Source organism: Bacillus sp. sid0103 (assembly GCF_019219025.1).
This window is the reverse complement of the sequence record NZ_JAHUWN010000024.1, coordinates 57672-111125: the sequence shown is the minus strand read 5'-3', so window position 1 is coordinate 111125 and position 53454 is coordinate 57672. Positions and strand designations below refer to the sequence as shown.

At 37.6% G+C, this 53454-nt stretch carries 50 protein-coding genes and 2 pseudogenes (1 of these 52 cut by a window edge); 18 read left to right on the top strand and 34 right to left on the bottom strand.

Going from position 1 to position 53454, the window contains the following annotated elements:
* Positions 1 to 423 precede the first annotated feature (423 nt).
* From KW850_RS23570 to hemE, 8 genes and pseudogenes are all read right to left on the bottom strand, one after another.
* Positions 424 to 1199: pseudogene (locus KW850_RS23570) on the bottom strand (enoyl-CoA hydratase-related protein).
* 47 nt (positions 1200 to 1246) lie between these two features.
* Positions 1247 to 2742, bottom strand: a pseudogene (locus tag KW850_RS23565) (fatty acid--CoA ligase family protein).
* Positions 2743 to 2958: 216 nt separating this feature from the next.
* Positions 2959 to 3948: a lipoate--protein ligase gene (gene lplA / locus KW850_RS23560; RefSeq protein WP_218350195.1), complete on the bottom strand. Its 990-nt coding sequence runs from the start codon at positions 3946 to 3948 to the stop codon at positions 2959 to 2961.
* Between the two features lie 16 nt (positions 3949 to 3964).
* Positions 3965 to 4699 (bottom strand): MBL fold metallo-hydrolase, encoded by a 735-nt coding sequence (locus tag KW850_RS23555; RefSeq protein WP_218350194.1) that lies wholly within the window; start codon positions 4697 to 4699, stop codon positions 3965 to 3967.
* Positions 4700 to 4818: 119 nt separating this feature from the next.
* Positions 4819 to 7182 (bottom strand): YhgE/Pip domain-containing protein, encoded by a 2364-nt coding sequence (locus tag KW850_RS23550; RefSeq protein WP_218350193.1) that lies wholly within the window; start codon positions 7180 to 7182, stop codon positions 4819 to 4821.
* A gap of 221 nt (positions 7183 to 7403) precedes the next feature.
* Positions 7404 to 8831, bottom strand: coding sequence for a protoporphyrinogen oxidase (gene hemY / locus KW850_RS23545; protein ID WP_218350192.1), 1428 nt, complete (start codon positions 8829 to 8831; stop codon positions 7404 to 7406).
* A 34-nt stretch (positions 8832 to 8865) separates the two neighbouring features.
* On the bottom strand, positions 8866 to 9801 hold the full coding sequence (gene hemH / locus KW850_RS23540; RefSeq protein ID WP_218350191.1) for a ferrochelatase: 936 nt from the start codon (positions 9799 to 9801) through the stop codon (positions 8866 to 8868).
* 166 nt (positions 9802 to 9967) lie between these two features.
* Entirely contained in the window at positions 9968 to 11014 is a 1047-nt protein-coding gene (gene hemE / locus KW850_RS23535) for a uroporphyrinogen decarboxylase (protein ID WP_218350190.1), read from the bottom strand.
* Between the two features lie 302 nt (positions 11015 to 11316).
* On the opposite strand from hemE, the gene KW850_RS23530 reads away from it, so the two are divergent.
* A complete protein-coding gene (locus KW850_RS23530) occupies positions 11317 to 12717 on the top strand; it encodes a hypothetical protein (RefSeq protein WP_218350189.1) in 1401 nt (466 codons plus the stop codon).
* A gap of 38 nt (positions 12718 to 12755) precedes the next feature.
* Here the strand turns inward: KW850_RS23530 and KW850_RS23525 are convergent, their stop codons facing one another.
* Positions 12756 to 13391 carry a phosphatase PAP2 family protein gene (locus tag KW850_RS23525; RefSeq protein ID WP_218350188.1) on the bottom strand — a complete coding sequence of 212 codons (636 nt, stop codon included), beginning with the start codon at positions 13389 to 13391 and terminating at the stop codon, positions 12756 to 12758.
* Positions 13392 to 13534: 143 nt separating this feature from the next.
* Between KW850_RS23525 and KW850_RS23520 the strand changes: the two genes are divergently transcribed.
* Positions 13535 to 14710 (top strand): M20 family metallopeptidase, encoded by a 1176-nt coding sequence (locus KW850_RS23520; RefSeq protein WP_218350187.1) that lies wholly within the window; start codon positions 13535 to 13537, stop codon positions 14708 to 14710.
* A gap of 16 nt (positions 14711 to 14726) precedes the next feature.
* Here the strand turns inward: KW850_RS23520 and KW850_RS23515 are convergent, their stop codons facing one another.
* From KW850_RS23515 to KW850_RS23505, 3 genes are all read right to left on the bottom strand, one after another.
* Positions 14727 to 15452, bottom strand: a complete 726-nt coding sequence (locus tag KW850_RS23515) for an EcsC family protein (protein ID WP_218350186.1) — start codon at positions 15450 to 15452, stop codon at positions 14727 to 14729.
* A 100-nt stretch (positions 15453 to 15552) separates the two neighbouring features.
* Positions 15553 to 16764, bottom strand: a complete 1212-nt coding sequence (locus tag KW850_RS23510) for an ABC transporter permease (protein ID WP_218350185.1) — start codon at positions 16762 to 16764, stop codon at positions 15553 to 15555.
* A complete protein-coding gene (locus KW850_RS23505; protein ID WP_218350203.1) occupies positions 16757 to 17497 on the bottom strand; it encodes an ABC transporter ATP-binding protein in 741 nt (246 codons plus the stop codon). Before KW850_RS23505 ends, KW850_RS23510 begins: the two co-directional genes overlap by 8 nt.
* A 597-nt stretch (positions 17498 to 18094) precedes the next feature.
* Here KW850_RS23505 and KW850_RS23500 point away from each other — a divergent pair.
* A complete protein-coding gene (locus KW850_RS23500) occupies positions 18095 to 18520 on the top strand; it encodes an HIT family protein (protein ID WP_218350184.1) in 426 nt (141 codons plus the stop codon).
* Positions 18521 to 18659: 139 nt separating this feature from the next.
* Positions 18660 to 19187, top strand: coding sequence for a tryptophan transporter (locus KW850_RS23495; protein ID WP_218350183.1), 528 nt, complete (start codon positions 18660 to 18662; stop codon positions 19185 to 19187).
* Positions 19188 to 19244: 57 nt separating this feature from the next.
* Here KW850_RS23495 and yhzF read toward each other — a convergent pair whose 3' ends face one another.
* Complete coding sequence (gene yhzF / locus KW850_RS23490; RefSeq protein WP_218350182.1) at positions 19245 to 19436, bottom strand: membrane protein YhzF; 192 nt, start codon at positions 19434 to 19436, stop codon at positions 19245 to 19247.
* 335 nt (positions 19437 to 19771) lie between these two features.
* Between yhzF and KW850_RS23485 the strand changes: the two genes are divergently transcribed.
* Entirely contained in the window at positions 19772 to 20347 is a 576-nt protein-coding gene (locus KW850_RS23485; protein WP_218350181.1) for an HTH-type transcriptional regulator Hpr, read from the top strand.
* A 7-nt stretch (positions 20348 to 20354) separates the two neighbouring features.
* Here KW850_RS23485 and KW850_RS23480 read toward each other — a convergent pair whose 3' ends face one another.
* Complete coding sequence (locus KW850_RS23480) at positions 20355 to 20690, bottom strand: DUF1878 family protein (RefSeq protein ID WP_218350180.1); 336 nt, start codon at positions 20688 to 20690, stop codon at positions 20355 to 20357.
* A gap of 243 nt (positions 20691 to 20933) precedes the next feature.
* Between KW850_RS23480 and KW850_RS23475 the strand changes: the two genes are divergently transcribed.
* Positions 20934 to 21113 (top strand): hypothetical protein, encoded by a 180-nt coding sequence (locus tag KW850_RS23475; protein WP_088085999.1) that lies wholly within the window; start codon positions 20934 to 20936, stop codon positions 21111 to 21113.
* A 94-nt stretch (positions 21114 to 21207) separates the two neighbouring features.
* Here KW850_RS23475 and KW850_RS23470 read toward each other — a convergent pair whose 3' ends face one another.
* Positions 21208 to 21300, bottom strand: coding sequence for a YjcZ family sporulation protein (locus KW850_RS23470; RefSeq protein WP_026566064.1), 93 nt, complete (start codon positions 21298 to 21300; stop codon positions 21208 to 21210).
* 39 nt (positions 21301 to 21339) lie between these two features.
* A complete protein-coding gene (locus KW850_RS23465) occupies positions 21340 to 21429 on the bottom strand; it encodes a YjcZ family sporulation protein (protein ID WP_218350179.1) in 90 nt (29 codons plus the stop codon).
* Between the two features lie 207 nt (positions 21430 to 21636).
* Between KW850_RS23465 and KW850_RS23460 the strand changes: the two genes are divergently transcribed.
* A complete protein-coding gene (locus tag KW850_RS23460; protein ID WP_218350178.1) occupies positions 21637 to 22509 on the top strand; it encodes a peptidylprolyl isomerase in 873 nt (290 codons plus the stop codon).
* 45 nt (positions 22510 to 22554) lie between these two features.
* On the opposite strand, the gene KW850_RS23455 is transcribed toward KW850_RS23460, so the two are convergent.
* The 6 genes from KW850_RS23455 to KW850_RS23430 form a co-directional block, all read right to left on the bottom strand.
* Complete coding sequence (locus KW850_RS23455) at positions 22555 to 22743, bottom strand: sporulation YhaL family protein (protein WP_256358406.1); 189 nt, start codon at positions 22741 to 22743, stop codon at positions 22555 to 22557.
* 117 nt (positions 22744 to 22860) lie between these two features.
* Positions 22861 to 23805 carry a 3'-5' exoribonuclease YhaM gene (gene yhaM, locus KW850_RS23450; protein ID WP_218350177.1) on the bottom strand — a complete coding sequence of 315 codons (945 nt, stop codon included), beginning with the start codon at positions 23803 to 23805 and terminating at the stop codon, positions 22861 to 22863.
* 51 nt (positions 23806 to 23856) lie between these two features.
* Positions 23857 to 26862 carry an ATP-binding protein gene (locus KW850_RS23445; RefSeq protein ID WP_218350176.1) on the bottom strand — a complete coding sequence of 1002 codons (3006 nt, stop codon included), beginning with the start codon at positions 26860 to 26862 and terminating at the stop codon, positions 23857 to 23859.
* Between the two features lie 18 nt (positions 26863 to 26880).
* On the bottom strand, positions 26881 to 28131 hold the full coding sequence (locus tag KW850_RS23440; RefSeq protein ID WP_256358405.1) for a metallophosphoesterase family protein: 1251 nt from the start codon (positions 28129 to 28131) through the stop codon (positions 26881 to 26883).
* Between the two features lie 87 nt (positions 28132 to 28218).
* Positions 28219 to 29472 carry an ABC transporter permease gene (locus KW850_RS23435; RefSeq protein WP_218350175.1) on the bottom strand — a complete coding sequence of 418 codons (1254 nt, stop codon included), beginning with the start codon at positions 29470 to 29472 and terminating at the stop codon, positions 28219 to 28221.
* On the bottom strand, positions 29465 to 30364 hold the full coding sequence (locus tag KW850_RS23430) for an ABC transporter ATP-binding protein (RefSeq protein ID WP_218350174.1): 900 nt from the start codon (positions 30362 to 30364) through the stop codon (positions 29465 to 29467). The genes KW850_RS23435 and KW850_RS23430 overlap by 8 nt, the downstream gene beginning before the upstream one ends.
* A gap of 122 nt (positions 30365 to 30486) precedes the next feature.
* Between KW850_RS23430 and KW850_RS23425 the strand changes: the two genes are divergently transcribed.
* The gene (locus tag KW850_RS23425; protein ID WP_218350173.1) at positions 30487 to 30672 is read left to right on the top strand and encodes a YhzD family protein; all 186 of its coding nucleotides are present in this window, start codon (positions 30487 to 30489) and stop codon (positions 30670 to 30672) included.
* 81 nt (positions 30673 to 30753) lie between these two features.
* On the opposite strand, the gene KW850_RS23420 is transcribed toward KW850_RS23425, so the two are convergent.
* From KW850_RS23420 to KW850_RS23410, 3 genes are all read right to left on the bottom strand, one after another.
* The gene (locus KW850_RS23420; RefSeq protein ID WP_218350172.1) at positions 30754 to 31545 is read right to left on the bottom strand and encodes an enoyl-CoA hydratase; all 792 of its coding nucleotides are present in this window, start codon (positions 31543 to 31545) and stop codon (positions 30754 to 30756) included.
* Positions 31546 to 31729: 184 nt separating this feature from the next.
* A complete protein-coding gene (locus KW850_RS23415) occupies positions 31730 to 32599 on the bottom strand; it encodes a Cof-type HAD-IIB family hydrolase (RefSeq protein WP_218350171.1) in 870 nt (289 codons plus the stop codon).
* Positions 32600 to 32782: 183 nt separating this feature from the next.
* Positions 32783 to 33130 (bottom strand): YlbF/YmcA family competence regulator, encoded by a 348-nt coding sequence (locus tag KW850_RS23410; RefSeq protein ID WP_218350170.1) that lies wholly within the window; start codon positions 33128 to 33130, stop codon positions 32783 to 32785.
* A 458-nt stretch (positions 33131 to 33588) separates the two neighbouring features.
* On the opposite strand from KW850_RS23410, the gene KW850_RS23405 reads away from it, so the two are divergent.
* The 8 genes from KW850_RS23405 (at position 33589) to KW850_RS23370 (ending at position 41257) form a co-directional block, all read left to right on the top strand.
* A complete protein-coding gene (locus tag KW850_RS23405; RefSeq protein ID WP_218350169.1) occupies positions 33589 to 34968 on the top strand; it encodes a YheC/YheD family endospore coat-associated protein in 1380 nt (459 codons plus the stop codon).
* Position 34969: 1 nt separating this feature from the next.
* Positions 34970 to 36073, top strand: coding sequence for a YheC/YheD family endospore coat-associated protein (locus KW850_RS23400; protein WP_218350168.1), 1104 nt, complete (start codon positions 34970 to 34972; stop codon positions 36071 to 36073).
* A complete protein-coding gene (locus tag KW850_RS23395; protein ID WP_218350167.1) occupies positions 36051 to 37415 on the top strand; it encodes a YheC/YheD family endospore coat-associated protein in 1365 nt (454 codons plus the stop codon). The genes KW850_RS23400 and KW850_RS23395 overlap by 23 nt, the downstream gene beginning before the upstream one ends.
* Complete coding sequence (locus tag KW850_RS23390) at positions 37412 to 38458, top strand: YheC/YheD family endospore coat-associated protein (protein ID WP_218350166.1); 1047 nt, start codon at positions 37412 to 37414, stop codon at positions 38456 to 38458. The genes KW850_RS23395 and KW850_RS23390 overlap by 4 nt, the downstream gene beginning before the upstream one ends.
* A gap of 74 nt (positions 38459 to 38532) precedes the next feature.
* The gene (locus KW850_RS23385) at positions 38533 to 38742 is read left to right on the top strand and encodes a YheE family protein (protein ID WP_218350165.1); all 210 of its coding nucleotides are present in this window, start codon (positions 38533 to 38535) and stop codon (positions 38740 to 38742) included.
* A 78-nt stretch (positions 38743 to 38820) separates the two neighbouring features.
* The gene (locus KW850_RS23380; RefSeq protein ID WP_218350200.1) at positions 38821 to 39012 is read left to right on the top strand and encodes a hypothetical protein; all 192 of its coding nucleotides are present in this window, start codon (positions 38821 to 38823) and stop codon (positions 39010 to 39012) included.
* Between the two features lie 128 nt (positions 39013 to 39140).
* A complete protein-coding gene (locus KW850_RS23375) occupies positions 39141 to 40052 on the top strand; it encodes a PucR family transcriptional regulator (protein ID WP_218350164.1) in 912 nt (303 codons plus the stop codon).
* A 104-nt stretch (positions 40053 to 40156) separates the two neighbouring features.
* Positions 40157 to 41257: an ABC transporter ATP-binding protein gene (locus KW850_RS23370; protein ID WP_218350163.1), complete on the top strand. Its 1101-nt coding sequence runs from the start codon at positions 40157 to 40159 to the stop codon at positions 41255 to 41257.
* Positions 41258 to 41303: 46 nt separating this feature from the next.
* Here KW850_RS23370 and KW850_RS23365 read toward each other — a convergent pair whose 3' ends face one another.
* Complete coding sequence (locus KW850_RS23365; protein WP_218350162.1) at positions 41304 to 41546, bottom strand: hypothetical protein; 243 nt, start codon at positions 41544 to 41546, stop codon at positions 41304 to 41306.
* Between the two features lie 357 nt (positions 41547 to 41903).
* Here KW850_RS23365 and KW850_RS23360 point away from each other — a divergent pair, with 357 nt between their 5' ends.
* A complete protein-coding gene (locus KW850_RS23360) occupies positions 41904 to 42107 on the top strand; it encodes an alpha/beta-type small acid-soluble spore protein (RefSeq protein ID WP_218350161.1) in 204 nt (67 codons plus the stop codon).
* 71 nt (positions 42108 to 42178) lie between these two features.
* Here KW850_RS23360 and fumC read toward each other — a convergent pair whose 3' ends face one another.
* Positions 42179 to 43561, bottom strand: a complete 1383-nt coding sequence (gene fumC, locus KW850_RS23355; RefSeq protein ID WP_218350160.1) for a class II fumarate hydratase — start codon at positions 43559 to 43561, stop codon at positions 42179 to 42181.
* Positions 43562 to 43879: 318 nt separating this feature from the next.
* Between fumC and KW850_RS23350 the strand changes: the two genes are divergently transcribed.
* Complete coding sequence (locus KW850_RS23350) at positions 43880 to 44500, top strand: NAD(P)-dependent oxidoreductase (protein WP_218350159.1); 621 nt, start codon at positions 43880 to 43882, stop codon at positions 44498 to 44500.
* A gap of 37 nt (positions 44501 to 44537) precedes the next feature.
* Here the strand turns inward: KW850_RS23350 and KW850_RS23345 are convergent, their stop codons facing one another.
* The 7 genes from KW850_RS23345 to feoB all read right to left on the bottom strand — a co-directional run.
* Entirely contained in the window at positions 44538 to 46553 is a 2016-nt protein-coding gene (locus KW850_RS23345) for an ABC transporter ATP-binding protein (protein WP_218350158.1), read from the bottom strand.
* Positions 46550 to 48307, bottom strand: a complete 1758-nt coding sequence (locus tag KW850_RS23340; protein WP_218350157.1) for an ABC transporter ATP-binding protein — start codon at positions 48305 to 48307, stop codon at positions 46550 to 46552. The genes KW850_RS23345 and KW850_RS23340 overlap by 4 nt, the downstream gene beginning before the upstream one ends.
* 436 nt (positions 48308 to 48743) lie before the next feature.
* Positions 48744 to 50813, bottom strand: a complete 2070-nt coding sequence (locus tag KW850_RS23335) for a transglycosylase domain-containing protein (RefSeq protein WP_256358403.1) — start codon at positions 50811 to 50813, stop codon at positions 48744 to 48746.
* A gap of 151 nt (positions 50814 to 50964) precedes the next feature.
* A complete protein-coding gene (locus KW850_RS23330) occupies positions 50965 to 51420 on the bottom strand; it encodes a helix-turn-helix transcriptional regulator (RefSeq protein ID WP_218350156.1) in 456 nt (151 codons plus the stop codon).
* A gap of 53 nt (positions 51421 to 51473) precedes the next feature.
* Complete coding sequence (locus KW850_RS23325) at positions 51474 to 51695, bottom strand: hypothetical protein (protein WP_218350155.1); 222 nt, start codon at positions 51693 to 51695, stop codon at positions 51474 to 51476.
* 23 nt (positions 51696 to 51718) lie between these two features.
* A complete protein-coding gene (locus tag KW850_RS23320; RefSeq protein ID WP_218350154.1) occupies positions 51719 to 51874 on the bottom strand; it encodes a FeoB-associated Cys-rich membrane protein in 156 nt (51 codons plus the stop codon).
* 21 nt (positions 51875 to 51895) lie between these two features.
* Positions 51896 to 53454, bottom strand: the 3' portion of a protein-coding gene (feoB, locus tag KW850_RS23315; protein WP_218350153.1) for a ferrous iron transport protein B. Its footprint extends 445 nt past the window's final position; the window shows 1559 of its 2004 coding nt (coding positions 446-2004); its start codon lies off the right edge, out of view — the gene reads right to left on this strand; the stop codon is at positions 51896 to 51898.

The window sequence follows — 53454 nt, the reverse complement described above, 5'->3', positions numbered from 1 at the left end:
CGCGAAGCGCGCGAAATTTTGATGGTTTGGAAGGGGGTACCCCCTTCCAAACCATCAAAATTCATAAAAGCTGAAAAACATTGTAACCATAGGAAATACAATTTACACAAAATATAGGACTTGACTGGAAATTGCTTTAAGCTGTCCGAATCCGTGGCCTATTCGGACAAGTTCAACTGGAAATTGCTTAAAGCTGTCCGAATCCAATCCCTATTCAGACAGCATTAACAGCAAATCACCTAGAACCGTCTGAATCCCGAATCCAATACAAAAATCTGCCCAAAAACAGCATAAAAAGAATGGCTATAGGAAAAATCTAGCCATTCTTTAAGAGTATTAACCTGCGTTTTCAGTGAGGAATTGTCTAAACACCAGCCAGGATTGAGGTCCCAAGTCCCACCAAACCATACCCGTGACTCTTTTTTATTTCCCTTTAAAGCCAGGCTTTCTTTTTTCAGCGAAGGCCTGTAGTGCTTCGATTCGATCTTCTGTAGGGAGTGTTACTTCGTATGCCTTACGTTCGATTTGTAGTCCGGTGTTTAAATCGGTATTCATCCCATTTTTAATCGCAAACTTAGCTTGTTGTACGGCAATAGGTCCATTTTCCAATAATTGTGAACAAAAGGCAAAACACTCTGACAATAATTCCTGTCGCTCTACAACTTTTGTCAGCAGTCCGAAGGTAAACGCCTCATCCGCGGACAAGCGGCGTGCCGTTAAGATGAGATCTAAAGCCTTAGCTTGCCCAATCAAGCGTGGAAGACGTTGGGTCCCCCCAGCTCCCGGAATAATGGCTAGACTCGTTTCCGTTAACCCCATCAAGGCCTCTCTTGCCGCAAAGCGAAAATCACAAGCCAAAGCAAGTTCCATTCCACCGCCAAACGCAAACCCATTTATGGCGGCAATGGTCGGCTGGGGCAGGCTATCGATCGCTGAAAAGATCTCATTAATTTTATAAAGATTTCGCTTTACTTGTTCATCGGATAATGTTTTTCTTTCCTTCAAGTCCGCCCCGACACTAAATGCCTTATCACCAGCACCAATAAATAGAACTGCCCGAACTTCGCTATTAATCCGAATTTCTCTACTTTAATCTGCAGGTCTAACAATGTCTCATAATTAAAAGCATTTAGAGAATCGGCCCGATTGATTGTGATAACTGCCACATGATTTTTAATCTCTAGCAAAATTGCTTCCACAATGCTCCCCCTTAAAAAGGCAGGTTTTACAAAACCTGCCCGGCATTTTATGAATTTGTAGGTTGGACTACTTGTGTCTTTAGTGCCCTTCTTAAGATTTTCCCGGTTGTGTTCTTTGGCAGTTCATCAATGAATTCAATAGAGGATGGAATTTTATACTTGGCCAAGTGTTCACTGCAATAATCTAGTAATTGCTCTGTGGTTAGTTCAGGTTTCTTGCTGACAACAAAGGCTTTAACAGATTCACCAAGATTTGGATCTGGAATCCCTAGAACAGCCACCTCTACAACATCTGGATGATTATAAATTACTTCCTCTACTTCTCGCGGATAGACATTATATCCTCCAACTAAGATGAGATCTTTTTTTCGATCAACTATATAAAAATAGCCATCTTCATCCATCCTGGCAAGGTCACCGGTATAAAGCCATCCATTTCGAATCGCCGCTGCCGTTTCTTCCGGCATTTTATAATAACCCTTCATTACATTCGGGCCACGCACGACAAGTTCTCCCACCTCACCCACTGGAACTTCTTCACCCAGCTCATTAAGAATTTTATTCTCAACACGAAGGATTGATGTTCCGATTGAACCAGGTTTGCGCGGCCGATCGAGCGGATTAAAGCATGTAACAGGAGATGCCTCAGACAAGCCATATCCTTCCGATATTACTACTTTAAACTTTTGTTCAAAATTCTTTAAGAGGGCAACAGGTAAGGAAGCTCCTCCTGAAATACATAAGCGTAACGATTTTAGGTCGTCAGGATTTCCGTCAGGATATTGGAGGAGGAAATTATACATGGTCGGTACACCTGCAAAAACAGACCCCTGATGTTCTTTAACTAAATCAAAAATTTCTCTTGGACTAAATTTTGGTGCAATTAATAGGGTTGCCCCGCTTAATAATGGTGCATTTAAGGCAACCGTCAAACAGAAAACATGAAACATCGGCAGAACCGTAACTACTTTATCATCGGGATTCATTTTCAAATATTCGCTAACATCTTTGGCATTACTATACAAATTCTTATGGGTTAACATTGCACCCTTTGGTTTGCCTGTTGTACCAGACGTATAGAGAATAATGGCAATATCGTCATCATTGAGATCTGGTCCATTGAAAGTTACTTCACCTTCAGCAATCACTGATGAAAACGATTTCATTTTTGAATAGCCTGATAGTGTCCCAATTTTCGATTCAATATTGCTAGTTGGAGTCGTTTCACAAAATACATAATGTTCGATTTTTGGCAGGAACGTATGCAGCTTTTCCACTAAAGGGATCGCTAGGTCAAGTGCGATAACTACTTTGACATCACCATTATTTAATATGTAGCCTATTTCATCAGACGTATAAATTGGATTCACCGGAATAACAGTTACTCCTAATCGCAATGCACCATATAACTAACCACAAAGTGTGGTGAGTTTCCCAACAATAGTGCAATATGATCCCCTTTTTTGACTCCTAATTTTTTGAGGCCTGATGCAAATTTCGTAATGGCAGCATCCAGTTCAGCATAAGTACATGTTTGGCCCATAAATTTATAGGCTGGCTTTGTGGCAAAGTTCTTCGCTGATTCTTCAAACCGTGTTAAAAGAATCGTTCTCCCCCTTAATTGAATGAATACTCATTCACAAAATTGCGACAATTTTCTAAGAATATTATATTAAAAGTAATGAGCCTATTCAAGTATAATACTAGAAAATTCTGATAAAACGAAAACACAGCGTTTAAAAACACTGTGTCTTGTACTTTAATATAATAAATTTAAAAACTCATCTTTTGCTATATTTCCAAAGTAATGGGTCGTGTCAATACCGGCAAGTGCCTTGTCGATTTCATTTTTTTCATAGCGTATGCCTGTTAACTTCTCCTCAATTTCACTTACATCCCCCACACCAAAAAAGTCACCATAGATTTTACAATTTTCAATGACCCCTCTATTCACTTCTAAGCGGACATCAATGCTTCCTACTGGAAAGCGGTGCGAGTGCTGCAAATTGAACTTAGGCGATCTTCCGTAATTCCATTCCCAATTTTGGTAGCGTTCTTTTGAAAATTGGTAAATCTTTTCCCAATCTTCTTCGGTAAGAACATATTCTGGTATTTCTTCTTGACCATCAAAAATATTCTTTAACAGTAATGAACGGAATTCATCCATATCCAACTGTTCTGTGAGGAACTCAGAAATATTGGCCACACGGCTGCGGACTGATTTAATTCCTTTGGATTCTATTTTGTCCTTTTTTACTTTTAAGGCTGAGACCACGTTGTCAATTTCTGAATTAAGCATTAACGTACCGTGGCTAAACATTCTGCCCTTAGTTGAAAATTGGGCATTTCCAGAGATTTTTCGACCTCCAACCTCAATGTCATTTCTGCCGCTTAATTCGGCGTTTACCCCTAATTTTTTTAATGCAGCCACTACTGGTTCCGTAAATTTACGGAAGTTATGAAAGCTTTCCCCGTCATCCTTCGTGATAAAACTAAAGTTTAAATTGCCAAGATCATGATAGACCGCGCCACCGCCAGACAGCCTGCGGACAACTTTAATGTTATTACTTTCCACATACTCCGTATTAATTTCCTCAATTGTATTTTGATTCTTACCTATAATGATGGAGGGTTCATTTATGTAAAATAGTAAATACGTTTCATTAATATCAAGATTTTTCAGTGCATACTCCTCAATTGCCAAATTTATCTGTGGATCAGTAATCTCTTTATTATCGATGAATAACATAGTATTCGGTCCCTTCTTATAGTGAAATCGATTGAAACTCCTCTGCGAGAATAATTATACCCGTAAACTCAGTAGATGCTTCAGTAATTAACTGAGGCAGTGATCCATAGTGAGGTAAATGAGTTAGAATTAATTGTTTTACCTCTGCTTTCTGTGCGAACTTTCCTGCATCGATACTGTTCATGTGTCCAGCCGATTTTCCATTTTGGTGTCCATAAAAGTTGCATTCACATAACAGTAAATCAGCATTGCGACTGAACTCGATAAATTCTTCTTTAAATGAGCTATCTCCAGTATAGACCATGGTTTTTCCAGCTGCTTCTATTCTCATTGCATAACATGGGGCGGGGTGATCTGTTCTAAGAAAAGAAACATGGAATGGACCTATTGTGAGCGTCTCACTAGGATTATAGGCAACTCCTTTTGTTATCTCTTTATAGGTTAATTTGCTAAATTCATATGGATCCAAATCATGCCCATAAAGAGGCAGGGTTTGGGTCCTCTTTCCTAAAAATCCTTGGATTAATCTTGCGTGCTGTAAGACGCCAATATCCGCTATATGATCAGGATGGTAATGGGAAAGGACTACCGCATCCAATTCCTCAGGCTGGATAATATTTTGCAACTTAGAAAGGACGCCGCTTCCACAATCAATTAATATTTGAAAACCCTCATGTTCTAGCAAATATCCAGAGCTAGCCTCATTCTGTTTCGGATACCCACCCCAATACCCAATAACGGTAAGTTTCAATATAACCCCTCCAATTCAAAGTTTATATTCCTAATATACTCAAAAATCTAGATCAATTTTATTATAGTACAAAAAACCAGCCGAAAAAAAAATGATCGGCTGGTTTTGCTTTTATATTTTTATTCAGTCATTTGATGCTTATATTTATGATTAAATCGCATTGAGAAATAAGCAATGGTTCCTAATGAGAAGGTAAGCATAAAAGCTAATAAAATCATGAAATTTTGCCACATGGAACTGTAATCACCACTTGATATTACAGCTTTAAAGCCTTGGACTGAATAGCTCATCGGCAGGTAAGCATTGAAATGCTGTAAAAAGTTAGGGATTAATTCAAGCGGGAATGTTCCAGCACTTGTCGTTAATTGTAAGATCAAGATGATGATTGCAATAAAACGTCCCGCATCTGCAAATACGGATACAAGCAGTTGAATTAACGCGATGAACGTTAAGCTTGTCATAATCGAAAAAAGAATAAACTTTGGAATGCTTTGGACGTCAAGACCTAGCCCTCCAAGGAGAATTATGTCTGCGAGTATGGCTTGAAAAATTCCAATCCCAGCCATAATGGAAAACTTGCTTGAAAACCAGTTAAATCCATTTGCTGGTGCAATCGTCGTTTCGCGAAGTGGAAAAACAATTGATAGAAGCAAAGCGCCCACAAACAGGCCTAATGATAGGAAATATGGTGCAAAGCCGGTCCCATAGTTTGGTACATGATTAATTTTTTCATTATCCAGTTTTACCGGATCAGCCATCATATTATAGGTCCTATCATCGGAGTGGACCTTGGATACCTCGTTAGCGCCATCTGAAAGCTTATCTGCTAATTCCTTTGCACCTTTAGAAAGTTTAGATGTACCGTCGTTAAGTTGCTTAGAACCATCCGCTAATTGGCCAGCACCAGATGACAATCCTGATGCACCTGCTGTTAATTGATGCATTCCATTATTTAAGTCGAAGGCGCCTGTTTTCAACTCACCAGAACCTGATGCCAATTGTCCAGTTCCGTTGGTCATTTTATCAGCACCATTAGCAAGTTGACTCAATCCTTCAGAAAGGTTATTTGACCCATCTGCTAATTTTGATGAACCTGCATATAAATCATGGATCCCTTTCTGTAATTCAAGTTGCCCGCCATTTATTTTGCCAATACCGGATATTAATTGATCAAAATAAGGGCTTGTTTGTGCTTGAATTTTATCTTCTAATCCTTTCGATGAACCTGCTAATTTTTCATCGACGCCTGTTTTGAACTGGTCAAAACCTGCATCTATTTTAGGATTAAGTTCCGATAAAATCTGTTGCTCTAGCTGTTCTTTCGTTGGGGCATTTTTTTGCTCATTTGCCATTATTCCTTGAACAAGTGCAGGATCTACATTGTTCTCGATTAAGGTTTTGGCTAATTTTTGCATTTTCTCTGTTTGCTGAGTAATGGTTTGTTCAGCAATTTGTGATGCTAATGTATTCGTTAACTGTGATTGAAATTGATCAATGCCAGCATTAAGTTCAGTAACACTTCCGGTCAATTCTTTTTCAATCCCGGACGCAATCCCTGCTGGCAAGTCTCGTTTTAATTGTTCTGCACCTGCAGATACCTCTTTCGTACCGGCAATTAGCAACGGCAAATTTGCATCAGCTTTTGCTAACCCATTTTTCAATTGAGATGATCCTGTTGCTAATTGTTTGGATCCTGAAGATGCTGACTTGACACCACTTTCAAATTCAATTGACTTTTCCGCTAATGTCGCGAGTCCATTATAAAGTTCCGTTGAACCTGCAGCAAGCTTGTTAGAGCCAGCATCAGCTGATTTCATTCCAGTGTTAAATTCGATTGATTTTTCAGCCAGGGTTGCAAGACCTTTCTGTAGGTCCTTTGATCCTTTATTTAATTCATCCGAACCAGCATCGATCTGACTTGCACCATCACTAGCCTTTACAACACCATCGGCAAGCTCGCTGATTTTATCAAACATCGTTTCTGCATACGTTTCGGTCACCTTTTCAGCAACTGCTGTTTTAATTTTTTCTGCTGCTGTGCCACCGATTTGGGCAGAGAGGAAGTTATAGCTCTCATTAGGTGTATAGATCAATTCCAGTTTTTCAGGTTTATCATCCAGTAAGGTTGTTGCATTTTTTGAAAAGTCCTTAGGGATTTCGATGACCATATAATATTTCTGATCTTTTAAATTATCATAACCCTTTTTTTTGTCGACAAAATCAAAATCAAATTGTTCATTTTTCTTTAAATTTGCGACTAAATCGTTACCAAGCTTCAGATGAGCTCCATCAAGTGTTGCTCCAACATCTTCGTTGATAACAGCAACCGGCAGTTCATCAAGCTTTGCGTATGGGTCCCAAAAAGCCCATAAAAACATTCCTGCATATAAAACTGGGACAAACATGACAGCAATAATAGGAATTAACACTTTTTTATTTCTTAGAATGGCAAGAAGCTCTTCCTTAAACAGCAGGTTTTTCACTTGTAATACCTCCTTTATCTTTATGACCGTTTTGTTCATTTGGTCATTTTTCTGCAAAAAATAAGGACGATCTGATCGACTATCCTATTTAATCGAAATTCAAATAAATGACTATTTTGACCGTTTGAACAAAATGGTCAATTAACACTTTTAGAGTATACATCGATTCCGATATGTTTGCAAGCAGAAAAAAGAAGCTGTTATCTTTGAACAGCCCCTTTTTAGGAGTTTCCTCTTTTTAAATAATTTAACACATTTTTGACAGCAGCTTCTCCCTGATCAATGCAATCTGGGAGTCCAACACCGCCATAGGAAGAACCTGCTAAAAATACCCCAGGCAACTCAGCATTCATATGCTCAAAAATATTAGCCAATCGTTGTTTATGTCCCACCGTATATTGCGGCATGGAATTTTTCCAACGTGAAATAATAGCAAAATCCGGATTCATCGTGATATCCATGATCTTTTTCAGATCATCTAGGACAATCTTAATTATTCTGTCATCTGAGAGGTCGACGATTGTTTCATCTCCTGACCTTCCAACATAACACCGAAGCAGTACTTTCCCTTTTGGGGTTGAATGTGCCCACTTTTTGTGGGTCCAAGTACAAGCGGTTATGGAATAATCATTGTTTCTAGAAACAACAAAGCCTGTTCCATCAATATCATTCTTCACTGCTTCTTCAGGAAAGGCTAAGGCTACGGTTGCTACGGATGTCGACGGGACTGATTTAAATGGATCGAAAAAATGATAATCTGCAAACATTGACTGAGTTATCTTATGAGGAGTTGCTGCAATAATGCTTTCCGCTGCTAATGTCTCCCCATTATTGAGATATACATCATATTTATCACCATTTTTGGTAATTTTATCAACTCGATGACCTTTTAGGATTGATGAAGGATCGATTTTTTCTTCTATCGCTTCAGCAAATGATTGTAGCCCCGTTTTAAAGGTTAAGAAACCACCTTTAGCTTTTTCCTTACTAGCAGGCGGTTTTTGAGGTTGGGAAGGAGTAGATTTTTTCATACCAAGGATCAGGCTTCTGTATTTCTGTTCTACCTCATAAAATTGCGGAAAAGTAGACATGAGGCTTAATTGATCAATATCTCCAGCATAAATCCCAGACAATAATGGTTCAATTAAATTTTCAACCACCTCATCACCGAGTCTTCTTCTGAAAAAATCACCTAACGATTGGTCTTTTCCACTTTCTGACCTTGGTAGAATGAAATCTGCGGCAGCTCTTAATTTACCGGGTATAGAAAAAAGACCAGTAGTGATAAACGGGCCCATTTCGGTTGGAATACCCATGATCGATCCACCGGGCATAGAGTGAAGTTGCTCGTTAACTAAAACAAATGATTTACCCGTGGAATTATGGACTAATTGATCAGCCATCCCAACTTCCTTTGCAAGCCTGCTAATACTCAACTTTCGAGCTAAAAATGAATCTGGCCCTCTCTCAATTGTAAAACCGTCCCTGATAACGGTTTGCATTTTGCCGCCAAGTCGGTGTGATGCTTCGATAAGTTTAATTTCAATTGGGAGATTATCTTCCTGGATCGCTTTTTGGAGATAGAAAGCTGATGTCAGCCCAGCAATCCCTCCCCCAATAATGATAATTCTTTGTTTTTCTTCCGCCAAGGTGGTCACCTTCTTCCATTAAACTTTATAAGGCTTATTCAGCGGTCATTTTAAGGACGACGGTCGACAATGCGTCAATAAATTCATCCTTTGCATTCGGCATTTCTGGGCGATAATAACTTACACCCAATTCTTCCGTCACTTCTCTACATTCAAAATCATTATCATAAAGCACTTCAAGGTGTTCACATACAAACCCTACAGGTGCATATACAAACGCTCTATAATGATGCTGATTATATAAATCTCTTGTTAAATCCTGAACATCTGGACCAAGCCATGGTTCTGGAGTTTGCCCTGCACTTTGCCAGCCAACCACATAATTTCTTATTCCTGCCTGATTAGCAATTAGGTCAGCCGTTTCTTGAAGCTGGCTTGGGTAAGGATCCCCATACTGGAGAATTTTCTCAGGAAGACTATGAGCAGAAACAATCAGAACTGCTTGCTCCTTTTCTTCTTGCGGCATTTCTGCAAAGACTTTCTTTATCTTGTCAACCCAATAATTAATAAACTTTGGTTCCTGATACCAGCTATCAATTGTTCTTATTTTGAGCCATCCGCCTAATTTTTCTGCTTCTTCTAAAGCTCTTCCATTATATGATTTTATGCTGAAAGTTGAAAAATGAGGTGCAAGAACGATACTAATCGCCTCTTCAATGCCATCAGCATGCATTTGTTTCACTGCATCTTCAATAAAGGGGTTGATGTGTTTTAATCCAAGATACATTTTGAATTCTATGTGGTTTTGAATTTTATTTAGATTATCTTCAAGTTTTTCTGCTTGCTCGAGGGTAATCTTAGCTAATGGGGAAATCCCGCCAATGGCTTCATACCGACTACGCAGGTCTTCAATCATTTCTGGAGTTGGCTTCCGCCCGTGTCTAATGTGGGTATAATATCTTTCTAAATCATCTAATGTATATGGGGTACCGTAAGCCATTACCAGCAGACCCATTTTCTTTTTTGTCATGATCGCACCTCATTTTAAAAGTCTGTTCACTTATTCCCAATTCAAATAAGACAATTGGGTTTGGGCCACTAAAAGCTTGTATGCCCTTAATGACCCATTATAAAGCACCCATATTATTGTGCCAAAAAATTGGACTCCTTACCAATTTTAAAACTCAAAAGGGGAATTAACGACTTAATTTGGATGCTGAATACTCATGGACAAAGGAAGTTAATTTTTTCAACGTTTCTGGATTTACGGAAGGGAATACACCGTGCCCTAAATTAAAGATATAGCCATCTTGCGCCATCCCTTGGTCTAAAATTACCTTTGCTCTTTCTTCAATGACTTCCCATGGAGCTAACAAAATAGCAGGGTCAAGGTTCCCTTGAACAGTTTTATGAATGCCCATTTCTCTTGCTTGATGGATTGGTAAACGCCAGTCTAAACCTACTACATCAAGCGAAAGGTCATTCCATTCTAATGCAAGATGACTTGCACCAACACCGAACATAATGAGTGGAACATTTTCCTCTTTTAATGATGTAAAGATACGGTTCATGATTGGCTTAATGAAATAACGATAATCCTCCACATTTAATGCTCCCACCCATGAATCAAAAATCTGAATAGCCTTTGCTCCAGCTTTGATTTGGGATCTTACATATGTAATGATCATGTCGCCCAGTTTGTCCATAAGTGCAAACCATGCCTTTGGCTCGGTATACATGAACGCTTTTGTTTTATTATAGTTTTTAGAAGGGCCTCCTTCGATCATATAACTTGCAAGTGTAAAAGGTGCACCAGAAAAACCGATTAATGGCACAGATAACTGCTCTTCAGTTAATAATTTAATTGTATCCAATACATAAGGAACATCTTCTTCTGGATTAATTTCACCCAGTTTCTCAACATCTGTTAATGAACGGATTGGATTGTCAATGACTGGTCCAATTCCGCCCTTTATTTCTACTTCCATGCCAATCGCAGGGAGGGGTGTCATGATATCTTTATATAAAATCGCTGCATCAACGTTATATTGCTCAACAGGCAGGCGTGTTACATACGCACATAACTCAGGCTGGTGAGTGATTTCAAAAAGAGAGTACTTTTCTTTAATTGCTCGATATTCAGGCTGTGAACGACCTGCCTGACGCATATACCAAACAGGAACATGGTCTGTTTTCTCGCCCCTTGCTGCTTTTAAAAATGTTTCATTAATCGGTCTTGTCATTACTGTTGTCCACCTTTCAAAGACGTGTCTGTTGTCCATTTTAATATATATAAGATGAATTTAAAACTCACTGATTCTTTCTAAACTGTATTAACTATATCTATTAATCCTATTTGTGTATAGCTAACGATAGTAACTGTCAAAAAAAAGTCGTTTTTACGTTAGAGAATTTGTTAAATTCGGCAGGTAACTCCCCAATATTTTTTCATTTTTTCCTCTCACCACTTAGGGCAATTTTCATATTCTGTATTACATCCAACAGGGCTATAGCCCCCCTGGGTGAATTGAAAGGAGGGAATGGCATGATTGTCGAGCTTACTTTACTTCATTGGATCTACGTGACCTTTATTATCCTCATAATTGGATTCATGGTTATGAGAAGAGACACATCGATTGTATGTATCATCGGTATTTTTCTAATTGCTATTACAGCAACAGGTTCATTAAGTCATTCGATTAGCAGCATTTTCAACAGTTTCAGTTATGCAATTACAGAATTATTATCTACTATTCTTGTTATTTCCATAATTGTTGCGATGAGCAGCACATTAACGGTAACTGGAATTAATGATGTTATGATATCACCATTTCGAAAGCTGATACGCAATCCTACACTAGCGTATTGGACCATTGGGATCTTAATGATGGTGATTTCTTGGTTTTTCTGGCCTTCGCCTGCTGTTGCACTTTTAGGGGCTGTTCTTTTACCAGTTGCCATTCGCGCAGGATTACCAGCTCTAGGCGTTGCAATGGCAATGAATTTGTTTGGTCATGGAATCGCTTTATCCGGTGACTTTGTCATTCAAGCTGCTCCAAAGCTAACTTCTGATGCCGCCGGTATTCCTATTCAAGATGTAATTGATGCGAGTATTCCGTTAGTGTTTATCATGGGCCTAGTAACCACCGTTGCTGCTTTCTACTTCTTAAGAAGAGATATGAAGCGCGGGGTTCTCAAAACAACCACCTCTGTTAACGCTGATTATCCCTCTGAAGAAGCCACCAATCAACCTACGCTTTTATCTCTTGGGCAAAAACGTTTCTTTGCCTTTCTTGTTCCATTATTATTTGCAGCCGACGTTGCCGCAATGTCAGTCCTTGATTTAGCAGGTGGGGATGCGACCGCATTAATCGGTGGTACATCCATTTTCATTCTTCTATTAATTTCTTTAACGGGTCATAAAAATAAAGGCTTAGAAAAAACTACTCAATATTTAATAGAAGGATTCCAATTTGGATTCAAGGTTTTTGGCCCTGTTATCCCAATTGCTGCATTTTTCTACTTGGGTGATGCCGGATTTGGGAAAATCATTGGTGACTATTTACCAAAAGCTTCGCACGGGATCGTTAATGACTTAGGTGTATCCCTTGCCAGTATCGTACCGTTAAGCAAAGAAGTTGGGGCGATTACCTTAACTACTGTAGGGGCGATCACTGGTTTAGATGGTTCAGGCTTTTCAGGTATATCTCTTGCCGGCTCAGTAGCAAGCCTATTTGCAGTTGCCATCGGTAAAGGTGCCGCCACATTGACTGCCCTCGGGCAAATTGCGGCCATCTGGGTAGGCGGCGGAACTCTTGTACCATGGGCGTTAATCCCAGCAGCAGCAATTTGTAATGTCGACCCATTTGAACTTGCAAGACGAAACCTCTTGCCAGTCGTGATCGGTCTCGTTGTAACAACCATTGCTGCAATGTTTCTCATTTAATCCAAGCAAAGAGGCTGATCTCTGACCAGCCTCTTTGCTTATTTTACTCGTTTTTTAAAATAGTTGTATAGTAGAATCCATATAACAACCCAAAGATAACCTAACGCATAGCCGCCAAGTACGTCCGAAGGGTAATGTACTTGTAAAATAATGCGGCTGGCACCAATCAATAAAAGTAAGATAGCTGTTATTACCGTAATGATTACTTTCCCTGCCCTAGATCTCATCTCTTCCAAAAGCAGATAGGCAATCATAAAATAAACAATCATCCCCACCATGGCATGTCCGCTCGGGAAGCTATAACTTTTTACCTGAACGAGATGCTCAAGGTCTGGACGTGGACGCTCAAAAAAATCTTTTATTAGCTTACTTACTTCATTTCCGATTGCAACGGATAAGGCCAGAGCCGCGGCACCAACATAATTTTTCTTTTTAACTAGGAGCCAGGCAAGTGCAAGTAAGGCTGCTACCCCTATCCCTTTTTTATCTCCCATTTCGGTAATTTTAATAAAAAACGGAATCAAGGAATCAGGTATATTTGAAAATATCCCTGCAACTTTATTATCTAACCAAAAAGGACTGCTCATTGCCACCTTAATGCATGTAAACACTGCCCATAAAACAGCTAACAAAATAAATAGATAGGTAAAACTTCTTTTGTCCTTTCGCTCCATCCTCCAAACCCCTTCTTGCTTCTTATCTAATTGAAATTCTAGTAAAAGTATAAATAAATTGATTATAAAAATCTACTTTATAGGATAAAAGTGTTAAAATAGTTTGAAAATACATTCTTCATTTTAGGTTTGGGGGATTAGATATGTTAAACAAACTCTTTACAGCACTTGAAGGTTCCTATGAAGAAATGGTTGCAATCCGTCGTTATATGCACCAGCATCCTGAATTATCGTTTCAAGAATATAATACCGCAAAATTTATTCAATCATTTTATGAACAACTCCAAATTGAAGTCAAAGGTGATGTTGGAGGGAATGGCGTGGTTGCAAAGGTTTATGGAAAAAAACCAGGTAAAACCGTGGCATTACGGGCAGATTTTGATGCTTTACCCATTCAGGATGAAAAGGATGTTCCTTACAAATCCTTAGTACCTGGGATCATGCACGCCTGTGGACATGATGGGCATACTGCCACCCTCCTCGTCCTTGCAAAAACATTAAATGAGCTAAAAGATGAATTGGAAGGTACTTATGTCTTTATTCATCAACATGCAGAGGAGTATGCCCCAGGCGGTGCGATTACGATGATTGAAGATGGCTGCTTAGAGGGTGTGGATGTAATTTTCGGCACTCATTTATGGGCAAGTGAACCTACAGGAACAATCCAATATCGAACAGGACCGATCATGGCGGCAGCCGATCGTTTTGAAATTGATATCCAAGGCAAAGGCGGGCATGGTGCGCAGCCGCATAAAACCCAGGACGCGATCGTTATAGCATCTCAACTTGTTTTAAATCTGCAGCAGATTGTTAGTCGAAGGGTGAACCCAATTGATTCAGCCGTTGTTACCGTCGGCTCATTTACTGCGCAAAATGCATTTAACATTATTGCTGACAAAGCCCAGCTTATAGGCACTGTCCGTACCTTCAATGACAACGTGCGCCAATTTATTGAAGATGAAATGGACAGAATCATCGCAGGCACATGCGCTATGACTGGCAGTACTTTTCATTTTAACTATGAACGGGGTTACCCAGCTGTAGTCAACCATGCAAATGAAACAGCATTTTTAACCACTTGTGCACAGCAAGTCACTGAAGTAACCACAATCGAAGAAACCGAGCCGCAAATGGGTGGAGAAGATTTCGCTTATTATTTGCAACACGTACCAGGAACATTCTTCTTTACCGGCGCAAAACCTTCTGGTATCGAGACAGGCTACCCGCACCACCACCCTAAGTTTGATATTGATGAAAAAGCCATGCTAATAGCAGCAAAAACATTAGGTGTAGCCGCTATAACCATTCATAAACAATAAGAAAAATCCCCTCGACTCAAATTGGGTCAGGGGATTTTTGTATTATTCTTAATCGATAGGCATTCATGGCAGTTTCTCCTAAATGCTTAAGAAGATTGTTATTGGCATATGCACCAACAAACGCCCCAATACCCGGTACAAGCTGGAGCATTTTGGCAAGGTCGATATAATCCCGGTATTCCTGCTGGAATTTGCGCCAATCCATTTCCACAAGGGTCTCTTTTCGGTTATCCCAGTTCTCAATTTCATCTAATGTATTTTTCCGAATGTCTTCACTTGAAAACGCTAGTTGGAAAACATGAAGGATAAACAGTCTTTCTGCATACTCCTTTGTATTAAAACCATAGATGGAAGCTGCTTCAAAAAGGAATTTCATCTTAATGGAAAGTAATAAGGGAAAATCCGCCAATCCAAGCAATATTCCACCCGCACCAGTCCCCGCCCCTTCGATCATCGCTGTCTTCTGATATGCCACAATTTTTTTAGCTGCTAATTCATCTTTTTCTGCTAGGGTTAACCCACGTGCTTGGTCCTTATTTGTTGTCATCTGCGATCCAAATAAAGTAGCTTTAACCATTGCTTTGATACTTTCTGTCATTACCTCATGTACCTTTTCAGGGATCAATTCATTTACTTTTCCTTGAGCTTTTTTCGAAATACGGTTCATCATCCCCGAACGTCTGGTTAATTTTCGCTTCCACTCTTCTACTTCCTCATATACCTTTAATTCATATTCGTTCATATGCCACCCCTCCATAATAATATTTATGCATTCATACGAAAATTTCCGCACAATAGTTTCAAAAAAAAATCCCCTTTCATAAAAAAGAGGATTTTGTCGATTATGCTTTTAGCCGATTTTTCGCGTAAAAGTAAACAAAAATATAGGTAAATACAAGACCTGCAAGTAAAAAAAGCAACGAAAGCATGAATTCACCTTTAACCAAAATAAACAGAGCAAAGATAACCGTTTCGATAGCTAAAATTGTCATTAACAACCTGGAAAATGCTTTATTTTTATGTCTTTTTTCCACTGGATATAAATCTACCCAAAGTTTGTTTTGATGATGGTTCCAAAGTGGAAGAAGTTGAAAACCTGTTAAATATAAGAATAAAACTCCTAGTAAAATTTGACCTATACCAAAAGAAATAAAATAAATCGCCAGGGCACCAATTACTGTTAAACGCGTAAAGAGGCCAAGATAATCAGATGATCGTAAGAACGCTCTTGAAAACAAATAAAGATATGTATTCTCTCGGGTAAATGCCATTCGGTTTAGGAACAAATCTAACCATTTTCGTCTCTTAACCGTATCCCTTAATTTAGGCACATCAGTGAACATGTTTGCCAAGCGATAAAAAGATGCCATTCTTTTCTCTTCTTGTTTAATCAATAAATCCCATTTAAGCCCCATTTTTTTTGTCTGAACAGCAAAAGTTCGATAATAAAGTCCACAAATCACAATGATCACCAACAAAATAAAGAGACTCGCTTGTTTAAATAACAAAAAAGTAAATGTTGCATTAATACAATAGCGAACAACTATGTCCCACCTATGAACATTCGGTTGAACGAAAAAATCAATGCGCCAGCTAGCCGCTAAATTCCACGCCTTTATTAAGAGGAGGATGACAAAAAAAGGCAAAAAGGAACGAAAACCTTTACCACTGCTATGTGCATACATTGGCATCAATACAGCCAAAACCATAAGGAGAAGGTACCCTTGGAAGACAAGACTCGCTACTCCAGAACGAAGGAAATATCCTTTTAATTTATCCTCAAGCGGAAGGATATACACCTGATCGGCTTCTAGCAAAAAATTGTAAACAGGACTGTATGTTAACAAAAATCCAATGACAATTGCGATTACTATTTCAACTGGAAAACCCGCAGGTAAATTTTCAATCCACTTTTGATAATAAAATGAAGCTGTTCCTATTAAAAACAACAAGACAACGACAAGATGACCATTAAAAATATAGCGTAAGTATCTTCCTAAATCCTTAACACGACCACTAGCTCGTTCCTTCCAAAGCTTTTTATCATCAAACATAATTTTCTTCCTTTGTTAATTGAATATACAGATCATCTAAAGAAGCAGTTGGCATTGAAAATTGCTTCCTCAATTCATCTAACGTTCCTTTTGCACGTATTTTTCCTTCATGTAAGATCACAAATCGATCACAATATTTTTCTGCCGTCGCTAAAATATGAGTAGACATTAAAATCCCTGCACCGTTATCTTTCATTTTTTTCATTAAATCCAGCAAGGATTGTATCCCTAGTGGATCTAGTCCAACAAAGGGTTCATCCACAATGTATAAGGATGGCTGAATTAAAAAGGCACACATAATCATTACTTTTTGTTTCATACCTTTAGAAAAATGGGCAGGAAACCACTTTAATCGCTTTTCCATTCGAAATTCTTTAAGTAATGGACTTACACGCTCCTTGTATGCTTGCTCATCGAGACCATAGGCCATCGCAGTGAGTCTCAAATGTTCCTCAAGAGTCAATTCTTCATATAAAACAGGGGTTTCAGGAACAAACGTAAACAATTTACGATAGGCTTCTTTATTTTCAGTAAAGGTTTGTCCTTTTATTTTTACTGCACCTTTGTGCGGTTCCATTAAACCAATAATGTGTTTGATGGTGGTACTCTTACCAGCCCCATTTAAACCAATAAGTCCGACCAGTTCTTTTTCTTTTACTTCAAAGGAAATATCTTTTAAGACAGGATTTCTCGTATAACCGCCAACAAGATTTTCAATCGATAATAATGACATTTTCAACGTCCTTCCTCAGCAGGATTGTCTATTTATTTTAACAAATTGTCATTGATAAAAATAGGAATTCAAATTTTTATCATTTTTTTTGTATATTTCTTTTTACATCGGACATCATAATATTCGAAGGGGAAACACATTACTTCGATGAAGTGATTCATCAATAATTGAAATGAGGTGTCTGTTAAAGACAATTAACATTTCAAAAAAGTGAGCTTCCAATTCGTTTCAGAAAAGGGGATGGTTGTTTTGTACAAAGTGCACAGTAACCATTTTGAGTTCTAGTAACACCAAGTAACTGTTTATCTTAAAAAAATAAACATTAAATGAGGTGTTTACCGCAGATCGCTACCTGTTTTTATAAGTTGGGAAAACATATAAAAACAATATAGGGGATGGTCAGCTTGAACAATATTAATGTTTCTTTATAAAAACACTCTACGAAAAATGAGGTGTTTATCAAAGAACACTCCTAATGAACGTACCTTTTGAAGCAATTCCCCTTCGAGAGGGCAGGATTCCATGCGGATCCTGCCTTTTTCTTTTTTTGTTTGTATGGTAAAATAATACAAACAATATTGAAGGGACAGTGTAGAAATGAGCGATTGTATATTTTGTAAAATTGTTAATGGAGAAATTCCATCTGCAAAGGTTTTTGAGAATGAACACGTTTTAGCCTTTCTAGATATTACACAAGTAACAAAAGGACATACATTAGTTATTCCGAAAGTACATAAAGACAACTTATTTGAATTAACACCGGAAATTGCTAGGAACCTATTTGAAGTGGTCCCTGCCATTGCTAATGCCTTAAAAAAAGAATTTAATCCCGTTGGACTAAATACTCTAAATAACAATGGTGAACATGCAGGTCAATCAGTCTTCCATTATCATATGCATTTACTGCCTCGTTATGGAAAAGGTGATGGATTTGGAGCAGTTTGGAAAAGTAGTCAAAGTGATTATTCTTTCCAAATGTTAGAAGAGATGGCTGCACATATTAATAAGCAAGTAGAGCAATAAGATATTTTCAATTATCTGAAAATTATATCTTTATTATTATTAAATTATTATGTTATAATGAAAATAAGTTTTTCGCTGTAGGCAATTAGTGCACTGCAGGAGGAACAAATAGATTAGTATAGCAGAGGAGAGAAGAGAAATGAATACGAAGAATATTGTAGTTTTAGCACTATTAGCGGGAATTGGGGTAGTCTTGCACACGGTAATGCCTAATTTTCTTGGGATTAAACCTGATATGATGCTTGCGATGATGTTTTTAGGTATAATCCTTATTCCTGAAATCAAAAGTGTCATGCTATTGGCAATTGTAACAGGAGTTTTGTCTGCATTGACAACCGGTTTTCCAGGTGGACAGATCCCTAATATCATTGATAAACCCATTACTGCGCTAGTTTTCCTCGGTTTATTTTTAGCCTTAAAAAAACACCGAAACTCTATTGTTAGTGTTGGCGTTTTAACAGCCATCGGAACTCTTGTTTCAGGTACAATCTTTTTAACTGCAGCATTCTTTCTAGTGGGATTACCTGCATCATTCACTGCACTATTTGCTGCAGGAGTTTTGCCAGCTATCGCACTGAATACTGTTATCATGATTATTTTATACCCGGTAGCCCAAACAATAGTGAAACGAACTAAATTAACAGCACCTTCCGTCATTCAAAAATAATGTACGGAATCCTTTTTTAAGAAAAGAACCCAGCGGGGTTCTTTTCTTACTATACTTCTATAAAAATTTTGAAATCAAAACAGCCATTAGCAGGAATATCCCTCCACATCCAAATAGTGCAGCAGCTTTTTTCTTTAGAATTTTTTTAGGTGGATATACTCCAGGTTTTGTTAAATCCAAAAAATATTTAAATGCACCCAATAAAAGGATAGCACTAAAGATAAAAAAAATAATGACAGCTATTTTCATCTTCCCTGACCCCCTATTTATTTTCAAAATTTCGACGAATTGTTGTAACTATTTATATGTTTACCCGTCCATTCCTATGAACAAGGTCTACATGTTTCAACAAGGGGATCAATGAATCTTGTTTGCGCAAATTAAATTCTACCTTTAATTTTCGAAAAGTTATTATTATTCAGTAGATACGAATAAAATGAAACAATTTCATTTAGTTTTTTATTTTGAAAATTTCAATAGATTATTGTTCTAATTTTTAAAAATTTTGTGAATTATATCTTTATTAATTTTTATTTTATTGGCATAATGAAAATAGAGAAATATAAAAGTAGGTGAAAATGGGGATGACTGAGAAACACTATTCAATGAAGGAAGCGATGCTTTTTAGTCAAAGAATTGCTCAACTAAGTAAAGCCTTATGGAAATCAATTGAGAAAGACTGGCAGCAGTGGATAAAGCCTTTTGATTTAAATATTAACGAACATCATATTCTAATGATTGCCCATCATTTAAACGGTGCTTCCATTTCGGATGTGGCTAAGTTCGGAGTCATGCATGTTTCAACCGCATTCAATTTTTCGAAAAAGTTAGAAGAGCGTGGTTTGCTCCAGTTTTCCAAAAAGGAAAATGACAAACGCAATACCTATATTCAACTTACTGAAGCGGGAGAAAATATGCTACTTCAGCTAATGGAAAACTATAAGCCAAGTGAAAATGCTGTCTTTTCAGGTGCATTGCCACTTCGTGACCTATATGGTAAGTTTCCAGAAATAGTTGAAATGATGGCAATTGTTCGCAATATCTATGGTGAAGATTTCATGGAAATCTTTGAGCGTTCTTTTCAGAATATTGAAAGTAGTTTTGTTGAAGAAGATGGGGTGCTCAAGAAAGCAAAAAACACTGAACAAGAACTGGTTTAATACTGTTTTATAAGTATTTATTCAATTCTTGAAAAAGGGCAAGGTAAATCCTCTGTGTTATACATGCCTTAATAACATCCTTAATGTTTAGTTTTGGCGGTAATGATGATGATAACTCATGAAAAAGCGGATGGAAGTATACGTACCCTTCCGCTTTTTGTTCTTCAAATTTTTTGTTCATATTGTCACATAGAAAATAAAACTGCCCTGCTTCCTGTTCAGTTATTCCATTTTCAATGATAAGTTTATATAATTCGAGCTTCGGATCATTGAGCAGCTTTAATAATAACTTTTGATGATATTCAAGAATGTTTATTCTTTCGAGTAATTCATGTTCATTCATCCACTATGCCTCATTTCAAAACGTACATTTATATATTTTTATTATTAACTTTTTAAAACATGGGGTAAACCATTATTAATCATAACTTTGAAAATTTTAAGGAATACTTTCCTTTAAAATATAAATATTGGTTAATGAAGTCCATTAAAAGCCTAACACTCTTCCATTCTTTTTGACTATCTTTTTTTTGTAATTTTTGATATTGTATTAAACATAACACGAACAACAGGGAGGGAATCATTGATGATCTCCATTTTTATTGTATTTGCTATTTTCATCTTGTTTTATGTAAATAAAATGACCAATTCACTATGTATACAAAAGGAAATCCCTGAAGAAAACCAACATAAGGTATTTCGGACGATAAATATCCTCATTACGATTCTTTTGATATCTTCATACTTGGAAATTTTATATACATAATCCAACTAGAACTCGGCAGCGAACAAAAGGATATGTATTATATAACAAATAGAAGCGATGAGAGTGTTCTCATCGCTTTTAGTTTGTCAATTTATTAATAAACCCATGAAGCTCCGATGATAATTAATAAGATGAAAAGGACAACCACTAACGCAAATCCTGCGCCGTAACCTGCTCCACCAGACATATATTTACCTCCATTCTTTAATGGTCTTTTTTGTGCATATTAACACCAACACCAAGAAGCTCCAACAATAATTAATAGTATGAAAAGTACTACAATTAGAGCAAAGCCAGCTCCCAATCCATGGCTCATCGTAATACCTCCTTTTTCATTTTCTACGATATACTATTCAGCGAGTATTCATTTCGTTTAGGCACTTCCCAATTTTTTTTGAAAAGTCCATTTATCCATTTGTGAAAAATTCAAAAAATAATCATAGTTATTATTTTTGCAGTAGTTCCCATTTATGTTATAGTAGAGTCTGTGGACAAGAAATTACTGTTTAGGAGAGATTTCATCATGAAAAAATGGATTTTAGCCGTTACATTAGCTGGGGGAGTACTTGCATTAAGTGCATGTAATCAAAATGGTTCTGATACAGTGGCAGAGAGCAAAGTTGGTAACGTTACACAAGAAGAACTATACAATACAATGAAGGACAAGTATGGTGATCAAGCCCTTCAGCAATTAGTATATGAAAAGGTTCTGTCTAAGAAATATAAGGTTACCGATAAGGAATTAAATGCAAAAATTGATCAATTAAAAGCAGATCTTGGTGCAAATTTTGAAACAACCCTTGCACAGTACGGCTATAAAAGTGAAGATGATCTGAAGAAAACAATGAAGTTAGGCATGATGCAAGAAAAAGCAGCAATGAAAGACATAAAGGTAACGGAAAAGGAATTAAAGGATTACTATGATGCGTACCAACCCGAAATCAAAGCTCGTCACATTCTTGTTGCCGATGAAAAAACGGCGAAAGAAGTAAAGAGTAAGCTTGATAAGGGCGAAAAATTTGAAGATGTTGCAAAGAAATATTCTACAGATGAAGGTACTAAGGCTAACGGTGGTGATCTAGGCTGGTTCGGTACTGGTAAGATGGATCCTGATTTTGAAAAAGCTGCCTATGCACTAAAAGTAAATGAAATTAGCGGTCCAGTAAAATCACAATTTGGTTATCATATTATTCAATTAACTGACAAAAAAGAGAAAAAACCATTTGCTGAAATGAAGAAAGAAATCGAAACTCAAGTAAAATCTTCTAAATTGACTACAGAAGTAATCAATAAAGCGATGCAGCGTGAACTGAAAGCTGCCGATGTTAAAGTTAGTGATAAGGACTTGAAAGATGCACTAAATCCACAAACAGCAGCAGAACCTGCTGCGCAATAAAACATAAAAAAAGCGAAAAACACCTTATGGTGTTTTCCGCTTTTTTTATTCTCCTGTTGCGCCAAGTTCTTCTCGCTTTTCTCTTTCTCGTTCAAGACGTTTCATATAGATTTCGCCTTCCTGCTCGATATCTTCCATCTCCAGCTGCCGCTCTTCTCTTCCCGTTTTTAGCGCCATGAGTGCACTTATTACAATACCAACCACAACAGCATATACCCAAATAGGAATAGTCAATATATCTAGCCCCTTTCATAATGGTTGTCCACTTTTACTAAATCATATTCGTTAAATATGAAATTATGAACTGATGAGAAAAAAAAAAAAAAAAATAACCCCTAAAATGGGGTTATTTTACTTGTGAAACACCGGCTTATAAAAGGAACGATTCTCCAACGCAAAGATTCTTTCTGTGAATTCACCTGGCTTCACCCTTTCTAAAGCCCGGTCAAGCATATTCATCTTCGCGTCAAGATTGTCGATATAATGTAGAATTTCTGCTTCTTTAATCATTGGCGGTTTTGGACTTCCCCATTCTGCTTTACCGTGATGACTTAAAACAAGATGTTGAAGAATAAGGACTTCTTCACCGGAAATGCCCAGTTCTTCCGCGGCTTTGCCAATTTCATTAACCATAATTGTAATATGGCCTAGTAAATTTCCTTCAATTGTATATACCGTTGAAATCGGGCCTGAAAGCTCTAATACTTTCCCCATGTCATGCAGAATAACCCCTGCATAGAGCAAATCTGTATCAAGACTAGGATAAAGATTTGAAATTGATTTAGCCAAGTCAAGCATACTGACTACATGAAATGCAAGTCCCGACACAAACTCATGATGATTTTTTGTTGCTGCAGGAAATTCTAAAAAAGCTTTTTGATGCTTTTTGATTAAATGTCGTGTGATCCTTTGGATATTGGGATTTTTCATGTCAAAAATATATTGGGTGAGTCTGCTTGCCATTTCTTCCTGTCCTAATGGTGCAGTCTCCAAAAAGTCTTCCAACTTTACCCCATCCGCTGGTCCTGTTCGTCTAATTTGGCGGATTTTCAACTGACTTTTCCCTCGATAATTTTGCACATCGCCCTGTATTTTTACCATACTTTGCGGAGCATAACTCAAGAGATCCTCTTCGGTAACATCCCAAAGTTTTGCTTCTATTTCCCCACTTTTATCTTGAAGAATGAGGGTCAAAAAGGGTTTACCATTACTTGCTATCCCTTTGGTTGAATTTTTAATAAGTAGAAATAATTCTACCTGCTCCCCAACTTCATGCTTTACTATTCCTTTACCCATATGATTCACGTCCTTCCCACTAGTAAGAGTATAACATAACCTATTATGACTCTATGAAATTATCTTAACAGCACCTTTTTCTAAAAAAAGAACATTTTCCCTTTGAAAATAGGAAAGCAAATGCTGATGACAAGTAAAAAATAATAGTTGATTTCTTTTCATCATTTTAAGTAGGTCTAACACTTTTTCCGTCCTCTTCGCATCAAAATTAACAAAACTATCATCGATAATAATCGGGAACTGATATTTCTCATAGATTGTCACAGCAAAGGCGAGCCGAATTGCAACGTATAACTGTTCCGTTGTTGCTTGACTTAGTTCATTTGCTTCAAATATCGTACCATCCGTTCGTTCAACTAAGAATCCTGAACCAGAATGTTGCAAATGAATTCTTTGATAGTTTCCATCGGTAAGAAACAATAAATATTCTTCCGCTTTTATAATCATCCTTGGTAAATGGCTGTTTTTGTACCTTTCAATTGTGTTTGAGAGGATATCTTGTGCTAAGCAATAGACTGACCACTCCTTAGCCGCCTCTTCTAGTTCAAATTTTTTCTGCTTGTAATGATGGAGGATATCTGAATACAGCCCTCCTTCTTCTAATACTTGAATCTCGTACTTAATGGAGGCATGATCTTCCTGAATTTCTTTTAGTTTTACTTCCCATTCAAGAATTTGCTGATTACATTCAGCCATTAATGCATCGCTTTGATGCATAGCGAGGAAAGATTCCCTTTCTAATTCTGAAAGAATCGAATATTGCAGCTGACTCTGTAGTGATTCAAGTTTTTCCAACAGGTTTCCTTTCTTTTCTGCTTTCGCGCCAAGTTCGTAAAATTGTTCCTCTGTTTCCACCTTTGCCGAAGAGATTAGGTTATTAAATTCTATTTGGAGATGATTTAATGCTTGTGTTTTTTGCTTTAAATCTGCTTCCAAGTCGGTAAGTTTCGATAGTCTCTCCTGACTCACGATTTGTTTCCCGTGCTCTTCCTTCAACTTATTACGTAGTAAATAGGCTGCATGATATAAGTCTAAGCCTTTTTCATTTAAATAAAGATCCACAAAGTGATTCATGCCATTCACTATTTTTCCCTGTTGTTCTTCTATTTGCTGAAGTCTTGTATGGAACATTTTTTTCTCTCTACTAATCAACTTAAACTGTTCAATAAGGTTGAAGGCTTCTAGTAAAAAGGTCTCTGCAATATAGTCAGGTATTTTTAGTTCACGGCTAATAGTGACTAACTTTTCATTAGTTTCGGCTGACTCCAACTCCCATTGTTCAAATTTTGCAATGATCTTATCATATTGAGATTGTTGGTGTATTAACTTCATTTTTACAATTTTCAGCTCGTCTCTGAGGTGATTATCCAAGGCTAATTGTTCTTCTAGCTTTGAAATTTCCAAATATTTTGCTGATTGAAGTTTATGCTTTAACTGCTCTTTCTTGTCTCGTAAATCATTTAATGTTTGATCTAGTTCTGAATTTTGCGGTTGCTTCTTAATTTTAGTCATCAAAATCACTAGTAATATACAACTTAGAAACCCAATTGCTACTAAAATCCACTGTTTTGAAAATACTCCATAAAGTGTTACAGCTAGTAAAATAACCTCAAAAAGTAAATACTGAAGTTTCTTCTGCTTCCCTTCTGTAACGGCTGCTACTGTATCTCGTTCATAAACCTGCTGATAGAATTCTATTTTATCTCGTAGAGAACTTAATTCCTTTTCAATGCTTTCTTTATCATTTCCTGAATTTAACTTCTCCTCAAGCAATTGCCGTCCTTGTTTTGTAAGAACCTGACGCTCTGAAGACCGGACCTCTTTTTCTATTTCCTCTAACCTGCTTTTTTCTTCTTCATATTGATTTTCTAATTCTTCTTTCATTTCTTTTAGCTTTTGCAATTTCCGAGACAGGACTTCAACCTGATTTTTCATATAAATATTTGTATTTATAGTAAAGATATCTTCTCCGTCTAGGTTTAAATGAAGTTTTTCCCTAGTAATCGATAGTTCTTCTTCATACGCTAATAGTTTTGTTTCGCACTGCAGTTTTTCCTGCTTTAATTGGTCATAGAGAGCAACTTGATCAAGCAGGGCAATGAGGGAAGGCTCATTTTTTAGAAAATGAAGGTCGGGTTGTATCCCTTCTGCCTCTTCCTTCAAATTTCTAATTCTTTCGGAAATGCTATTCATCTCTGCATTATAGGGATGAATAAGCTGATTTATTTTTTCGATTCTTTCAATCCCACGTACAGGGAAATCAATTTCACCAATTTCTGTGAGCTCTTTCTTTGTCCACTTTTCATCTATGACAATGGATTGGATTCGCTTCCATTCATTTAGTTTTTCAATCTTTTCTCTTATTTCCTGAAGGGAACGGTTTACATCATTCATTTCCTGTTCGAGCAGTTCTTTCTTTTCTACTAGGTTTGTATAATTTTTATTTTTCGCTTCTGCTATTTTCAATTCTTTATTTATTTCATGCAGTGTTTGTAACTTCTCATTCATTAAAGGTTTCTTGCCTGAGGGTTTAAAGCGCGCATCCAGCTCCTTCTGGAGAACTGCTTCTGTTTTGGATAGCCTTTCGGTTCCTAATGTCCCCGCGGAAAACAGGAATTTTCCTATCTCTTCACTTTTCATTTGATGAATATTTTGTAATCCTTGTAAATTAAAAGAAAAAATAGATTGGAATAGGCTTTTATCAAAATTGGCCGTTAATTTCTTAAGTAGTTCTTCGCCGCCCATATGACCATTGTCCATCAGCACCTTAACGTCACCAGCCGCTTTTCCCTTTACTCGTTCGATTACAGCACCGCCATATTTTTCATGGATGATTCTTATTTTACCACCGTATTTTGTACTGTGCTTTGGTTCATAACGGAGTTCGGCTGTTTGTTGTTTGGTAGGGAACCCGAAAATAATGCTATGGATAAAGGCCATGATCGTGGACTTTCCCGCTTCATTTTCTCCATAGAAAACTTGAAAATCGTTCAGGTCGGTAATCTTAACATTTTCTAATTGGCCAAAACCATATATATGCAGCTCGAGAATTTTCAATACTTCTCACTCCTTTCTCTAAGATTGATAAAGTAATTCGATCAGCAACTTCTCTGCCTTATTGACTAGCTCTTTTTTCTCTTCAGTTGACAAATGAGTAAGATATTTTCTCCCTAATTGATGTTCGTATAAGTGTGCCAATGCTACCTCAACCTCGTCATAATGGTCAATTGTTTCAAATAGTTCAACATAAAAGTTTGTATCACTTTTTAACTGCACCTTATCTATGTGCTGACCTTCTGTAATAGTTAAGTTAACAACCCAAACGAATGATTCCTCTTCTTTTTCATCTTCTAAAAGAAGCTCTAACAGTTCGCTCTTTATACTTTTTAGTTCACGCTCATCCTCTAAATGAATGTTTTTCAAGGAAATTGACAATAATGTTCCTTTTTCTTCCTTCCGGACTCGATTGATGGTTGTTTGGCATAATTGGAAAACCTCAAGGAAGTTTTTTGCAAAAGCCGCGTCAACTATTGTTTCTTCCCAAATAATATCGGCCGTTTCTAAAAAGATCATTTTCTTATCTAATTCAGTTAATGTGACATGATAAATACCTTTCACACCCGTCTCTTTTTTATTCCTTCCTTGAATATTGCCTGGATAGATGATAGGCGGCGTTTCAGATAGAACAGCCCTCTTATGAATATGTCCTAAAGCCCAATAATCAAAATCTTTTTGATGTAATTCACTAACAGAAAAAGGAGCATAATTATCATGATCAACCCCTGCACTTTCATTTCCATGAAGGATTCCAATATGAAAGTCGGCTCCATCCTTTTTCTTATATTCGTCTATTTTTCGATCAAAGACATGCCGTGTCGGGTAACTGAAACCATAAAGATGGATGACCTCACCACTTTTTGTATGTAAAACTTTGGTTTCGACTTTACTAGTAAACACATGTACATTTGATGGCATGTCTAGGTTCACCCATGAACCATTTAAGTGATCATGATTCCCGTGGACGACATAAACAGGTATGTCTTCTTGCGCGAGTTTAAGCATCTCTGTCCGAAATCGAGATTGTGCCCGCAGGCTTCGATCCTCGCCATCAAATAAATCACCTGCTAGAATGATAAAGTCAACCTGATGATCAATTGCTGCCTCTGTTATCTTTTTTAATGCCGTGAAGGTACTTTCTTTTAAGCGAGAAAAGATGTTCGGCGGCAAGTTCTTTAATCCCACCATTGGGCTGTCCAAATGCAGGTCTGCTGCATGAATAAATGATATCTTTTTCATAAAACATTCCTTTCCATACCTTTTCTTCATTGTAGCACCACCGAAATACGAATGCACGTTCTTATAAGCAGTTTATTGAAAAAAAGAACATTTACCAGCCGGTAAATGCTCTTTTTATTATTCATTCTTTGTTATTTGTAATGCTTTTTTTATATCCTTAAAGGAGTTTGATTGACCATACATTAATACACCGCCACGATAAACGCGTGCACCAAATATAGCTAAGAATACAATGGTCAAAACCAAGACAGCAATACCTATAAGCACCTCCCAGGCCGGAATGGTTAACATTCCTACTCTAAGAAACATGATCATAGGTGTAAAGAACGGGATAAAAGATGTCACCGTTATGAACGAAGCATCGGGCTTCCCTAAGCCAAACATCGCAATCATAAAACCAGCTACGACCAATAATGTCATGGGCGTAATCATTTGTTGAACATCTTCGATTCTACTGACAAGGGACCCGAGGAATGCGGCAAGTGTAGCATAAAGGAAATAACCAAGAATGAAGAAAATAACCGCATATATAATCGTTGCTAGAGGAATATCACCAAAACCATAGACACCGAAAAATCCTTCTTTTAAAGATTCCATATTTTGTTTAAATGAAAAATAGCCTACAGCCAGAAATACAGCGAGCTGTGTTAGACTTAATAAACCTATTCCAATAATTTTCGCAAACATTTGTTTAATGGGAGAGACACTTGAGATTAAGATTTCCATGACCCTGGAGGACTTTTCTGTTGCTACCTCCATCGCAATCATATTGGCATACATAATAACGGAAAAATAAATAATGAACAGCAAGACATAGACAAGACCCCGCGCCTGATTCAGTTCCTCTTCCGTTTTGGCATTCTTTTCAAGAGCGACTTTCGTAAAAGACACAGGTTCATAAAGCTTTGCAAGTTGAACAGGTGTCAAATGAATCTGGGAAGCAGCCAGCATTGTTTTTAATTGCTGAAGACTCGTTTGAAGATCAGTATATAAAGAAGAATCCGCGATACTCTTTGCTTTATATATGGCAAATGGAAGTTCTTCATCATTTAATCTTAACATAACAATTCCTGAGTAAGTTCCCTTTTCTACTGCTTTTTCAGCTTCTGCTTCACTACCTTTGAAAAGAGTTAATTTAATATCTTTATTAATGGTACTAACTTGTTTTTTATATGGCTCAAATAGTTGACCTGTTTCATCCAATATAGCCACATTTTCTTTTCCATCATTTTTATCAAAGATTGCAATAATATTAGTTAAGTTAGTTAAGGCTAGGACAATTACGACTGTTAAAAGAGTGGTGATGATGAAGGATTTTGTTTTTAATTTGTTTAGATAGGTGTGGAACAAAATAATCCAAAAACTATTCATAAGAATCACCTACTTTTTCAATAAAAATATCGTTTAGAGAAGGTTCCTCAAGGGCAAATTTCCGAATAAATCCCTTGTCGACAATTTCCTTAAGGATCTTTTCAGATAGATACTCTCCTTCAATTTGCAGATGAATTCCTTCCATCGTTGGTTTTGACCTTACCACTCCAGGATAATTTTTTAAGAAATCTAACGGAAAGTCGGCATGGACAACGAGATTCTTTTTCCCAAAGGACCGCTTGATCTCTTTTAATGACCCATGTACGACCGGCTTCCCTTTGTGCAATATACAAAGATGCTCACACATTTCCTCCACATGCTCCATCCGATGGCTTGAAAACACGATGGTCGCACCATCCTCTTTTAAGGCTAATACCGCTTCCTTTAGCATTTCTACATTAACTGGGTCAAGACCGCTAAAGGGCTCATCGAGGATTAGTAATTTGGGTTTATGTACGACAGCGGCAATGAATTGGATTTTTTGTTGGTTGCCCTTCGAAAGCTCTTCGACTTTTTTATTCTCATACTCGGGAATTTTAAAGCGTTCAAGCCAGCGTTTTAATTCTATAAGTGCTTCAGACTTTTGCATCCCTCTTAACCTGGCTAAATAGACGATTTGGTCACGGACTTTTAACTTCGGATACAACCCTCTTTCTTCAGGAAGATATCCGACCAAATGACTAGCGGAATAATCGATGGGTTTCCCGTCCCAAGTGATCTTTCCAGCGGTTGTATCGAGTAACCCTAAAATCATTCGAAAAGTCGTTGTTTTCCCTGCACCATTAGCCCCTAAAAAGCCAAACATTTCTTTTTCAGGAATCACTAAAGATAAGTTATCAACGGCAGCAAAATTTCCGAACCGTTTCGTCACATGTTCAAGTTTTAGAACCATTTCACACACTCCTCTCCAACCTATTAATAATATACCATATTATGGGTCTTATTTTCTTTTGCGCAATTTTAAAAATTATGTGAAAATAAAAAGTATCAAGATTCTATTAAGGAGCTGCTGAAATGAAAACGTATAAATTAACAGTATTCGAAACGAATGGAGAAAAAATTTTAGACGAATCCTTCCAGGCGGAACATGATGAGGCGGCAAAAGAATTAGGTGAAAAACTATTAGCAGAAAAGCAACTATTAGAACGTACACATCGATGTACATCACCAAGCGGTAAGCTCTTACTCTTTCATTCTTAATAGAAAAAATGGAAGCACCATGCAACAGTGAAATTGCTTGAGGTTTTCCAAAATAAACAAAGAAGCCATGGGCTTCTTTGTTTATTTGCCTATAAATCTTGGCTGTCTTTTTTCGATAAATGCTCTAATTCCTTCTTGGTGGTCAATGGTTTCTCTCATTTTTTGTTGAGAGTGTTTTTCTAATTCTAAGATTTTTAGCAAATATGGACGATTCATATCAGCTAGTATCTTTTTCGTTTTAATCATTGCCTGAACGGGCCGGCTTAACCAATCTGCGATTCTAGCATCTAATGTCTCCTGTAGCCTGCCTGGTGCTATCTCCTCAATAAGCCCTAACTCAAACGCCTCATCTGCATCCATCATTTTTCCATTCCAAATCAACTGTTTCGCTTTATTCTCACCTAATTTCTTTTCTAAAAAGAAATGAGCTCCACCATCAGGAATTAACCCAATACCAATAAAGTTCATCGCCAGCTTACTTGTTTTTTCAGAAATGATGTGGTCCGTTGCCAGCGCAAGGCTGAAGCCTAAGCCAGCCGCTGCACCTGAAACAGCACTAATCGTAAGTTTTGGCATGCTATAAAGAGTAATAATTAGTTCGCTTATGCTATCCATAACTGGATAGAAATCCTGTTCGTTCATGCTTGAAAGCATGGTCTTAATATCGCCGCCTGCAGAAAAAGCTTTTCCTTTTCCCGTAATAACGACAATATCGATTTCATCCGATTCGCTAATTTCCTTTAGTTTACAGACAAGCCCCTTGATCATCTCTGAATCCAGTGCATTCAACGACTCAGGTCGGTTCATTTCTATTGTTGCCACTCGTCCATCAACTTTCACATTCACCTTATCCGTTATAAAATTTATTGACACTTGAAACCCTCCCATCCATTTTAATCAATTCCATTATATATGGAATTGAGAGGATAAATATATAAAAGTTTTTTAAAAATAGCGAATTTTCCTACGTTTTTAGAAAATATTCTAATAGGGTAGGTAAAAGGTGTTTGTATAAAAAAAGATATCAACGACAAATCGCCGCTGATATCATTTTAGTTTATTTTTTGATTATGTTCATCTTTCTTAAAAACTCAATTGGTTGCTGCTTTCTAAAGTGTTCCTTCACCATATAGGCAACACCTTGTTCATTCTGTGACCGTGTCACCCAATCTGATGCTTTCTTTACGTTAAAATCAGCATTCCACATTGATACCCCTAAACCAACTGCCTCAAGCAAGGGAATATCGTCCATGCCATCACCGATATAGACTATTTCTTTTCTTTGAATTCCCAATTGGCTCGCAAGGTAGGATAATCCCGATAACTTTGAAACCCCCGCTGGCACAATATCCAATCTTAAAGAGTCCAGCTCGATTAAATCAATCTCTGTATACATTTCCCTCAATGCCTTTTTCGCATCTTGAAGATCACTTTCTTCTTCAAAATAAACTTCTATCTTTGGAGGGCTCACTGGCTGATCATGTAAATATTCAGTTAATGACGACACAAATTGCTGTGAATAGAAAACCGGGTCTCCTGATGTATAAATCGTTTTAGCTAACAAATTATTATTCAGTTTTAATTTATTTGCTAATGAATATTGTTCATGAACAAGCCTAATTTGACATGGAAGCCCCTCTAAGAAACTTACTATATCGTAGGTAATTTGCTCATTTATCCTTTTCACATAAATTGGTTTGTCCTCAGAACTTGCAATAAATGCACCTTGATGGGTAATGAGAGGTGATTTTATTTTTAATGCCTTTGCAACTTTTCTAGCGGAAGGAAAGCTCCGCGATGTTACAAGCGTGACATAAATTCCTTTATCCTGAACATATTCAATAGCCTCTTTAGTTGATTTATGGATTTTTCCGTTTGTTTGTAGAAGCGTGCCATCAATATTTAACGCAAGCAAGCGATAAATCATTACGTTGCCCCCTGTTCTTGGTGAAATAGCCTTTATAACACTTTTATGATTTTTTAGGCATTTATAGAACGAAAAAAGCAGTGCATACTTTACTGGTAATGTGAAACCCATCAATCTCGCTAAATCATGGCATTCGTAAAAAAAAGCCTTCGGATTATTATTCCGAAGGCCTCCTGTATCAGTTTATATTTGTCCGTATAAATCTTCTAGTGGTTTCATAATAACTTTGTTTAGCTCTCCAATAACCATGCTCATCCGTTGTTCGGCTTGCATTAGCCTAGCAATTTTTTCATTTTGCTGAACGAGTCCTACAGTTGACTGTACTTGTTGGATCTCTTGTTCAGATATATCCTGCCCCATCATTTGTTTCTGTTGCAGGTCCATTTGGATTTGACGGAACTTATCAAACATTTGTTTTGCTGCGGGATCAGTATTTACTTCTTTGTACGCTTGTTGTAGTTGTAAATATTCATCACTTTGACGAATGGCTGTTTCTAACGCATAGGCAGAATCATATAAATTAACGGCCATTGAAATCCACTCCTTTTTATTAATCAACTATAACAAACTATTCACCAAAATGCGAGAATGTTAAAATCACCATCTAGATCCATTTTACATACATTACTATATCAACTAATGCCTATATTTAAAAAGCGCAAGCGCCCGTTTAGCTGCGTCTGGACTGGAGCACTCCAACTGAGATAAAGGAAAATCGAAAAGCGCAAGCGCCTTGCTCAGGGGCGACAGGCATAAGACGAGCCGGCGTGAAGGTTGTTGTTTAACCTTCATGACGGATTGGCTTATGAGTCCGAGCCCCTAGGCGCTGGAGCTAGACAACACGGAGAGCGGAGCGATTCGATGTTGACTTATCGTAGGGCGGAGGGCGAAGTCCACTAGCAGTTTGGAGCTGGATTCAGAGAACTATTACCGTTTCAAAAATATAATTTTTAATTTCCCCAATCAAGGATAGAAATTGAGGAATGCTTATGTCTTTTCCATTAACTCAGGTGATCATCGAAGCAAGAAAACCTAAGAAAAAGAATGACAGCCTTGTGCAAATGTCTACACATTTGTTTACTTGTTTAGGATTAAAAAAATATCATTTGAATTTAAAATTAGGAAAGAAGTCGATCCCAACAACCGTCCAAATTGTAGACCTGGACCAAAACAATATGATGCTTATTCCTGAAAATATTCTGAATATTTTTTGCATGCCCGTCCAAGGTTTTAAATTTCAGGCTATCTATCGGCCTGATGTTCTTACACTTGAACTTGGACCTTTGATTGGACTATTAACTGATTTCCCTTCTATAAAACAGGAGGAGCCACACTTTCGTTCTATTCATGCTTTTTGTGAGGAACTTCATCAAGGTATTACTGAGAATGGTGGCTTTTTTTATGTTTTTTCATACGATGAATTTTTAAATCAAGGCTATTACCTTTTAAATGGCAAATGGACTTCGTTTGAGCATCCAATCCCGGATGTGATATACAACCGGATTCATTCTCGCAAACTTGAAAAATCTGTACAGTTTAAGCACTTTCGCGAAAGAATAGAAACCTTGCAGATTCCTTTGTTTAATGAACGATTCCTGTCAAAATGGGAAGTATATAATCAAATATTTCAAGAAAAGCACCTCTATCCCTATATACCAAAAACAAAAATCTATACAAAGGAGCACCTATATGAACTTGCCCAAGAATATGAAACGATTTTTATTAAGCCTGTTCATGGCAGTCAAGGCAGGAATATTGTCAAATTGATAAAAGAAGATGAAAGCCACTACACCTTACAATCCTCGATTCCATCACTTAACAACAACTCTAGCAATAAATTCATCATAGACGAATTACATTACCTACTTGAGCCTTATCTTCAAAATCGATTTTATATCATTCAACAAGGGGTGGAATTATTTAGGTATGAATCATGTTCCATGGACTTTAGGGCACTTTGTCACAAAAATCTGAACAACCATTGGCAAGTTACCTCTATTGTAGCAAGGATCGCAGCAAAAGATGAGTTTGTTTCCAACATCGCAAGAGGAGGAAGAATGATTAGGCCGTTGGATGTTTTAAAAACAAGTCTAGGACCTAAAAGATCATTACAGATCCTTGCTCTTATGAAGGAATTAGCTGTTGAAACAGCTTCTATCATTAGTAATTCTTCAACAGGGATAACAGGTGAACTTGGCATCGACATTGGTGTAGATCAAGAGGGAAAGCTGTGGATTATTGAAGTAAACTCGAAACCTTCGAAAAACTTTGAGGATGGATTAGGAAAAATAAGACCATCAGCAAAGGCGCTCATTCAATTTTGTACATTGCTTGCATTTAATTCGACCATTGTAAAGGAGGAGCAGTAAATTGATTGCCTTTGGACTAATGACAGTCAGCATGGAAAGTGAGCAGTCCTATCTAAACGACATCGCTAGCCTTGCTGAATCCTGCGGGGTTGAATGCTATCGCTTCATCCCCACTAACATCAATCCACTTACACTAAAAGTAAAAGGGAAAAAATTCATTTCACAAACAAAATCCTGGGTTGACAATGAATTTCCCATTCCAGCAATTGTTTATGATCGTTGTTTTTATGGCGATGATGACCACTCAAAGCAGTGTATTCCAATTGTATCTTGGCTAAAGGCCAGACCCGATATAACCTTTTTAGGGTATGGCTTGCCTAATAAACTAGAACTCTATGAAGTTTTAAAAAGCACAGTTTTATCAGCTTACTTACCGATGACGCAAGCGGCTTGTGATCCTGCCATCGTGTTAAATGAATTAACAGCCGAGAAACGAATTATTTTAAAGCCAATTAATGGCTCGCAGGGCAATGGCATTTATTATTTGAAGAAAAACAAAAAGTCCTTTCATGTTAAAACGGAGAAACACAAAAATATTATCTCACGGATTTTCCCGAATGAAACAAAACTGATTAAATGGTTACAACCTCTTATCATCAAGCGTCCATACCTGATGCAACCGTATTTGGAATTATCCAATGATACATTGCAGCCATTTGACCTTCGGATCCTCTTACAGAAAAAAATGGATGGAGATTGGGGAGAAATGGGCAGAGGTATCCGTACCGGGAGTACAGGGGGAATCCTCTCCAACTTAAGTGCAGGAGGTTCCATTCTTCCTTACTCTGATTGGTCATCCTCTTTACTACCCTCTATGAAGGAGTATTTAAATCAGGAATTAGAATATATTCTCTCCAATCTTCCTCCTATTCTTGAAAATGCTTTTTTACCCTTATTTGAGATTGGTATCGATATTGGTATAGCGAAAAATGGGTCAATTTGGATTTTGGATATCAATTCGAAGCCGGGTCGAAAGGTCATCCTTCATACTCAGCCAGACATAAAGAGGATATTAAACCTTGCCCCGCTGCTTTATGCGAAACACCTAAGTAAGTGTGAGTTAAAAGAAAGGAAGAGCTATTATGAGAAAACATTATCTCATTGAAGTTGCTCAAAATGATCAATTAGTGGTATTCTGTCCTTCGGCAATTTTACAAGAAAAAGAAGTAACACGGATTGCCTTTGGTTCAAGATCTTTAGAAGTTGATTTTATCCCACATCCAGATCATAATGATCGGATATCCATTAGCCGTGAAATTCAACATGCACTCCAATTTCCTAGTTTCAACGTTCCACTCCATGTTTTTTTCAATAACCAAACACTAATTATTGGTCCACTAGTAGGGATTTTTACAGCAGGATTTACTTCCTTACCATTAGAACCTATTGGTGATCGAACACAGTTCTTTTCAAAACTCCTATCTGTCAATAAAACGGTCGGTGCATTACCCTTTGTATTCGGAGAACAGCATATTGATTGGGACCTAGAAACCATTGAGGGATACTTTTACCATAATAATGGTTGGAAGACAGTTAACATTCCCTTTCCTAATGTAATTTATGATCGGCTTCCCAATCGAAGATGTGAAAATAATCCAAGATTAATTAAGGTTAGAGAACGATTGCAAAAAGAGTATCTTATTCCATGGTATAATCCTGGATTTTTCAATAAACTTGATATTCATGAAAGGCTTATTCAGGACGAAACCGTTGCTCATTTTCTCCCAGAAACATTACCATTTACTTCCTTCTCTTCTATCGAAATAATGCTATTCCATTATGGTCATGTCTTTATCAAACCGAAAAATGGCAGTCTCGGTTTAGGTGTTCACCAAATTATTTACGACAAACACAGTGACGATTATTTCTGTCGTTACCAAGATCAGAATGGTGCAAATCGGCTGAGGAAATTTTCAAGTCTAGAACGCTTGATGGGGACCGTCTTTGCTAATCAATCCCTTGAAAACATGTTGGTACAGCAGGGCATAAATTTACTACGAAGCGAAGCTCGATCCATTGATTTTAGGGTCCACACCAATAAAGATGATATGGGGAATTGGCATGTATCTGCTATTGCAGCGAAAATTGCAGGACCCGGCAGTGTGACCACCCATACAAGAAGCGGTGGAGATATCAAGACAATCGAAGAGGTTTTCTCCAGTGAAGAATGTATTCATAGTAAAGAGAGACTCTCCAGTGCCGCACTGCTTTTAAGCAGCGCCTTGGATCGACATGTAGAAGGCATTATTGGTGAGATTGGTTTTGATTTAGGGATCGATCGAAATGGGGAAGTTTGGCTCTTCGAAGCAAATTCCAAACCTGGAAGAACTATCTTTACTCATCCGGAATTAAAGGAATTTGATTTGCTAACCCGAAAATTATCCATTGCATTTGCGGTCTTTCTTACCGAGCAATCCTTATTACCTCCAGAGGAGTTATTCAAATGAAAACCAATCATCCAAAGCCTCTGATTGGGATTATGACAACAAGAAAAGCAGATGGTTCCATCGCCGGAAATGGCCTACTTTTTAAGGCTTTACAAAAGAAGCTTATTTCACAAGATGGAATAAGCTTTGTTTTTACACCTGAAGATGCAAATTCAGACTATATTACGGGCTATGCTTTTTTACCTGAACAAAATCACTGGATTAAGGAAAAATTTCGCTACCCAGACCTTGTTTATAACCGAATTCCTTTTCGAAAGTCAGAACAAAGCGACCAATGCCAACAGTTTCTTTCCTTACTAAAGGAGAAGAATATCCCCTTTTTCAATCCGTGTTTTATCGATAAATATGAGCTCTATGAAGTGCTTAAAAATCACCCGTTTTTAGAAACTTTCCTTCCACAGACGATCCTCATCCATGGTAAAAAGGACTTGTTCAAGTTTCAAACGAAGCATAAAAGCATTTATTTAAAACCTGCTCAATCCTCAAAGGGAAAAGGGATTTTTCGCTTAAAAATAATTGGGGATTCCACACTACAATTCGACGGAATCGATCATCAAGAAACTTATAAATCGTTTGATCATTTCTGGGGAGAATGGGGTAAGGAACTACTTGAAAAAAAATACTTAGCACAAGAGGAAGTAAAATCAGTTCAATATAAGGGCAGCCGTTTCGATTTTCGAATCCTTGCCCATGCAAATGACAGTGGCTATATCGTAACAGGAATTGGAATTCGGCAATCACAGGGCCAAGAAATTACGACTCATATTCCATCCGGCGGTAGATTCCTGCCCTATGAACTTTTGCAATCAAAGGAACATGATCGTTTTATTGAATCGATTGTCCCTGAAATCGGGAAAAGTTTATCTGATCGATTTGGTTATTTCGGCGAATTTTCTATTGATGCTGGGGTAAGTATTACGGGTCAGTACTATATTTACGAGGTGAATTCAAAACCAATGAGTTTTGACGAAATTGTAATAGAAGCAAAAAAAATTGAGCAACTTTGCAGCTTATTTCTCCAACTAACAGATTATGAAAACTGACAGAAAATTCATATTTAAATATTTCCCCAAACAAGTTAAGCTATAAGTAAGAATATTAAAAGGGGGAATTCACGATGATCATGCACTTTCAATTCAAACCATTATTTGAAAACAAAAACATTCCTGGCTGGAATTTTTCCTTTTATCATAAAAAACAAAAAGTTACGGGGATTTATCACCAAACCGGGAAAATAGAATGGACAGCGAATGTGCCTGAACAGGATGAAATCGAGGCATTATCAAGTCAAATCCATGAGCTTATGCTTTACCATGTTTATGAATAATCTCAAATGATAATCATGGGTGTATGAAAACGTTCCTTATCCGCAAACTAAATATAGTATTGGGAAAGGATGATAGTGATGAACAAAGAAAAAGAGAACGTAACGGATTTAGGTTCTGCTTATGAAGGCAGAGATAAGGCGTTTATGGATGTTGACCGAATGATTAACGAAGGTATGTCTGGTGGTTCTGTCCATTCCCGCCATGATTCAACAAATATTGAAGAAGCCCGTGACTTTCAAGAAGAACAACCACCTTATGAATGCGAATAATATCAACTACTATTTTAACTGGCCAGCCAAAATAACTTTGGCTGGCCATTATTATTTTTTAGCTTTCATTAACTACTGTATACTTACTGTAGTTAATGAAAAAATCCAACCAAATGGAGAAACCAATGATGTTACGAAAATTATTGTCTATTTATGAAAATGCTATTTTGTTTCCCGTTAAACCTGACAAGCCTTCAGAACAATTGTATTTATTTTCCAACGACCATGAAAACGAATGGCTCGGCATTCCTAAAACTGAGCTGTCTGAAAAGGAATTAACCCTCCTTCAAACGATATACCAATTAGTTGAGATTCAATCTGTGGCCAGAAATGCAGCAGCCAAGGGTTGGGATGAGTATTTATTAGACGATGGGCCGCTGCCGTCCTATCATACTGATTCAACGCTCCGTTTCATTCAATTTCAAATTAAAGGAGATGAAACAAACCAAATAGAAATTGAGTCGGCCTTAAAAGGTTTCTTTACTGAAGAAATCATCATCATTTGGGAAAACAGAAGTCGAGGGATTGTTATTGAAGAGGACAATACGGTCTCTCTCACTGAAGAAGAATTGATTTCTATGTCAGAAACATTAGAAAGCGATTTTTATGTCAAAATCTATTTTTATTTAGGAAAGTTCAATCCTTTTAACGATCAACTTCGCTCTAAATATCTACTGGAGAAAGAATACTTTTCCTTCGGCAATACGAATCTTGTGACCCTAAAGAATATCTTTACATTTGAACGGGTCTTTCCTGCCTATGTAGCTTATCATTTGCCGGCGGATTTAAAACAAATGGTGAATCAGGAAATATTTGAAGTTTTTTATGATGACCCCGACTTTTTTTCGACCATTAAAGTTTTTCTTGAGAATAATTTAAATGCTAGTTTGACGGCAAAAAAATTGTATATCCACCGAAATACACTTCAATATCGGATTGATAAATTTATCGACAAGTCCGGAATCCAATTAAAGGATTTTTATGGTGCCTTTACAGTCTTTTTAGCTTGTCTTCTTTATGAACAAAGTCAGAAAAAGTAACAATGTGCCCAAAAAAGCGTTTTCATTCTTTGTGCAGTCTGTCTATACCTATTTTCTGTTGCCAATTGTAAACTGTTACTAACAAGATAAAGGGAGGAATTACAATGGCAGAGTTAAAATTAGATCATATTTATAAAATTTATGATAATAAGGTAACAGCTGTTCAAGACTTCAATTTACATATTGAAGATAAAGAATTTATCGTGTTTGTAGGACCATCAGGGTGCGGGAAATCTACAACACTTCGAATGATTGCTGGTCTTGAAGATATTTCTAAGGGTGATTTCTACATTGATGGGAAAAGAGTGAACGATGTAGCACCAAAAGATCGCGATATCGCCATGGTTTTCCAAAACTATGCTCTTTATCCACACATGACTGTATATGATAACATGGCGTTTGGCTTAAAACTGCGCAAATTTCCTAAAGATGAAATTGACCGTCGCGTAAAAGACGCAGCAAAGATTCTTGGTTTAGAAGCTTACTTAACTCGTAAACCTAAAGCACTTTCAGGTGGACAACGTCAACGTGTGGCATTAGGCCGTGCGATTGTACGTGATGCAAAAGTATTCTTAATGGATGAACCGTTATCAAACCTTGATGCTAAGCTTCGTGTTCAAATGCGTGCGGAAATTGCTAAGCTTCACCGCCGCTTAGATACTACTACCATCTATGTAACACATGACCAAACTGAAGCGATGACAATGGCTACACGACTAGTTGTTATGAAAGATGGTATCATTCAACAAGTTGGTTCTCCTAAAGAAGTTTATGAAAAGCCTGAGAATGTCTTTGTTGGTGGATTTATTGGATCTCCTGCAATGAACTTCTTTAATGGAAAACTTGAGGATGGAAAATTTGTCATTGGAAATGCTACCCTTGCTGTTCCAGAAGGAAAAATGAAATATCTGCGCGAACAAGGGTATGTTGGAAAATCAATTATCCTTGGTACTCGTCCAGAAGATATTCATGATGAACCTGTTTTCATTGATGCATCAGCTGGATCAAAAATAAAGGCACAAGTGGATGTTGCAGAGTTAACTGGTGCAGAATTAATGATTTATTCTAGCATTGGCGGCCAAGATTTCGTAGCACGCGTGGATTCTCGTGGTGATATTCATCCTGGCGATACTTTAGAACTTGCTTTTGATATGAATAAGGCACATTTCTTTGATGAAGAAACCGAAGCAAGAATCCGCCCATAAAAGCGATGAATAAGAATAAACTAAGCCCCCTCTTCATGAGCGGGGCTTATTCTTTTATAAAAACTACCTCCTCAGTATTACAAGCAGGGCATCGATATACATGCGGACACTTATGACCTAAATTTGTATCGGGATATCCATCTTCCATTTTCATTAAGTCAATTTCCATATATGGACTGTAATCATCATAAAAATCCATCAGACGACCACTTTCCATCATAGGCTCACCGCAAGTTGAACATAATAAGTAGGCTTCACGGAAACCATTACATACTGGGCATTCAGACATTCTATTCACCCTTTTTAATTAATTGATAACCTTAGTTTGTGTTAACTTACATCCCATATGTAATGGAATAAACTACCAAATAAATCCTCGAATAAGTCTTTCCTTTTTAATCATAATAAGTATTACAAAGCAAGCAACACCTTTAACACGATGGATGAAACCAAAAGGGGAAATAGCCGGTGCAAGTCCGACTCATCCAGCCAAACCGAAGGTTTATGAATGAATCTCCACCTTGTAAAAAACTTATCAAAAGTAATATTGATAATATGGGTTAGGCCTAGGCGGCAATGGTTTAATCTCCATTATGGTTCAACTCCATACTGACCCCAAATTTATTAAGAGGAGTGTTATTCAACTATGGCAACTAACAACAACTCTAATCAACTTCTAGTACCAGGCGTCGAACAAGCTCTTAGTCAAATGAAGTATGAAATTGCTTCAGAATTTGGTGTAAATCTTGGTGCTGACACTACTTCACGTGCCAACGGATCTGTTGGTGGAGAAATTACAAAACGTCTAGTAGCAATGGCTGAGTCTCAACTTGGCGGATTCCAACGCTAATATTTTAACCAAGTAAATTACAAATAAATATTATGGCTAAGCCCCTTCCTTTGGAAGGGGCTTTCATTTTCTTAAATCATATCTTTCGGATTGACCCATTTTGAAAACTGATCCTCGGTAACATAGCCTAGTTTTAAGGCTGCTTCTTTTAACGAACTATTTTCTTTAAACGCTAGTTTGGCAATCTCTGCTGCCTTTTCATAGCCAATATAAGGGTTTAATGCAGTAACAAGCATTAAGGAGCGATTCAAATGCTCGTTTAAAATCTCTTCATTTGCCTGAATTCCGATGGCACAATTTTGATTAAAAGATCTTATCCCATCTGTAAGAAGCCGAACCGATTGGATAAAATTATTAATAATTACTGGTTTAAATACATTTAACTCGAAATTTCCTTGACTTGCTGCAAAAGCTATGGCGGCGTCATTTCCATAAACCTGACACGTTATCATTGTCAAAGCCTCACTTTGGGTTGGATTGACCTTACCTGGCATAATTGAACTGCCGGGCTCATTCGCAGGGATGCTAAGTTCACCAATCCCACTGCGCGGTCCGCTTGCAAGCCAGCGGACATCATTAGCTATTTTCATTAAATCAGCGGCTAAGGCTTTTAGCGAACCATGAACATGTACAATCTCATCGTGACTGGTTAAAGCATGGAATTTATTTTCTGAGGAACGAAATGAATATCCAGTAAAGGTGGAAATTTGTTCAGCAACCATATTACCGAATTGTGGGGGGGCATTAATGCCTGTACCAACTGCCGTCCCGCCTATCGCCAAATCCAAAAGATATTGACTTGCCTCTTTTATCATCTTTTCACATTTTTCAAGCATCCACCGCCAGCCACTGATCTCTTGTCCTAGCGTCAGTGGTGTGGCATCTTGCAAATGAGTTCTTCCAATTTTTATAACTTTTGAAAAATCCTTTTCTTTAACAAGAAGTGTCTTTTTTAATTCTGTTATAGCCGGGAGGAGTTCTTCTACTACTTTTTTATAAGCAGCAATATGCATGGCTGTTGGAAAGGTATCATTGGAACTTTGCGACATATTGACATCATCATTGGGGTGGATTCTTTCATGTCCGGCACCCTTGTCCTTTAAATATTCATTTGCTTTATTGGCTATGACTTCATTGACATTCATGTTGGATTGTGTCCCACTGCCTGTTTGCCAGACCACCAATGGAAAATGTTCATCCATATTTCCAGTAAGAATAGCCTCACATACTTTTTGGATTGCGTTTAATTTACTTTCACTCAGCTTTCCTAATTGGAAATTTACGATTGCTGCAGCCTTTTTAATAAAAACCAAACCATAAATTAATTCCAATGGCATCTTTTCGGAGCCAATTTTAAAATTTTCCTTGCTCCGTTGTGTTTGCGCTCCCCAATATTTATCAATGGGTACACGAACCTCACCAAGCGTATCTTTTTCAATTCGATATTTTTCCACTTGTCATCTACACCTCACAAATTCATATACTTCCATATATATACCCAATCCTATCCATTTTATTAAAGTAATGACAATTATCATCAATAAAAAAACTGCAGACACTTGTCTGTAGTTAATGTTTTAATGTTTAATGATTGTATATCCGATATAATATGAAAGGATTAAAAAACTACCGATTAATAGCACAACTGAATAATCTGACATATACATCCCACCCTTATATTAGTAAATGCTTAAACAGTTTCAAAATATCATAAGCGAAGGGTATCGCAAGTGATGAATATTACACTTTATTGACTAAGAGGTGAATTTTTTGTGAACATTTGCCTTTTCGGTGCAACAGGCAGAGTTGGCACGATTATTTTAGAACATGCACTATCCAAAGAGCATTCTGTCCGAGCTCTGGTGAGAGATAGGAGAAAATTAACCATTAGCAATGATGGCCTTCATATTATTGAAGGTAATGTAATAAATGAAACAGACATTGCGAATAGCTTAATGGGATCTGATGTAGTGATAAGTGCACTGAATACAGCAGGAACTACCACGCTGTCAGAATCTATGCCATTTATCATAAAGCATATGAAAGAGCAAGGAATACTGCGAATTATAACGATTGGAACGGCAGGAATTCTCCAGGCTCGGTCTGCCCCCCATTTATATCGGTTTCAATCGTCTGAGTCGAAACGGAAAAGTACACGTGATGCTGAGGAACATTTACGGGCCTATTTATTACTAAAAGATTCCGGGCTCGATTGGACGGTTGTTTGTCCGACTTACTTACCGGTAGGGGAAAGAATAGGGCATTATAGGTATGAAAAAGACTTTCTTCCTGATCATCCTTCTTCCATCTCGATTTACGACACAGCAGATTTTGCTTTTGGGCAGCTATTTAGCAATCAATTTATCGGCTCCCGGGTAGGGTTAACTTACTAAAAAGAACCCCTTAACATGTTAGGTTAAGGGGTCTCATCTATCCAGCCAAATCGGTACTGCCTTGCTGGAGTTGATACATTTGATAATATTTACCTTTATGCTCCATTAATTGCTCATGCGTTCCTTTTTCAACAATCATTCCTCGATCCAACACGATTATTTGGTCGGCACTCCGGATGGTTGATAACCGATGGGCAATGATAAAGGTGGTTCTTCCTTTTTTCAAAACTTCCATTGCCTCTTGAATCAACGCTTCCGTCTCTGTATCAATACTTGAGGTGGCTTCATCTAGAATGAGAATAGCTGGATTAAATGCTAGTGCTCTTGCAAATGAAATTAACTGGCGCTGTCCACTTGAAAGGGTGCTTCCCTTCTCAAGGACTGGTTCATCATAACCATTTTCTAAGTTCTTAAATATTTTTTCAGCCCCAACATCCTTTAATGCTTTTTCTACTATTTCTTTTTTAATGGCAGGATCATTAAGGCTTACATTTGAGGCAATCGTCCCTGTGAATAAATAGGGATCCTGCAATACAATCCCCATATGGTTCCGGATTGATTGACGAGAAATCGTTCTAATATCTTTTCCATCAATCGTAATTTTTCCCTTTTGACAATCATAAAAGCGGAAAAGTAAATTCATAATTGAACTTTTTCCAGAACCCGTATGACCAACAAAGGCAACTGTTTCTCCATGCTTTGCTTCAAACTCAATATTCTTTAGGACATATTCTCCTTCTTTATAACCAAAAGAAACATGATTAAATGAAACATTTCCTTTAAAACGAGCCATTCGCTCACTACTAACATCTTCCCCTGGTTCATCCATCAACTTAAAAACACGTTCACCTGCCACAAGCGCAAGTTCTAAATTTGCTAATTGGTTGACAATCCCCTGAACCGGTTGGAAAAGACGATTTATATAATCAACAAAAGCATATAGCATCCCTAGTGAGAGAATGGTTGCAGTATTAAGTGCCAGACCGCCGAAATACCAAATAAATGCCACAAATATGAGATTTCTTAATATCCCTACTAGGTTATGCGAGGTTAAGGCATTTAAACTTAATAGTTTATTCTGGTACGTAAAATGCTCATAGTTAAGTTTTTCAAAATCTGCTTTTGTTTCTTTTTCACGGCTGAATGCCTGGATAATATTCATCCCTTGGATGGACTCATTAATCATTGCATTAATTTCACTGTTCCTTGACCGTATTACACGATTGAATTTCGAAGCATACTTTCGATATACTAACATCCACACATAAAGAATGGGCAACAATAATAAGCATATCGCTGCAAGTTTTACGTTTAAAATAAACAATGCGACATAAATACCGGTAATATAAATGGAGCTTGTAAAAAAGGTAGCCAGAACCGTTACGTATAACTCACGGATTGCCTCCGTGTCATTAGTAATTCTTGCGACTACCTTACCGGCAGGCAGATTATCAAAATAATTTATTGGCAGACGTTGGATCTGACCATACACGTCTTCGCGCATTTTTTGAATAATTCTGTTTGCTGATTTTTGTAATAAGTAACGTTCACCATACTGAAATATAGCTGAAACCACCAAAAGCCCAAAATAAATCGCCAATAGCTGAAAAATAATTGGGATCTCGGGCTGATAAAAGGTTAATATTTCGGATACCTTCAGGATTTTCGCCCCGTATTCAGCTTTGCGCTCACCATTTTTTATCACTAATGTTCCTTCTTGTAATGTTCGTTTCCCATCGAATTCGAGCTGTTGATCGATGAAAACAAACTTGGATCCGACTTGCAAAATCCGTATTGGTTTTCCCTTTTGTTCACCACTCGATAAATACTTTTCTCGTTTGTAAAACGCACCTTCATATTTGACTGCTTTATTGCCACTTGTTGTTTCGTACCAAACGGATTCAATTCCTAATATATGTTGATCAATAATATTTTTAGCAATAAACGGTCCAGCCAGATCGGTTGCGACAGAAATGGTCAGCATGATCAATGCTGCGATGATAATTTTTTTATAAGCAAATGCGTACCTAGCTAATCTTTTCCCTGTTGTCATGCTTGCACACCTTCCTCTATCTTACCTGCAGATTGCTGGCGAATAAATTGTTCCTTATACCACCCATCATGTTCGAGGAGTTGCTCATGTGTACCTTCTTCGATAATCCTGCCTTCATCAAATACAATAATATGGTCAGAATGCTGGACAGCGGACATTCGATGTGTGGTGATGATCGTGGTCTTGTCATTTCTTACCTTTCTAATATTGTCAATAATTCGTTTTTCTGTTTTGGCATCCACTGCAGATAAGGAATCATCGAGTATAAGAATGTCCGGATTTTTAATAAGTGCGCGAGCAATCGAGATCCGCTGTTTTTGCCCGCCTGATAAGGCCACGCCCTTCTCTCCCACGAGCGTACTTAATCCTTCTGGGAGCAGATCGAGATCCTTACGAAGCGCTGCTAAATCAATAACCTCATCCAATTCTTGATCGTTTGCGTCTTTCCTGCCAAAGAGAATGTTCTCTTTTACACTTCGAGAAAACAACACATGATCTTGTGGCACATAACCAATCCAGTTGCGAACTTGATTTAACGTTTGCTCCTCTAACGGGACACCCGATATGGATACTTCTCCATCACCTAATGGATACTGTCTTAATAATTGCTTAATAAAGGTAGTCTTTCCTGACCCTGTTTTACCAACAATGCCCAATGTCTGCCCCGGTAGAACTTTTACATTAACATCTTTAAGATTATCATTTTTAGAAGAGGGGTAACGGAAGATTACCTGTTGATAATCAATGCCATCGGCACGTTCAATCGAAATGGGATGGAGAGGATTGACGACTTCTTCCACATAGCTAAGTGTGTCATTAACACGGTCGAGTGATGCATTTCCTCTTTGCATCACATTGATTAGCTCACCAATTGCGAACATCGGCCAGATCAGCATTCCTAAATACACATTAAAGGAAACTAAATTCCCCAATGTGATCGATTGATGAAAAACTAAATAAGCACCATAACCAAGGCCAATTAAGTAGCTAATGCCGACAAGCACCTTAATCGTAGGATCAAATAAAGCGTCAATTCGTGCAACCTTAATATTCTTATCATAAACATCTTCAGTGAGTTGATGAAACCGATTGCTATCCGCCACTTCTTGAACATAAGCACGAATCACCCTTACTCCTGCAACAGATTCAAGTACTCGGTCATTCATTTCACCAAAGGCATCCTGTGCTTCCATGAAGCGTGTATGAATTCTGTTCCCATAAATTTTCATTAAAATGGCCATAAATGGCAGCGGGATAATCGCTGCTAAGGTTAACTTCCAGCTAATAAAAATCCCCATCGTTACCAGTAATGTCAGCATCCAAACACTTGAATCAACAAGTGTCAGAATTCCAAAACCTGCTGTGATGGAAATGGCTTTTAAATCATTTGTAGCACGTGCCATTAAATCCCCAGTCCGATTTTTTTCATAAAAAACTGGAGTCATTTTTAATAAGTGATTAACGAATCGAGACCTAAGTTTCCTTTCAACAAGGAAAGCGCCTCCAAATAATCGATACATCCATACATAGGTGATCGCATAGGACGACACCATGATTCCTAAAAGTATCCCAAGGTATTGAATTATTTTCTTTTTACTTATACCGCCAACATGAATATCATCAATAGCCATTCCTATTAATTTAGGCGGTATCACATCTAAAACACCAACTAAAATTAATAAGGTGATCGCGATTAGGTACCGCTGCCGATTTTCTCTAAAAAACCAACTCAATTTTTTTAAAACAACAAACATTACTAACTCCCCCTTATTTTTTACTATCCGCCGTCTTGTGCTCCTTTTGTGTTTCCAGTCCAAGATTCTTCTAGATATCTCATAAATTCTTCCTCCCTCAAATTTGTTTTGAACTATAAAAAAAAGACATACCGCAGTAGTGCAGTATGCCTCCTTTTAAAAAAAGGGACAAAAAAACACACGTTACGTTACAAATGCGAACGTAACCTGTGTTTTAGTCATTTATCAAGTGTTTCACATTGAAAAATTAACAAGAAATTTCTTCAGGACAGGTTACATTCATATATTCAATTGTTAATAAAACTTGATTGAATTTAGTCATTTTGTAACCCTCCCTTTCCTTTTTTTTCTTCCTTTGTTAGATTATCACCAGTTGTTTTAAAAGTCAATTCCCATTTTTCTGAATTGTTTCAAACACCTTTCGACACATCGTAGATTATTCATGCCCATTTCCATGTCCTTCTTCTTTTCCCTTTCCTTTATTCTTCCATTTCCTTTGCCATTTTTCCTTTTGTTTATTCCATTTCTCTTCCCACTTTTGAACTTCATTATTAAAGTTTTCTTGAAAATTAAAAAGATTCTTAGCAGCCTCTGCCTGCCTTTTCTTTTCAATCAAGCTTGCAATATGCGGGACATTAAAGCTCTTGGCAGGCTCATTCATTAATGCTTTCGTCATTACATCTCGAAAAACAACTGCCGCCCCTTTATTGCTTGTCGGAGTAATATAATGCTCTGCATCTGTTTTATCATAGCCAACCCAGATAGCCCCGACCAGCTGTGGTGTATATCCAACAAACCATTGATCCTTCAGGCCATTTATTCCCTTTATCGGAACTTGAGTTGAACCCGTTTTCCCTGCAGTTTCTCGGCCTGGTATTTGTGCTGCCTTACCTGTACCTTGTTCCACAACACCAAGAAGCATGGTCGTCATTTTGTCTGTTACGGCTTTTGTTGTCACTCTCTCTTTTTTTGATTTCCAGACGGCAACAACATTTCCCTCAGCATCAACAATTTTCCTAATCGCATGAGCCTTTATTCTTATACCGTTATTCGGGAAAACAGAAAAAGCTTCTGCCATGTTTAGGGGAGAGACACCTTTATGCAAACCTCCCAAGGCTAGAGATAAATTACGGTCATGTTTGTCCAACGAAATTCCAAACCGCTTAATGGAATCTAGTCCTTTTTCAATTCCAAGTTCATTTAAGAGCCACACAGCTGAAACATTTTTTGATTCTTTCACCGCTTCATACATTGGTACTTGACCAGCATATTGATGATCATAATTACTAGGTTGATAATCTCCAAATGACATTGGTTCATCTTTTAACATATCACTAATCTGCCAACCTTCTTCCAGAGCAGGTGAATAGACAGCTAATGGCTTAAAAGAAGAACCTGGCTGTGCCTCTAATTGCGAAGCACGATTATATCCTCTAAACGTATGTGTCCCCCTGCCTCCAACAATAGCCTTAATCCCGCCTGTTTTTGGATCTATTAAGACCCCGCCGCTCTGTACTAGCCGGTCTTTTCCTTCTTGGAACAAGGAATCATTTTGATATGTTTCTTCCATGGCGGTTTGTATGGCAGGTTCAAGTTCTGTATAAATTTGATAGCCGCCGGTGAGTAATTCATCCTGTGATAATCCATATAAGTTTATTGCCTCATCTAAAACCTGATCAACATAGTATGGAAATTTGCCCCGGAACGGGTCACCGCCCCTATCATTCAAAATTACTTTTTCGTGATTTGCTTTTTCATACTGCTGATTGGAAATATACCCTTGTTTCTTCATTTGTGTTAATACAAGATTTCTCCGGTCAGTTGCCTTTTCCATATGTTCATATGGATTTAGGGCAGATGGCGCTTTAATTAACCCTGCGAGTAAGGCAGATTCACTGATTGATAGGTCTTTAACATCTTTGGCAAAATATTTGCTGGCGGCTGTTTTAATTCCCCATGCACCGTTTCCAAAATAAATTTGGTTTAAGTACATCTGCAAGATCTCTGATTTCGAATATTCCCGTTCAATCTGTAGCGCTAAAAAAACCTCCTCCATCTTCCGATTTAAGGTTTTTTGTGATGTGAGAAGTGTATTCTTTGTCAATTGCTGAGTTATGGTGCTGCCGCCTTCTACCATGCCTCCAGCTTTTAGGTCACGGATTAATGCCCTTGATGTTCCAATCAGGTCCACACCGCTATGTTGGTAAAATCGACGATCCTCAATGGCAATGATCGCGTTTTTCATAGATTCGGGGACTTGCTTAATCGAGACACCTTCATTTTTATTCGCCGATACTTTACTAGCTAGCTCCTCATTCACATCATAAAACACCGTTGCCTGAGGCAGCTCATTTTTCAGTCCTGAGATGTCTGCATCCTTGGAAAAATAATAAAGTAGTCCAAAAAAACTTAAGATAATAATGAGCATAGAAAGCACTAATATTTGGAGCAAGTGCCACCTTTTCCAGTTTTTAAATATGTTAGTTACATTCACTTTAAATCCCAAATGAAAACACCCTTTATCACTAATCTACAACAGGTATAAATTTCGAATATCGGTTCGTTTTTATGACAGTTTATCCTGAAGTTAAATACATTGATTAGTATTCCAAAAAAAAGAAAAAAGATGGGCACAATTCCCACCTTTGCCAAATCATTTATTCATTTTTGGTTAATTCTTTAAACCGATGTTTAGAAACCTTTTCATCAATACTGCTAAAAATCCGATAATTTTCCTCATCCAATATCCGAAAATGCTTACTAAGAATATTTTGCTGCAAAATATATCGGTTCTTTTTTGATACAACCCTCCACCATATCCGGCCACCTAATGTTTTGGATTTTCGAATATCTATTCCTTCGCGGGCAACAGTTTCTAACACCTCGAGCGGTTCATTTCCAAATAAAAATTGGACGGTTTCAGTTTCACGAAATAATGCACAAATCGAAACCACAGTAGACCAATTGGCAAGAACTCTACCCTTCTCAATTTGAACAAGTGTTTTCTTTGAGACGCCAATAATATCTGCCATTTTATCCTGGGTATAACCGACTTCAGTTCGTATTAGGCGAAGCTTTTCAGAAACCTGCATTATAATTTCATCTCTGGTCACGTTAAGCCCTTCCTTCAATTGCAACTAGTGTAATTTTACACCAGTTTGTTGAATCATTCAAATTCTAGCATCAAAAAACTGCTACCTTTAAAGATGGCTCTGTTAAACTTGCCTGTTGATTTCCGCTCCAGGCGCTTCGCTTTCCGCGGGCGGTCCGGGGAGCCTCCTCGTCGCTGCGCTTCTGCGGGGTCTCCCCTGCCCCGTCCTCCCGCAGGAGTCTTCGCGCCTGGAACGTAGATCAACAGAGTGCCAAAATTAACAATATGCTTTAACATAGCCTTAAAGATAGCAGTTTTTTTTAATGTAATTTAGGCGGTACTCCGCATTTACTTGAACATGTATCTTTCAAATCACACGCTCCGCATTTTCCCTGTTTCGATTTATTAATAAACTTGACTAAAGCCCATGTCGCGTATCCAAAGATCGCGGCCCCGATGATAATATTGGCAATCATTTGCTCCACCTCTTTTTAGAATTATACAAGTCCAAACAATTTGCCGCCCTGATAGATTACCAAGGATAGAATATAAGCAATCGCAAATGCATAAATCATTGAAAAAGCTGTCCATTTCATTGAATTTGTTTCTTTATAAATTGTTGCAACCGTTGCCAGGCATGGGATATATAATAATATGAAAACCATGAAACTATAGGCAGCAAGTGGAGTATAATAGTCAGCTAATAATCCCTGTAAACTTGCATCACTCGGAACAAAATAAATGATATTCATCGTAGAAATTATGGCCTCTTTTGCCAAGAACCCCGTAATTAACGAGGCTGATGCCTGCCATGTTCCAAATCCAATTGGATCAAAAATGGGCGCGATCACATTTCCAATTGAGGCTAAATAACTTTCATCCATATCAACCTTTATACCATGGGGACCTGAATAAGATAATAACCAGATAAAGACAGAACCTGCAAAAATAAATGTTCCAGCTTTTCTAACAAAACCTTTTCCTTTATCCCATGTACTCCTCCACAATGATTGAAATTGAGGGAGCCGGTAAGGAGGCAGTTCTATAACGAATAATGAAGTTTCTGATTTTAATAAAGTAGTCGAAAAGATTTTTGCTAAGACTAACGCAACCACAATCCCCAGTACATATAAACTTAGAACAACTAAAGCCTTATTTCCTGCAAAAAATGCTCCAACAAATAATGCATAAACTGGTAATCGCGCCGAGCAGGACATTAACGGCGTTAGCAATATGGTTACCAGCCTTTCTCTTGGTGTTTCGATTGTTCTCGCTGCCATAATTCCTGGTACATTGCAGCCAAAGCCAATCATCATGGGAATAAACGCCTTCCCGTTTAACCCCACAGACTCCATAATTCGGTCCATGACCAACGCTACTCGGGCCATATAACCGGAATCTTCTAATAAAGAAATAAAGAAAAATAGGATGAAAATTTGCGGGACAAATACGAGTACGCCGCCTACCCCTGCCACTAAACCGTCAATCATCAATGCATGTATAAAACTTGAAGCATGAATCGCAGTTAAAGCCGCTTCAAGTCCTGTTGTCACCGGTCCAGTTAATAATCCGTCCAAAAGATCAGATAATGGTGTTCCAAGCCAATCAAAAGTCAGCATAAACATGACATACATAAGCAGCAAGAAAATGGGCATTCCTAAAAAGCGGTTCGTAACGATACTGTCAATTTTTTCAGAAAGTGGTATATCCGAATTACTTTTCCTAGCAACCTCTGCAACTATTTTCTCTATTACTTCTTTTCTTTTTTGATAGATATAGATTGCTAATGATTTAACATTATAATGTTTTTGGATAGTTGACTCTAAATAAGCAGTTAGAGCATTAAGCTTTTGATTATCAACAATAGTCCCAAGGTAGTCTCTAACGTATTCATTTCCTTCAAATAATTGAATGGTTAGAAATCGTGGAGAAAGACCTGTTTTCCCATTAATCTCAGTAGATAATGCTACAATGGCTTCCTCGACTTCTTTTCCATAGTTAACAAGATTCTTTTTTAGAGGCTGGATTGATGGAGTAGAGATGACATCTACTAATT

Bases quoted from the DNA above. Each gene is read 5' to 3' on its own strand.
- KW850_RS23365 (WP_218350162.1), bottom strand. From the start codon at position 41,546: ATGTCTGAATGCCCAGTATGTAATGGTTTCCGTGAAGCCTACTTATTA.
- lplA (WP_218350195.1), bottom strand. From the start codon at position 3,948: ATGTTATTCATCGATAATAAAGAGATTACTGATCCACAGATAAATTTG.
- KW850_RS23475 (WP_088085999.1), top strand. From the start codon at position 20,934: ATGATCTCCATTTTTATTGTATTTGCTATTTTCATCTTGTTTTATGTA.
- hemH (WP_218350191.1), bottom strand. From the start codon at position 9,801: ATGACAAAAAAGAAAATGGGTCTGCTGGTAATGGCTTACGGTACCCCA.
- KW850_RS23440 (WP_256358405.1), bottom strand. From the start codon at position 28,131: ATGAAGAAAAGGTATGGAAAGGAATGTTTTATGAAAAAGATATCATTT.
- KW850_RS23505 (WP_218350203.1), bottom strand. From the start codon at position 17,497: ATGTCATTATTATCGATTGAAAATCTTGTTGGCGGTTATACGAGAAAT.
- KW850_RS23495 (WP_218350183.1), top strand. From the start codon at position 18,660: ATGAATACGAAGAATATTGTAGTTTTAGCACTATTAGCGGGAATTGGG.
- KW850_RS23480 (WP_218350180.1), bottom strand. From the start codon at position 20,690: ATGAATGAACATGAATTACTCGAAAGAATAAACATTCTTGAATATCAT.
- KW850_RS23430 (WP_218350174.1), bottom strand. From the start codon at position 30,364: ATGGTTCTAAAACTTGAACATGTGACGAAACGGTTCGGAAATTTTGCT.
- KW850_RS23425 (WP_218350173.1), top strand. From the start codon at position 30,487: ATGAAAACGTATAAATTAACAGTATTCGAAACGAATGGAGAAAAAATT.
- KW850_RS23345 (WP_218350158.1), bottom strand. From the start codon at position 46,553: ATGACAACAGGGAAAAGATTAGCTAGGTACGCATTTGCTTATAAAAAA.
- KW850_RS23470 (WP_026566064.1), bottom strand. From the start codon at position 21,300: ATGTCTGGTGGAGCAGGTTACGGCGCAGGATTTGCGTTAGTGGTTGTC.
- KW850_RS23415 (WP_218350171.1), bottom strand. From the start codon at position 32,599: ATGATTTATCGCTTGCTTGCGTTAAATATTGATGGCACGCTTCTACAA.
- yhzF (WP_218350182.1), bottom strand. From the start codon at position 19,436: ATGAAAATAGCTGTCATTATTTTTTTTATCTTTAGTGCTATCCTTTTA.
- KW850_RS23390 (WP_218350166.1), top strand. From the start codon at position 37,412: ATGAAAACCAATCATCCAAAGCCTCTGATTGGGATTATGACAACAAGA.
- hemE (WP_218350190.1), bottom strand. From the start codon at position 11,014: ATGACAAGACCGATTAATGAAACATTTTTAAAAGCAGCAAGGGGCGAG.
- KW850_RS23465 (WP_218350179.1), bottom strand. From the start codon at position 21,429: ATGAGCCATGGATTGGGAGCTGGCTTTGCTCTAATTGTAGTACTTTTC.
- KW850_RS23525 (WP_218350188.1), bottom strand. From the start codon at position 13,391: ATGGAGCGAAAGGACAAAAGAAGTTTTACCTATCTATTTATTTTGTTA.
- KW850_RS23435 (WP_218350175.1), bottom strand. From the start codon at position 29,472: ATGAATAGTTTTTGGATTATTTTGTTCCACACCTATCTAAACAAATTA.
- KW850_RS23510 (WP_218350185.1), bottom strand. From the start codon at position 16,764: ATGTTTGATGATAAAAAGCTTTGGAAGGAACGAGCTAGTGGTCGTGTT.
- KW850_RS23515 (WP_218350186.1), bottom strand. From the start codon at position 15,452: ATGAACGAATATGAATTAAAGGTATATGAGGAAGTAGAAGAGTGGAAG.
- KW850_RS23395 (WP_218350167.1), top strand. From the start codon at position 36,051: ATGAGAAAACATTATCTCATTGAAGTTGCTCAAAATGATCAATTAGTG.
- KW850_RS23320 (WP_218350154.1), bottom strand. From the start codon at position 51,874: ATGATTGCCAATATTATCATCGGGGCCGCGATCTTTGGATACGCGACA.
- yhaM (WP_218350177.1), bottom strand. From the start codon at position 23,805: ATGGGTAAAGGAATAGTAAAGCATGAAGTTGGGGAGCAGGTAGAATTA.
- KW850_RS23380 (WP_218350200.1), top strand. From the start codon at position 38,821: ATGAACAAAGAAAAAGAGAACGTAACGGATTTAGGTTCTGCTTATGAA.
- KW850_RS23500 (WP_218350184.1), top strand. From the start codon at position 18,095: ATGAGCGATTGTATATTTTGTAAAATTGTTAATGGAGAAATTCCATCT.
- KW850_RS23325 (WP_218350155.1), bottom strand. From the start codon at position 51,695: ATGTTAAAGCATATTGTTAATTTTGGCACTCTGTTGATCTACGTTCCA.
- KW850_RS23375 (WP_218350164.1), top strand. From the start codon at position 39,141: ATGTTACGAAAATTATTGTCTATTTATGAAAATGCTATTTTGTTTCCC.
- KW850_RS23370 (WP_218350163.1), top strand. From the start codon at position 40,157: ATGGCAGAGTTAAAATTAGATCATATTTATAAAATTTATGATAATAAG.
- KW850_RS23405 (WP_218350169.1), top strand. From the start codon at position 33,589: ATGTCTTTTCCATTAACTCAGGTGATCATCGAAGCAAGAAAACCTAAG.
- KW850_RS23530 (WP_218350189.1), top strand. From the start codon at position 11,317: ATGATTGTCGAGCTTACTTTACTTCATTGGATCTACGTGACCTTTATT.
- KW850_RS23360 (WP_218350161.1), top strand. From the start codon at position 41,904: ATGGCAACTAACAACAACTCTAATCAACTTCTAGTACCAGGCGTCGAA.
- KW850_RS23385 (WP_218350165.1), top strand. From the start codon at position 38,533: ATGATCATGCACTTTCAATTCAAACCATTATTTGAAAACAAAAACATT.
- KW850_RS23520 (WP_218350187.1), top strand. From the start codon at position 13,535: ATGTTAAACAAACTCTTTACAGCACTTGAAGGTTCCTATGAAGAAATG.
- KW850_RS23340 (WP_218350157.1), bottom strand. From the start codon at position 48,307: ATGTTTGTTGTTTTAAAAAAATTGAGTTGGTTTTTTAGAGAAAATCGG.
- KW850_RS23460 (WP_218350178.1), top strand. From the start codon at position 21,637: ATGAAAAAATGGATTTTAGCCGTTACATTAGCTGGGGGAGTACTTGCA.
- KW850_RS23485 (WP_218350181.1), top strand. From the start codon at position 19,772: ATGACTGAGAAACACTATTCAATGAAGGAAGCGATGCTTTTTAGTCAA.
- KW850_RS23410 (WP_218350170.1), bottom strand. From the start codon at position 33,130: ATGGCCGTTAATTTATATGATTCTGCCTATGCGTTAGAAACAGCCATT.